The sequence below is a fragment of the Raoultibacter timonensis genome (genome assembly GCF_900240215.1).
In the GTDB taxonomy this organism is placed as follows: Bacteria; Actinomycetota; Coriobacteriia; order Coriobacteriales; family Eggerthellaceae; genus Raoultibacter; species Raoultibacter timonensis.
This window is the reverse complement of the sequence record NZ_LT964679.1, coordinates 579,235-636,905: the sequence shown is the minus strand read 5'-3', so window position 1 is coordinate 636,905 and position 57,671 is coordinate 579,235. Positions and strand designations below refer to the sequence as shown.

The 57,671-nt window shown below is 59.5% G+C and carries 49 protein-coding genes, 2 tRNA genes, 1 other RNA gene and 4 pseudogenes (1 of these 56 running past the window's edge); 13 read left to right on the top strand and 43 right to left on the bottom strand.

Features of this window, described 5'->3' with window-relative positions; genetic code table 11:
• On the top strand, positions 1-30 hold the 3' end of the coding sequence (locus C1722_RS02750) for a glutaredoxin family protein (protein ID WP_102377887.1). 213 nt of this gene lie to the left of the window's left edge; the window shows 30 of its 243 coding nt (coding positions 214-243); its start codon lies off the left edge, out of view; its stop codon occupies positions 28-30.
• 177 nt (positions 31-207) lie between these two features.
• Here C1722_RS02750 and C1722_RS02745 read toward each other — a convergent pair.
• Together C1722_RS02745 and C1722_RS02740 are read right to left on the bottom strand one after the other, a co-directional pair.
• Positions 208-281 (bottom strand) — tRNA-Gly (locus tag C1722_RS02745).
• Between the two features lie 109 nt (positions 282-390).
• On the bottom strand, positions 391-846 hold the full coding sequence (locus C1722_RS02740) for a DUF2510 domain-containing protein (RefSeq protein WP_180995010.1): 456 nt from the start codon (positions 844-846) through the stop codon (positions 391-393).
• A gap of 410 nt (positions 847-1,256) precedes the next feature.
• Between C1722_RS02740 and C1722_RS02735 the strand changes: the two genes are divergently transcribed.
• Positions 1,257-2,843: a DEAD/DEAH box helicase gene (locus C1722_RS02735; RefSeq protein ID WP_102377885.1), complete on the top strand. Its 1,587-nt coding sequence runs from the start codon at positions 1,257-1,259 to the stop codon at positions 2,841-2,843.
• A gap of 191 nt (positions 2,844-3,034) precedes the next feature.
• Here C1722_RS02735 and C1722_RS02730 read toward each other — a convergent pair whose 3' ends face one another.
• Together C1722_RS02730 and C1722_RS02725 are read right to left on the bottom strand one after the other, a co-directional pair.
• A complete protein-coding gene (locus C1722_RS02730) occupies positions 3,035-6,916 on the bottom strand; it encodes a S8 family serine peptidase (RefSeq protein WP_102377884.1) in 3,882 nt (1,293 codons plus the stop codon).
• Positions 6,917-7,176: 260 nt separating this feature from the next.
• On the bottom strand, positions 7,177-8,346 hold the full coding sequence (locus C1722_RS02725; RefSeq protein WP_102377883.1) for a DUF3810 domain-containing protein: 1,170 nt from the start codon (positions 8,344-8,346) through the stop codon (positions 7,177-7,179).
• Positions 8,347-8,557: 211 nt separating this feature from the next.
• Here C1722_RS02725 and C1722_RS02720 point away from each other — a divergent pair, with 211 nt between their 5' ends.
• Positions 8,558-9,034 (top strand): DUF7000 family protein, encoded by a 477-nt coding sequence (locus C1722_RS02720; RefSeq protein ID WP_102377882.1) that lies wholly within the window; start codon positions 8,558-8,560, stop codon positions 9,032-9,034.
• 90 nt (positions 9,035-9,124) lie between these two features.
• Here C1722_RS02720 and C1722_RS02715 read toward each other — a convergent pair whose 3' ends face one another.
• Complete coding sequence (locus tag C1722_RS02715; protein WP_180995009.1) at positions 9,125-9,892, bottom strand: SAM-dependent methyltransferase; 768 nt, start codon at positions 9,890-9,892, stop codon at positions 9,125-9,127.
• Positions 9,893-10,695: 803 nt separating this feature from the next.
• Between C1722_RS02715 and C1722_RS02710 the strand changes: the two genes are divergently transcribed.
• Complete coding sequence (locus C1722_RS02710; protein WP_102377880.1) at positions 10,696-11,841, top strand: hypothetical protein; 1,146 nt, start codon at positions 10,696-10,698, stop codon at positions 11,839-11,841.
• Positions 11,842-11,991: 150 nt separating this feature from the next.
• Here the strand turns inward: C1722_RS02710 and C1722_RS02705 are convergent, their stop codons facing one another.
• The 4 genes from C1722_RS02705 to murI form a co-directional block, all read right to left on the bottom strand.
• Positions 11,992-13,122, bottom strand: coding sequence for a hypothetical protein (locus C1722_RS02705; protein WP_180995008.1), 1,131 nt, complete (start codon positions 13,120-13,122; stop codon positions 11,992-11,994).
• A tRNA-Pro gene (locus tag C1722_RS02700) sits at positions 13,090-13,166 on the bottom strand. The genes C1722_RS02705 and C1722_RS02700 overlap by 33 nt, the downstream gene beginning before the upstream one ends.
• 33 nt (positions 13,167-13,199) lie before the next feature.
• Positions 13,200-13,799 (bottom strand): RdgB/HAM1 family non-canonical purine NTP pyrophosphatase, encoded by a 600-nt coding sequence (rdgB, locus tag C1722_RS02695; protein WP_102377878.1) that lies wholly within the window; start codon positions 13,797-13,799, stop codon positions 13,200-13,202.
• A gap of 121 nt (positions 13,800-13,920) precedes the next feature.
• On the bottom strand, positions 13,921-14,883 hold the full coding sequence (gene murI / locus C1722_RS02690; protein ID WP_102377877.1) for a glutamate racemase: 963 nt from the start codon (positions 14,881-14,883) through the stop codon (positions 13,921-13,923).
• Positions 14,884-15,049: 166 nt separating this feature from the next.
• Here murI and C1722_RS02685 point away from each other — a divergent pair, with 166 nt between their 5' ends.
• Together C1722_RS02685 and ybaK are read left to right on the top strand one after the other, a co-directional pair.
• Positions 15,050-15,688, top strand: coding sequence for a flavodoxin family protein (locus C1722_RS02685; protein ID WP_102377876.1), 639 nt, complete (start codon positions 15,050-15,052; stop codon positions 15,686-15,688).
• Positions 15,689-15,702: 14 nt separating this feature from the next.
• A complete protein-coding gene (gene ybaK / locus C1722_RS02680; RefSeq protein ID WP_102377875.1) occupies positions 15,703-16,188 on the top strand; it encodes a Cys-tRNA(Pro) deacylase in 486 nt (161 codons plus the stop codon).
• Between the two features lie 61 nt (positions 16,189-16,249).
• On the opposite strand, the gene C1722_RS02675 is transcribed toward ybaK, so the two are convergent.
• From C1722_RS02675 to C1722_RS02635, 9 genes are all read right to left on the bottom strand, one after another.
• The gene (locus tag C1722_RS02675) at positions 16,250-17,905 is read right to left on the bottom strand and encodes a L,D-transpeptidase family protein (protein ID WP_102377874.1); all 1,656 of its coding nucleotides are present in this window, start codon (positions 17,903-17,905) and stop codon (positions 16,250-16,252) included.
• Between the two features lie 171 nt (positions 17,906-18,076).
• Positions 18,077-20,143 (bottom strand): copper-translocating P-type ATPase, encoded by a 2,067-nt coding sequence (locus C1722_RS02670; RefSeq protein WP_244902415.1) that lies wholly within the window; start codon positions 20,141-20,143, stop codon positions 18,077-18,079.
• 20 nt (positions 20,144-20,163) lie between these two features.
• Entirely contained in the window at positions 20,164-20,715 is a 552-nt protein-coding gene (locus C1722_RS02665; RefSeq protein ID WP_102377873.1) for an HdeD family acid-resistance protein, read from the bottom strand.
• A gap of 108 nt (positions 20,716-20,823) precedes the next feature.
• Complete coding sequence (locus C1722_RS02660) at positions 20,824-21,498, bottom strand: phosphatase PAP2 family protein (RefSeq protein ID WP_102377872.1); 675 nt, start codon at positions 21,496-21,498, stop codon at positions 20,824-20,826.
• A 38-nt stretch (positions 21,499-21,536) separates the two neighbouring features.
• Positions 21,537-22,163, bottom strand: coding sequence for a helix-turn-helix domain-containing protein (locus tag C1722_RS02655; RefSeq protein ID WP_102377871.1), 627 nt, complete (start codon positions 22,161-22,163; stop codon positions 21,537-21,539).
• 97 nt (positions 22,164-22,260) lie between these two features.
• A complete protein-coding gene (locus C1722_RS02650; protein WP_180995007.1) occupies positions 22,261-22,728 on the bottom strand; it encodes a DUF3995 domain-containing protein in 468 nt (155 codons plus the stop codon).
• Between the two features lie 501 nt (positions 22,729-23,229).
• Positions 23,230-24,306 carry a hypothetical protein gene (locus tag C1722_RS02645; RefSeq protein ID WP_102377869.1) on the bottom strand — a complete coding sequence of 359 codons (1,077 nt, stop codon included), beginning with the start codon at positions 24,304-24,306 and terminating at the stop codon, positions 23,230-23,232.
• Positions 24,307-24,315: 9 nt separating this feature from the next.
• On the bottom strand, positions 24,316-24,537 hold the full coding sequence (locus C1722_RS02640) for a hypothetical protein (RefSeq protein WP_146040587.1): 222 nt from the start codon (positions 24,535-24,537) through the stop codon (positions 24,316-24,318).
• Positions 24,534-25,178, bottom strand: a complete 645-nt coding sequence (locus C1722_RS02635) for a hypothetical protein (protein WP_102377867.1) — start codon at positions 25,176-25,178, stop codon at positions 24,534-24,536. Before C1722_RS02635 ends, C1722_RS02640 begins: the two co-directional genes overlap by 4 nt.
• Positions 25,179-25,522: 344 nt before the next feature.
• On the opposite strand from C1722_RS02635, the gene C1722_RS02630 reads away from it, so the two are divergent.
• From C1722_RS02630 to C1722_RS16825, 5 genes are all read left to right on the top strand, one after another.
• Positions 25,523-26,797 (top strand): hypothetical protein, encoded by a 1,275-nt coding sequence (locus tag C1722_RS02630; RefSeq protein ID WP_146040586.1) that lies wholly within the window; start codon positions 25,523-25,525, stop codon positions 26,795-26,797.
• A 26-nt stretch (positions 26,798-26,823) separates the two neighbouring features.
• Positions 26,824-27,429, top strand: a complete 606-nt coding sequence (locus C1722_RS02625) for a hypothetical protein (protein ID WP_102377865.1) — start codon at positions 26,824-26,826, stop codon at positions 27,427-27,429.
• 89 nt (positions 27,430-27,518) lie between these two features.
• On the top strand, positions 27,519-28,376 hold the full coding sequence (locus C1722_RS02620) for a MerR family transcriptional regulator (RefSeq protein WP_146040585.1): 858 nt from the start codon (positions 27,519-27,521) through the stop codon (positions 28,374-28,376).
• Between the two features lie 112 nt (positions 28,377-28,488).
• Positions 28,489-28,677, top strand: a complete 189-nt coding sequence (locus C1722_RS02615; protein WP_102377863.1) for a hypothetical protein — start codon at positions 28,489-28,491, stop codon at positions 28,675-28,677.
• Positions 28,628-30,157 carry a recombinase family protein gene (locus C1722_RS16825; protein ID WP_180995006.1) on the top strand — a complete coding sequence of 510 codons (1,530 nt, stop codon included), beginning with the start codon at positions 28,628-28,630 and terminating at the stop codon, positions 30,155-30,157. The genes C1722_RS02615 and C1722_RS16825 overlap by 50 nt, the downstream gene beginning before the upstream one ends.
• Here C1722_RS16825 and ssrA read toward each other — a convergent pair.
• The 7 genes from ssrA to C1722_RS02570 form a co-directional block, all read right to left on the bottom strand.
• Positions 30,108-30,476: a transfer-messenger RNA gene (ssrA, locus tag C1722_RS02600) on the bottom strand. The genes C1722_RS16825 and ssrA overlap by 50 nt on opposite strands.
• 153 nt (positions 30,477-30,629) lie before the next feature.
• Positions 30,630-31,217, bottom strand: coding sequence for a hypothetical protein (locus tag C1722_RS02595; RefSeq protein ID WP_102377861.1), 588 nt, complete (start codon positions 31,215-31,217; stop codon positions 30,630-30,632).
• Positions 31,218-31,255: 38 nt separating this feature from the next.
• Entirely contained in the window at positions 31,256-31,720 is a 465-nt protein-coding gene (gene smpB / locus C1722_RS02590; protein WP_102377860.1) for an SsrA-binding protein SmpB, read from the bottom strand.
• Positions 31,717-32,865 carry a M42 family metallopeptidase gene (locus C1722_RS02585; RefSeq protein WP_102377859.1) on the bottom strand — a complete coding sequence of 383 codons (1,149 nt, stop codon included), beginning with the start codon at positions 32,863-32,865 and terminating at the stop codon, positions 31,717-31,719. The genes smpB and C1722_RS02585 overlap by 4 nt, the downstream gene beginning before the upstream one ends.
• Positions 32,866-33,066: 201 nt before the next feature.
• Positions 33,067-33,717 (bottom strand): pentapeptide repeat-containing protein, encoded by a 651-nt coding sequence (locus tag C1722_RS02580; RefSeq protein ID WP_146040584.1) that lies wholly within the window; start codon positions 33,715-33,717, stop codon positions 33,067-33,069.
• Positions 33,718-33,887: 170 nt separating this feature from the next.
• Positions 33,888-35,825, bottom strand: coding sequence for a molecular chaperone HtpG (gene htpG, locus C1722_RS02575; protein WP_102377857.1), 1,938 nt, complete (start codon positions 35,823-35,825; stop codon positions 33,888-33,890).
• 180 nt (positions 35,826-36,005) lie between these two features.
• Positions 36,006-37,241, bottom strand: coding sequence for a M20 metallopeptidase family protein (locus C1722_RS02570; protein WP_102377856.1), 1,236 nt, complete (start codon positions 37,239-37,241; stop codon positions 36,006-36,008).
• A 121-nt stretch (positions 37,242-37,362) separates the two neighbouring features.
• On the opposite strand from C1722_RS02570, the gene C1722_RS02565 reads away from it, so the two are divergent.
• A complete protein-coding gene (locus tag C1722_RS02565; RefSeq protein WP_102377855.1) occupies positions 37,363-37,887 on the top strand; it encodes a YaiI/YqxD family protein in 525 nt (174 codons plus the stop codon).
• On the opposite strand, the gene C1722_RS02560 is transcribed toward C1722_RS02565, so the two are convergent.
• The 10 genes and pseudogenes from C1722_RS02560 to C1722_RS02515 all read right to left on the bottom strand — a co-directional run bounded on the left by C1722_RS02560 (position 37,865) and on the right by C1722_RS02515 (position 47,327).
• The gene (locus C1722_RS02560; RefSeq protein ID WP_102377854.1) at positions 37,865-38,791 is read right to left on the bottom strand and encodes a slipin family protein; all 927 of its coding nucleotides are present in this window, start codon (positions 38,789-38,791) and stop codon (positions 37,865-37,867) included. The genes C1722_RS02565 and C1722_RS02560 overlap by 23 nt on opposite strands.
• Before the next feature lie 37 nt (positions 38,792-38,828).
• Positions 38,829-39,263 (bottom strand): GntR family transcriptional regulator, encoded by a 435-nt coding sequence (locus C1722_RS02555; RefSeq protein ID WP_244385894.1) that lies wholly within the window; start codon positions 39,261-39,263, stop codon positions 38,829-38,831.
• Positions 39,264-39,309: 46 nt separating this feature from the next.
• Complete coding sequence (nrfD, locus tag C1722_RS02550) at positions 39,310-40,212, bottom strand: NrfD/PsrC family molybdoenzyme membrane anchor subunit (protein ID WP_102377853.1); 903 nt, start codon at positions 40,210-40,212, stop codon at positions 39,310-39,312.
• A 21-nt stretch (positions 40,213-40,233) separates the two neighbouring features.
• Positions 40,234-40,881 (bottom strand): TorD/DmsD family molecular chaperone, encoded by a 648-nt coding sequence (locus C1722_RS02545; protein WP_102377852.1) that lies wholly within the window; start codon positions 40,879-40,881, stop codon positions 40,234-40,236.
• A gap of 15 nt (positions 40,882-40,896) precedes the next feature.
• Complete coding sequence (locus tag C1722_RS02540) at positions 40,897-41,454, bottom strand: 4Fe-4S dicluster domain-containing protein (protein WP_102377851.1); 558 nt, start codon at positions 41,452-41,454, stop codon at positions 40,897-40,899.
• 158 nt (positions 41,455-41,612) lie between these two features.
• Complete coding sequence (locus C1722_RS02535) at positions 41,613-42,161, bottom strand: 4Fe-4S dicluster domain-containing protein (RefSeq protein ID WP_102377850.1); 549 nt, start codon at positions 42,159-42,161, stop codon at positions 41,613-41,615.
• A 3-nt stretch (positions 42,162-42,164) separates the two neighbouring features.
• Complete coding sequence (locus C1722_RS02530) at positions 42,165-44,600, bottom strand: molybdopterin-containing oxidoreductase family protein (RefSeq protein ID WP_244902414.1); 2,436 nt, start codon at positions 44,598-44,600, stop codon at positions 42,165-42,167.
• Between the two features lie 196 nt (positions 44,601-44,796).
• Positions 44,797-45,080 (bottom strand): annotated as a pseudogene (locus tag C1722_RS17525) (GIY-YIG nuclease family protein).
• A gap of 178 nt (positions 45,081-45,258) precedes the next feature.
• Positions 45,259-46,722, bottom strand: coding sequence for an FAD-binding protein (locus C1722_RS02520; RefSeq protein WP_102377849.1), 1,464 nt, complete (start codon positions 46,720-46,722; stop codon positions 45,259-45,261).
• A 155-nt stretch (positions 46,723-46,877) separates the two neighbouring features.
• Positions 46,878-47,327, bottom strand: coding sequence for an FMN-binding protein (locus C1722_RS02515; protein ID WP_244385900.1), 450 nt, complete (start codon positions 47,325-47,327; stop codon positions 46,878-46,880).
• A 440-nt stretch (positions 47,328-47,767) separates the two neighbouring features.
• Here C1722_RS02515 and C1722_RS02510 point away from each other — a divergent pair, with 440 nt between their 5' ends.
• The gene (locus C1722_RS02510; RefSeq protein ID WP_102377848.1) at positions 47,768-49,216 is read left to right on the top strand and encodes a helix-turn-helix domain-containing protein; all 1,449 of its coding nucleotides are present in this window, start codon (positions 47,768-47,770) and stop codon (positions 49,214-49,216) included.
• A gap of 6 nt (positions 49,217-49,222) precedes the next feature.
• On the opposite strand, the gene C1722_RS02505 is transcribed toward C1722_RS02510, so the two are convergent.
• From C1722_RS02505 to C1722_RS02465, 8 genes and pseudogenes are all read right to left on the bottom strand, one after another.
• Positions 49,223-49,900, bottom strand: coding sequence for a DUF1847 domain-containing protein (locus C1722_RS02505; RefSeq protein WP_102377847.1), 678 nt, complete (start codon positions 49,898-49,900; stop codon positions 49,223-49,225).
• A gap of 50 nt (positions 49,901-49,950) precedes the next feature.
• The gene (locus C1722_RS02500) at positions 49,951-52,077 is read right to left on the bottom strand and encodes a PTS sugar transporter subunit IIC/EAL domain-containing protein (RefSeq protein ID WP_180995005.1); all 2,127 of its coding nucleotides are present in this window, start codon (positions 52,075-52,077) and stop codon (positions 49,951-49,953) included.
• Positions 52,078-52,220: 143 nt separating this feature from the next.
• Positions 52,221-52,931 (bottom strand): annotated as a pseudogene (accA, locus tag C1722_RS02495) (carboxyltransferase subunit alpha); the annotation flags it as partial.
• Positions 52,932-53,163: 232 nt separating this feature from the next.
• Positions 53,164-53,367 (bottom strand): annotated as a pseudogene (locus tag C1722_RS17790) (biotin carboxylase N-terminal domain-containing protein); the annotation flags it as partial.
• 251 nt (positions 53,368-53,618) lie between these two features.
• Complete coding sequence (gene fabZ / locus C1722_RS02485; protein WP_102377845.1) at positions 53,619-54,080, bottom strand: 3-hydroxyacyl-ACP dehydratase FabZ; 462 nt, start codon at positions 54,078-54,080, stop codon at positions 53,619-53,621.
• Positions 54,081-54,110: 30 nt separating this feature from the next.
• Positions 54,111-56,591 carry an acetyl-CoA carboxylase, carboxyltransferase subunit beta gene (gene accD / locus C1722_RS02475; RefSeq protein ID WP_425319358.1) on the bottom strand — a complete coding sequence of 827 codons (2,481 nt, stop codon included), beginning with the start codon at positions 56,589-56,591 and terminating at the stop codon, positions 54,111-54,113.
• A gap of 251 nt (positions 56,592-56,842) precedes the next feature.
• Positions 56,843-57,304, bottom strand: a complete 462-nt coding sequence (gene fabZ / locus C1722_RS02470) for a 3-hydroxyacyl-ACP dehydratase FabZ (RefSeq protein ID WP_102377845.1) — start codon at positions 57,302-57,304, stop codon at positions 56,843-56,845.
• A gap of 30 nt (positions 57,305-57,334) precedes the next feature.
• A pseudogene (locus C1722_RS02465) lies at positions 57,335-57,671 on the bottom strand (beta-ketoacyl-[acyl-carrier-protein] synthase II); the annotation flags it as partial.

Here is a 57,671-nt window from a genome sequence, read left to right as displayed (position 1 = left end):
ATCGCCTATCTGGCAACACAGGTCAGCTGATCGGACGGCAAGAGCCGAGATCGATCCGAGAGGTGTTGCGAAAAGGAAAGCCCGCACAATGCGGGCTTTCCTTTTCGCCGTCGAATCCAAACCCCCGCAACTCTGCAGCGCAGTCATGCACCGACGCCCAGAAAAGCAAAAAGGCCAGAGCTTTGTAGCTCTGGCCTGCGCTCTCAATGGAGCGGGTGACGGGAATCGAACCCGCGTTATCAGCTTGGAAGGCTGGAGTTCTACCATTGAACCACACCCGCATATTGCACGGGTTCCATCGAACCCATCAAGCAACCTTATGCATGATACACGAAACGAAACGCATTGAAAAGTGGTCTTTTGCCGACACCAACCGCGGGCGGGCGCTGCCTACGCGTCTTTTTTGGATACGAGCAGCAGGATGCCGGCAACGAGGTTGACGAATATCAGCGTGCAGACGCCGAACGCCGCCGTGTTGGCCTTGGTGCCCTTGTAGATTCCCCAACAATGCACGCTCATCGGTATCATCCATGCGAGCGGGATAATCGCCCAACCCAGCGATACCGTAGACAGAATGCAGAAAACGAACGCGACCATCCTCAACGTCTGGTCGTTGCTATCCATGGCGGGCTGGACTACGGATCCCTGGTAATACCCCTGCGCTTGCCCCTGCCCGTACCCGTACTGTCCGCCGGGCTGAGCGCCGTACGAACCCGGCTGGGCAGTGATCGGTTGACTGGGCTGCACGGTAGTGCAGTCGTCGGTCCACTGCACACCGTTCCAAAACCTCATTTTCGAGGGGTCTCCCGACGGATCGGGATACCACCCTGCTTCGTTGCCTGCCATGCTGTCCTCCCTATTCACTTGCTCGATTGAAACACTCGCCATTATACCGCCTGAAAAGAGCATGCGGTTTGGTCGGGACGAAAAAGCCTCAACGAGAGCACGGAACAGGAGGAAGCCAGCGCCGCATTTGTACGAAATAGCGGTTTTCTTGGGTTCTCTTTGCGTTGCCGACACAAAGAGCTTGCCGTATCGCTATACTACACGAACGCTAGAGGCCATCCACATGATCCATCTTCCCAATGATTCATGTAGTGTAAGACTCTTCCCTTGCAAATAAGGTTATCTCTTTGTTTGACGGGTGGATGGTATTTTGCTGCGCGCAGAAACGACGACGCTGCGGATCGCACCCGCGATACCTGCGTTCGCCGCACACAGCCCGCAACTAACCGCAGTACGTCGAATGAGGAGACATGATCAATAACCAGAACCGCCCTGCGGCATTCAGCGATATGCCGCTTACCCCGCACGTCATCAGAGCGATCGACGAGATCGGCTATACCAAGCCCACGAATATCCAGGCAAGCGCCATCCCCTTGCTTCTCGAGGGACGCGATCTGATCGGACGCAGCTGCACCGGATCGGGCAAAACGGGTGCTTTCGCCATTCCCGCAATCGAAGGCGTCGACGGTTCCTCGCACCACGCGCAGGTACTCGTACTATCGCCCACCCGCGAGCTCGCCATGCAGATATACGTCGAAATGAAAAAGTTTTCGAAGTACAAAGAAGGCGTGTCGCTCGCTGTCGTGTACGGCGGATCCGCCATGAACGATCAGATCAAGCAGCTGCGCCACGCGAACATCGTTATCGGCACACCGGGACGCCTCATGGATCACATGCGCCGCAAGACCCTTAAGCTGGATCGGATCCAAACCGTCGTTTTGGACGAAGCGGACGAGATGCTCAACATGGGTTTCATCGACGATATCGAGACCATCTTGACCGCAACGCCCGACGAACGCCAAACGGTACTGTTCTCGGCAACCATGTCGGCTCCGTTGCTGAAGATCTCAAACACCTTCCTCACCGATCCGCTGACCGTCGAAACGCTCGCCGGCAAGGAAAACCAAGCCGATATCGAGCAGACGTACTACCGCGTTGCACAGGCTAAGAAAAAAGACGTCCTCAGCCTTCTCATGCACGCGAACGGGCAACGGTCCGTCGTGTTCTGCAACACGAAGTCGATGGTCGACGAATTGGCCGAGATGCTTCGCAAGCAGGGCTTCAAGGCATCCGGGCTCCACGGCGACATGACGCAGGCCGCCCGCAGCCAGGTAATGCAGGGTTTTCGCAGCGGACGAGTGCATGCGCTCATCGCGACCGACGTGGCCGCACGCGGCATCGACGTTGACGATATCGACGTGGTCGTCAACTACGACCTGCCGCAGAGCTTCGAATACTACGTGCACCGCATCGGGCGCACCGGCCGCGCAGGAAGACGAGGCATATCCCAAACGCTCGTATGCAGCGGGAAGCAGCAGGCAACGCTGCGTGCTCTCATGAAGTACACGGGGCACACCATCGAAGAGCGGAACCTCCCAACCAGCAACGAGATCATGGACAAGGCCATAGCGCGCGCAGCCCAGGAAATCATCGGGGGGCAGGCGGCAGGACGCCACCCGGGGAAAGCAGCGCGCAAGCTCGTTGACAGCCTTCTTGAAAACGATTTGTTCGAAGGTTCCGAAAGAAACGTTGCCGTCGCCTTAGCCGAGATGCTGATGGGCGGAGACGAGCAATTCGATCGGCTGAAAGACATCGAGTCTTCCGCGCGAAAGCCCATGCAGAAAAAGCCGGGCAAAAAGGCAGACGGGAACGCCAAGAGAAAACGTTCGGGAGCTCCCGCCGACCATAAGAGCGGCGGCTTCAAGAGCCGAGGCAAGAGGAATACCGCGAGCAAGGATGCCCGGGGCGACGGGCGCGCCCAAAAAGCCCGCAACGACCGGCGGCAGGGCGATTCGAACAAGAAGAAGGCGCGCAGCAGGGCCTACGAGGCCGTCTAACAGCAAAGCGAATCGACACCGCGCAAGCCGATCATGAACAAAAAAGGAAGGGGGCGTGGCGCGCCCCCTTCCTGACTAGATACCAGAAAGACCCGATCGGCTCGAAACTTCGGATTACCCAAGACGGCGAGCCGATCGGCAGTTGAGAGACTCCCAAGAACGTCGATCACCGCATAACGGGCATCCGAGGATCAGTATCGAGGCGCAGAGGGATCCCGCCGCTTCCCATTCGGTGCTCCGCTCGTGCGCCGCACCGCATAAAGCGCCAACAAGCATGCCGCTACTGCAAGGGCAGCGAGGGACACCATCGCCATGCCGTCATCGCCGACTTTGCTCAGCGTATGCGTTTTGTTATCGGGCACGTCAGCAGGGTTCGGATCTTCGCCAGGCGTTGCGCCGGTCCATCGAGCCCAGAGCTCCACAGAGCCGACGGTTCCCGCATCGAGCGACGACAGCGTGCTGCCCGAGAAGGCCTCGTCGGCATACCAGCCCTCGAAAGTCGCGCCTTCGCGGTTTGCGCTCTCGAGCGAAAGCGGCAGGCTCGTCGGCGAGTAGTGCACAGCATTGCCGTGCTCGCTGTCCGCCACATTATGATACGTGATGTCGTATAGGTCGCCGGGCTGCTCGCGAGTGCTTACAGCCTCCGCCCTCAACGCGTATCCCCCGTCCTCGTAATACGATGCCCCCACGACGTAGTAGCGGCCGTCGTAGGCTGTGGAGGCGGGATAGAAGAGCGCCTCCCGAGAAGCGCGCTTGCCGAAGTCCTCGAACCTCGCGCCCTGATCGATCTGCGAAACGTCGAGATCGTAGGTGTCTTGATCGAGAAGAGCGCCTCCCTGCCCGACCGCGCTGAAGCCGGTCAGCATGAGTCCGTCGCGCGTTGCCGTCAGGGATCGGTGGTTCGCCCGCGCAGGGTCGGCGTCCGGGAGAACCGACGAGATGTCGTCGACCGAATACCCTTGGTCGGTTTTCGCTATCCTCGCCATCATCAAAGCCTGCGAGTTCGAGGCTTCGGAACTCGTCGCATACACCGTGCTGCCGTTGACTGCGGCCGTGACCGACGCGGTTGCCCGCGGAAGATCGCCCACCTTCGAAACACCGCCCGTCACCGGATCGTAAACGACGATGGCGGATTCGGCGACGAAGCCTCCTGCACTTTCGCTGAACGTCGATCCCCCGATGAAGAGCAGCTCCTCGTCGCAGTTGACCAGAGTGGCGCTCGGGGCAACCGATGAGCCGTCGAGCAGCTCCCAACCGTCCGTCAGCGGATCGTAGGCGCAGATTATCTGCTCGATGCTATCACCCCGCACGCCCATGCCGCTGACCAGGATCCTTCCATCGTAAGTCGTCATGGAGCGCCTTCCCGGCTCGTTCGCGTTGAAGAAGAACGAGACGTTTCCGGGAAGATCACTACACCGCTTCCATGTTTGCCCATTGGGGTCGAACGCCCACAAAGACATGTTCGATGTCTGGGTCGTCGTATCCTCCTCGGCAAGAAAGTAGATGCTTCCATGCAAGCCGCACAGGGCTCGCACGAGGGCACCGGAGGGATACCCTTCGTCAGCCGAAGGCAAACGGTACTGGATATCGAGCAGGGCGGTCTCGGGGGAAGGATCGGCCATCTCGAACACGAAGGTCTTCTGGCCGGCTCGTCCTATGGCTTTCTCAACCCGTACGACCTGCGATCCACTCGCCAGCTGCGCAGGCCACGCCACCGTGATCTCGTTGTCGGTCCACCTCTGAACCACCGCCTGGCTTCCCCCGATGCTCACCGTTCCCGCCGTTGATCCGAAGAAGTATCCTTCGAGCGTGACCGTGGCGGTTCCGCCTGAGTCCTCGACCGAAGCGGAGTTGATGACGGGAGCGTAGTTGCTCGGATCGACCGAAAGGTCAAGCGAGCCTCCCGACGTGCAGAGATCGGCGAACCTCCCGTCGAGGGCGGCCGTGCTCCCCTTCAGGCTGGCTGCGCGGAGCTTCGCCCGCTTTCCGGCAGTACCCGAGTCGTCCTCGCTCTTCGCCAGCACGCCCGCTGCGCCGGTTACCGCCGGCGTCGCCATCGAAGTGCCGTCCTTGTAATCATAGGCTACGTCGGAGGCATAGCCGGCAACCCCGACGGAATCGATGTAGAGAGCGCAGGCGGGATCAGCGGTGTCGACGAATCCGAAATCGATCTTCGCAAGCATCCGATCGCCTTCCCACACCAGCTCGTAGGTATCGCCGAGCAGCTCATCGATTCTGACCGAGAGACCGGCCCAGCTGTTCCCCTCGGCGCTGACCACATCCTGCGAGGAGAGCCACGTCTCGGCAGACGTGCCCTTGTCGCGCACCTTCAGCGATACCTTCGCCGCGAAATAGGGAATCGTCGTTGTCTTGTTGGCATACGCATGCAGACCGAAGCGGTTGACCGATGCCTGGTCTGCCGCAGGCACCTCGATTGCCATGTAGGCCGTTGCGCTGATCGTGCCTCCCGCATGCGCCTCCATCTCCGCCGGCGCGATCTTCCAGGAACTCCCCGCATCGTTTGGGTCGTAATGCACCGAAGTATCCTGGCTGCCAATCGGATTCACAGCGGCAACCGCATCCTCTTCGCTTCCGTACAGCACAGCGTGCGCATCTGTGGCGAACGCCGATCCGTAGCTTTCGTAGACGAAGCTGCTCGACACCGCTTCGGGATGATAGCTCGCCTGCGCCATCGGCACGGTCGAGAGGATGCGCGAACCGGGCGCCACGATATCGGTTGTCGCCGCACCGAAATTGCTGAAGACCGACAGTGCTCCGTTCGCCGTCGAGGAATCGACGACCACGGCGTAAGGGTTCGATTGCAGCGTCGAGGCCAGCTCGGCCATCGCATCATTGTCGTGGCCGTCGTTGCCCGAGGCGACGACGGAAACGGCCCCGAGCTTGCCGAGCTCGGTAACCGCCACCGAGAATATCTGCGAGGGATAGCGGTATCCCCAAGAGTTGTTGATCGCCACCAGATCGCTCAGGCCGCCTTCGACGGCGGCCGCCAGATAGCCGTATCCGTCGATGATCGATCCGCTTGTCACGTCTACGGCTCTGACGGCTACGAGCTTAACGCCGTTCGCAATGCCGCTGATGCCGAAGTCGTTCCACGCGCCGGCGATGATGCCCGCGCAGTGCGTCCCGTGGCCAGACGTATCCATGGGGTCTGCCGGGCTTTGATCGGACCCTGTATTGTACCCGTGGGCGCCGCTCGAGGCGTATGCTCCATTCGGGTCGATATAGCTTTGCATGTCGCTGCGCACGACAGGGCTGAGGTCGGGATGGGTGTAGTCTATGCCGGTATCGATCACGGCGATCGTGCCTTTTGCGTTATCTGCGATAGGATGGGTCCGATCGCTGGCCCAAGAAGGAGGTTTCACATCGAAGCCGATCTCGGTGGCCTCGCCCGCAAGCGTGGCACCGTCGTTCTCGTACGCCCACTGATAATCGGTGAGGTCGAGCGGCGTCGTAGGCGCCAAGGGCTCGATCGCGCCCGTCGGATTCGATGAAGCGGAAATCTCGGACTGCCCGATCCCGCTTGCACCCACCGCCCCGAAACCGACTTCATCGTCGTAGGAATACCGGTAATTGGGCTCAGCCATGAGCACCCGGGGATCGTCTCGCAACAAGTCGAGCAGCTCCTCGGTTGACAGGCCGTCGCCGGCCACCAGCTTGATCGAGAGCGCATCGCCATCCCGATACGCTTCGCTGTCGCTCATCAGCGACAGGGCATCCGCGTCGTCAGAGGCCGTCGGCCCGTTCGCAACGGTTTCGGCGTACACGGCCCCCGATACCGACATGAGTGTTTCGGCGGAATCGAGAAGATCGACCGACCGTGCCGATATGCCCGCAGGTTCAGTAACGTTGTCGACGAGAACCACCGCTTCGCCCTCGACGTGATCGCGTGTGACCATTTCCTGAATGCGGGCGTCCGACAGCATCGATACGCCCGCAGGTTCGGCGGCCGCAGACGAAGAGACGCTCGGCATCAAAGAGAACGCAAGATGCAAGCTGAGCAGGAAAACGAAAAGAGAACGGGTGGTTCGATGACGCTGGCTTCGGTGTTCCATAGTGCTACTCCCGATTCGACGATGCGTACCGCGCTTTCGAAAAGCTCCGTGGCGCGCTCATATTTATGGAAGATATTCCATATTAGAGACGAGAAAGTCCCCGGGCTTTTCACGGGAAAGATTGTATCACACACGACCGAGCATTCGCTGCGCCGCCAGCCGGACAGCGCGAAGCGCGGCCTGCGTGGCACGGCACCTATCCCGAGAGCGGTGAAGCGGGATGAGGGCTTGATCCGACCTGCGGGTTCGCGCACTGCGGGCTACTCGGCAGCAGCACGCTGCTCTGCCAGCAGCAGCTCGACCATCCTGCCGTAGCTCTGCACCCCATGGGTCTGGTTGTTGGCTTTGAGGTAGGTGTCGTTGGCGGCGTTGGACACGTCGGAGACGATTCCCTCGTGCTCGGCCCAGAACCGCTCGCGCTGCGCCATATCGCGCAGCACCGCCTCGGGCAGGCTCGCCTTTATCGCCGAGGCCGCCTCGGGATCGACCTTCCTCAGGGCGGCAAGGGATCGGTCGAACGCCAGCAGATACCCGCTGTAGCGCATCAGGGGGTCGTCTGATTCCCTGCACGCCAGATACGCTATGAAGTTCGCTTCGTCCTCGCGCATGAATCCGCACTGATGCGCAAGCTCATGGGCCATCGTCGAGGGGATCGTGAAGAACGGCCCATCGACGTTGATGTTCGATTCCATCGTGAACGGGACGAATATGCCTCCTATGTCCATATCCGACAGCAACCCCGACATAAGCACCGGCTTCGGCGGCGAGTACAGCGGCCTGTCCAAGACGGGATACTGCTCGGCGAGCTCCTCGATCGCCGACACCGATTCGCGCGCATAACGCTCGAAATCTCCGGGATCGGCGGTATAGGGGTCGGTATCGCTTCCCAGCTCTTCTCTCGCCTGGCCCATGCCGTCCGCAAGCGTCGTGCACAGCTGCACGAGCTCGTCACGGCGCTCTTCCGTCCCCTGCTCGGATTGCTCCACATCATAGCCGGTGTAGGAGGTGAACGTGTAACGGTAGTAGTTCAGCCCGCACAAAAACGTGAACAGGAAGTACACCACGCAGCATATCGCAACCGCACCCATGATGCCGCGATAGGCGATCATACCGCGTCCGCCGCTCGATGCTTTTGCCGCTTCGCCTTGCGTCGAAGGTACGCTGCGCCCGCCTTCGCCTTTGACGATCTTACGGACGTAGTAGACGATATAGCCGAGGCAGAACAGGAGGAACAGCACGGCAACCCACTCGGCCACCGAAAAGCTCACGAGCGACGGAAGAAAGCCCACCGCCGAAGACAGGGCGGGATACACCGATCGGCTGAACACCTGCTCCGTCCAATCGGGATTGGCACGGGCGTACCACGTCGCGATGAGCGCGACGATACCGAGGGGGATGCACAGCATCCGCTTGAGAAAGAACTTCTTCATATCACGCTCCGCGTGGTAGGTTTCGCTTGGGCGTCCATTATAGCCCGCCTCCCGCCGCGTCCGCGAAAAGTCGACCGTACGGTATACTTACATGATAGGAAAGACCTTCCGGATATGCGTGCCTGCGACGGATGCTCCACATCGCTCGTGCTGCGCTGTGGCGACGAATGCGCGCCCGCTTCGACCGGCATCACGGAAAAGGAATGCGTCCATGAAGAAAAACGTCAGCGAGTGCATAGCGATATACCAGGAGCGCTTGCAGACCGGCGAGACGCAAATCGCCTACAAGGCGCTCGTCAGGTTCGTCATGTCGCTGCGCAGGCAGTTTTCGCGGATAGACGGCTACACGGTGAGAAACGTATCGCCCGGCTACCTCGACTATACGTACTTTGCGTTCTCCGACGATTTCCTCCGGAGCAGAGAGCTCCGCTACGGGATCATCCTGAACCACCGGAACATGCGCTTCGAGCTGTGGCTCATGGGACAGAATGAAGCAACACAGAAGGCATACTGGAACCTGCTCAAAGATACCGAATGGAACGAAGGCATCGAGGACATGCCCCACTATTCGGTACTCGAAACGGTACTCGTCGACGACCCCGATTTCAGCGACCTTCCCGCTCTTTCGGATCGGATCGAGCAATCGGCGCTGCGGATCATCGACGATATTAGACCGCACATCGTATGAATCATTCGGAGTCGGAAGCTTTTCTCAGCAAAAGGGCAGCCATGGCGTTCCGTGAGCGCTCATCCTCGATAAGCTGCAATGTGCGAAACGTCACTTCTTCTGAATCTGCAGGACCGCAAGGTAGAGCCCCAAGCATTCGATATCGGCCGATTCGCTTTCGGTGAGCTCTTCAAGGTATCTCATCAAAGATTCCCTTTCCTCCAAGCTTTCAGCATTCTCTATCGCCGCCTCGACGGCCTCCTTATCGGTGCGGTAATTTTTCGCCCAAAGGGCATCCCGGTAGTCATGGCACTGCACTACCCTATCACCGAACTCCGTGAACGCCTCGACCGTCTCGGAAAGCGTTTCGTAATCGGGGTACGTCGCTTTGTGTTCGTCTGAATACAAATAGGCATCCGCGATGACCAGATAGCCTCCGTGTTTCACGCATCTTCTCAGATTCTCGATGGTCCGCTTGTAGTCTTCCCATATATGAGGCGGCGCGCTCCAGAGAAGCAGATCGTACTCCTTGCCTTTCCCAAGGGCCGCTCGTATATCGCCTACATGGTACTCGCAGAGCTCTCGGACCCGGCAGCTCGCCGCATGCTCGTTCGCCTTCTCGACAAAGCCCTGCACTAGGTCGTAGCCGTCAACCGTTACGCCGTATTCCCGAGCGAGATACACCGAAACGCCACCTTGCCCGCACGGGATATCCAACACCGTTTTATGAGGGGTTAGGCCCAATGTGCGAAAAACACCGGGGAACTCATCGCCCCAAGGATTCATCATATTGCCCTCGAAAGGGATTTTGGACAGTGCGCTGACGTCCCGCTCGTTCACGCCCATCACTTTTGCGACTTCATGCAAATTATCTTCCATCAGAAGGCCCCTTCCGTTGCTTTTGCCGATAAGTAAAACGGGGAATCGATCCGATGCATCCTTCGTGTGTTTAACGACTCCTGGAAACAGCACGAAAGACACCCTTTTGAGAGAGCTTTTCATTGTCGTATCGGGAAGATGCCTGTCGAGAATTAAGTGTAACATAGTACAGTACTCACAGTCGCCCAAGCGAATCGGCATCGCATGGGTAAGCGAGAGCGATGCCCGAAAAGACAGTTACAACATCATCGTAGCACCCATCTCCGCTATTGATGCAGGAGGAAAACAAGGAGCAGGTTTTCGGATCCATCGTCGACCGAAACACGCTGCTCGACGAAACGTTCCTGCTGCTGGATATTACCTTTCGCAGGGACGCGACCTTCCATCGAAAACGGTTTCCCTCGACATCTTCGACTGGAACATAGAGGTGTCGCAATAGGCTGCTCGCATAGCAGCGAGAAAAGGGCTCGTCGATAGCGCCGATAGCGGAACTCCTGGGTGGCAACCGATAGCATTGACGTCAAGGCGGGCGCCGGACGGCCCCAACCCGACAAGAGAGCCGCTTGACTTTCCCTAGCAAACAAACATATGGAGCCAGATCCCGATCTTTAGACGGCCGATTCGTCCAAGCAGGATCAAACGGGGCCTTTGGCGAAGCGATCTGCACCCGCTCTGCCCAGCATCGCATTGCATGCTTGCTAATGCACGACTTTGACAAGCAGATCGGCCAAATTTGCATACTTATGCTTGTCAAAGTCGTGCTTTAATGGGAACACCGGCTTTCACGCAAGGAAGAAGGCGCCATGCCCGATATCATCACCCATTCAAATTCGAACTTGAGCAGGCAGGCCCTGCAGCAACAAGCGAAAAGGCGCCGCCTGACGCGCTTGTTTCGCGGAGCGTACGTCAACACGCAGGAATACGCAGCGCTTACCTTCGCAGAACAATACCGCGTCCGCGCTGAAGCGTTCCTTGCGACGCACGCGAAGCTCCGAGCATGGGGGATCACCGCGGCGGCACTCGACGGGGCACCCGTGCTCAGCGGAGCGCCTCTCCACTTCGGGGGCGCACGAAGCCATGCGAAGAGCAAGCAGGCTGGCTGCTCTTTTCATGAAGCGCTGTTGGTGGCGCCCTCGGATTCGGTAGCGCAGACGCTCTTCGAGTGCGCGGCCACATCCCCCCTGCCGGATGCGCTTTTGGCAGCGAACCACCTCTTGCGCCGCTCTACCGAAAAAGCGAAGGGAAGCCTTATCGCAAGCAGGGACCTTGACGAAAAAACAACCGAAGCCCTCGTGTGGCAACCGGTAAGCCCTCAAAACAGCAAGGCGAGCATCCGTGCCGCACTCGATGTCGGCACGCTGCGTGGGGACGAACCGAACTTCCTTACAACCTACAGCGCTGTGCGCAGGACCGGGTTCATTTCGCCTGAGGCCGAGCTTGCGTGGCTTGGCTTTGCGCAGCTCTGCGCTTTGCATAAAGGGAAGCGCGGAGTACGCAAGGCACTGAAAACGGGGTTGTACTTCACCGATCAAGCCGAATCGCCGGCCGAGTCGCTGCTGATCGCCCGATGCGCCGAGCTTGGCTTCGATATCCCCTATCTGCAGGTCAATATCCTCGACCCCGCAAACGGGAAACTTCTCGGCCGCGTGGACGGCCTTTGGCCTTCGGATGCAGTGCTGGAGAACCTTTATCAAAGCGATAGCAGGTTCGGGCGCTTTTTCCAATGCAAGCAGCTCGGGGACAACGGCTCGGTCATCATCGAGTTCGACGGAAGGGTAAAGTATCAACAAAACTACAGTCAGGTTTTGGAAAGGGAGCGAAGAAGGCAAAACGCCATAGGAAACCTTGGGTTTCGTTTCGTGCGGATCGACTGGAGCGACCTCATGCAGCCTGAGCGTCTGCGCCGCATCCTCGAGGCCGCCCATGTTCCACGCTGTAGACAGGTATGATTCCTTGGTCGTGCACCATATCCACGCTAGCCAATTAATGCACGCTTTTGTCAAGCATTCCTTGCTTACTCTAGCGGTTTTCCTTGACAAAAGCGTGCATTACCGTTGTCTTGCGAAATCGAGGGGCGACGTGATCCGCAAACGGCCGGCTCAAGCTTGCGGAAGCTGGTCTTCGCAACGTTTAAGGATCCGCAGGCATAAAAAGGACAGGTACGGCGATACGGTCTTTTTCTGTCCGAAGTCCCATCCTTTGGACCTCTGATAAACGGATTCAGGAGTGAAAAGCCCGTCTTCGTCCTGCTTGCTCCTGATTATCTCGACCATTTCGCCGAATCGCGCATCGGCTCTCGCGTACTCGAATACGCTGAGGCAGTCGGCGACGCCTACGATGTCGTACCAGATAGCTGGAGCCTTGAGTTTTCTGAAGTCGGTACCCGTATAAAACATATAGGGATGCCTCTCTCGGCTACGCTCCCACAGATCAAGCAGAGCGTCGATCGCCCTGATGGCGGGTTCACTATTCCTGTATCCATCGATTCGAGAGAGCAGTCTCAGCATTACCAATGTCGCATACGGGCAGCAGTCATCTTTTCTGCCAGGACCCCTGAACGTACCGAACTCCTCCGAGACCGAGCAGAGAAAGCCTTGCTCCTTCTCGAGGGAGACCAGATAATCTACACCTTGCCGGATGTGCTTTTCATAGGAAACGCCAGCCTCGATCAATGCCAGGAGAAGCAGCGGCGCATCGCAAAGGCACCAACCGAACCCATCTTCCCCGGTTCCCCCAAAGTGCTTCGGAATATTGGTTAAGGATTGGTATACACCGTGCTTGTCCCTGTGCTCCATCAGCTGCGCAACGGCCGACTCGATTTCCGGAACACCCGTATCGAACCCGAGATCCAGCAGGAACAAAAGCTTATGGATGGGCAAATCGAGATTCTTGTGATTGGTCACCAAGGTACTGTGATAGCCAGCGACGATCCTCAGGGACCGCTGTATCTTGGAATCCAGCAACGCCTCTTCCCTCAGGGCCGCTAGATCACCTGCGTTCTGGTCAAGCAGATTGATTCTGATAGCGTATTGCAGCCACGGCTCGCTGAGGGAAAGCAACTCGTTTGTCATCGAAGCTCCGATCGTGCATCCGCCGCCCAAAGCCAAAAGCAAGAAGCGCAAGCGCAAGGCGTCTTGCCTACAATAGCGTTCGTTGTTGAAAAGACTTAGAAAAAGTGCTTGTTCGGGGCAGTCGAATGGTCGGGACGACAGGATTCGAACCTGCGACATCCTGCTCCCAAAGCAGGCGCGCTACCAAACTGCGCCACGTCCCGACGCCAGAACAGCTTTTGAATTATATCAGAAGATCAGATGCATGCCGCAAGTTTTGCCTTAAGTTCACGCAAAGCATTGCCCCGATGCGAGACCGAGTTCTTCTCGTCCTGACTCACCTGCGCAAGCGTCCGCTTCCCGTCGAACAGATCGGGATAGAACAGCGGATCGTAGCCGAAGCCCTCGTCGCCCTTCGGCTCGCGCCCCACATGGCCTTCGATCGTGCCGTGGGCAACCGTTTCTGCACCGTCTTCGTCGACGAACACGAGGGTGCACACGAAGCGCCCCGTTCGCAGCTCATCGGGAACTTGGGAAAGCTCGCGCAAGAGCTTCTCGTTGTTGTCCGCATCGCTCGCATGCTCGCCGGCGTAGCGTGCCGAATAGACGCCGGGCGCACCGTCGAGCGCATCGACGGCAATGCCCGAATCATCCGCAAGCGCCGCGCATCCTGCAGCGGCATGAGCAGCCCGAGCCTTGATGCGGGCGTTGCCCTCGAAGGTATCGGCATCCTCTTCGGGGTCCGACTCGATGCCGAGTTCGGAGAGCGTAAAGAATTCCCATCCCTCGAAATCGAGTGCCGTCTTGATTTCCTCGACTTTATGGGCATTGTTGCTTGCTATGACGACTTTCTTCATGGTTGCTCCTTGCATCTTCCTCGTTCCTCTGCGCGAAGCAGGCCCCGCCACGCCGTGCATCGTGGAGAACCAGCAACTGCACCGTGTAACGCCCACGACGTTCGCCTGACGGACGGAAGCCCTACAGGCTCCCAACATCGACATGCGAAACCGAGCCGAGCGGCATCCGCAGAACGCGCGCACCGAACCGCTCGAACTCCCCCACATCATCGCCCGTCGTGAAGAACTCGTATGCTGCCTCGTGGCCGAATTCGGCCCTCTTCCCTCGTCGTGTCAGGATTTCGGCAACGTCTTTCGCCGCCTCCTTCGCTGACGAGATGAGCAGCACATCGCGCCCGACCACTCCCCCGATAAGCGCCTTGAGCAGCGGGAAGTGCGTGCAGCCGAGCACCAGCGTATCGATCTCGCAGCGCCTGAGCGGCTCGAGGTACTCCTTGGCTATCTCCTGGAACGCAGGCCTGATGTACACGTTCGATGCGAGCGACGTGAAATCCTCGATGGGCCCTTCGGTCATGCGGATGCCCTGCTCGGCGATTTCGACGAAGCGGGGCGTCGGCACCGAGAACACCGTGATGCCCGCATCGAGGTTGCGTATCGCGCCCGCATAGGCGCCCGACTCGATCGTGCCCTTGGTGGCGATCACGCCCACATGCCGGTTCGTCGTCGCATGAACCGCGGCGCGAGCGCCCGGCTCCACGACGCCGACCACCGGCACCTGAAACGCCTGCTGCGCGTGCGTTAGACCCGCCGCGGTCGCGGTATTACACGCAATGACGACGATCTTGACGCCCCGCTCGATAAGCCACGCGCCGATCTGCTGCACGAACCCGTCCACCTCATCAAGCGAGCGGGGGCCGTAGGGGCAGCGCGCCGTATCGCCGAAGTACACGATGCTCTCGTCGGGCAGAGCCTTCACGATCTCGCGCGCCACGGTAAGGCCGCCGTACCCGGAATCGAAGATCCCGATGGGGGCGTTGTCGAACTCGCCGCCCGGACGACAGTACCCGTCGCCGAAGGCGGTAAAGGCGGGCACGTAGGAAGGGCGGCTGTCCGCAGGGGATGGTTGTGAAATCCGATCGCTCATGGTTGCCCAGTATAGCGCAGGGTATGCGGCTTGTTACAAAACCGCCGCATCAGCCATAGTATCTGCTAATCTAAACGTGAAACGTATACGCGCTTGGGCGCCGCCACGCGGCCGCAGGGCCTCGGGCAAATTGCGGCGCCCGCACTTGGAAAGACGAGGAAAGCACATGAAGGTTCTGCTCATCAACGGAAGCCCCAACGAAGATCGCTGCACGTACACGGCGCTTGCGGAAGCGGCACGCTCCCTTGAAGCCGAGGGAGTCGAAACCGAGATCGCCTGGATCGGCAGAGATCCGCTGCGCGGCTGCATCGGATGCGGGGGCTGCAGCAAGCTCGGCAACAACCGCTGCATCTTCGATGACGACGTGGTCAACCGTTTGCTCGAAAAGGCCGAGCGCGCCGACGGCTACCTGGTTGGAACGCCAGTTTTCTACGCGGGAGCCAACGGAGCTCTGCTCGCCGTGCTCGACCGCATGCTCTACGCAGGAGGAGCGCTCATGCAGTTCAAGCCCGCCGCGGGCATCGCCTCGGCCCGCCGCGCGGGCACAACGCCCGCGATCGATCAGATCAACAAGTACTTCCAGATCAACAAGATGCCCGTCGTTTCCAGCACGTACTGGCCGATGGTGCACGGGCAGAGCGCCGAGCAGGTGCTTCAAGACGAAGAGGGACTGCAAACCATGCGGATGCTCGGCAAGAACATGGCTTGGATGCTTCGCTGCATCGAGGCCGATCGCGAAGCGGGCGGCGATCACCCCCAGATGGAAGCAAAGATCGCAACCAACTTCATCAGGCCGACCGCCTAGAGCCAAACGCCGCCATGCCCAAACCCCACGACCAGAAAACCAACGCGATGCGCGTACTCGATGCTGCCGGCGTCGAGTACGTCTCGCGTATCTTCGAATGCCCCGAAGCGCTCAGCGGGGTCGAGGTCGCACGCCTGCTCGACCTCGACCCCGAACGGGTATTCAAAACGCTCGTCACCGAAGGGCGGTCCCGAGAGCATTACGTGTTCATGATCCCCGTCGCCGAAGAGCTCGACCTGAAGAAAGCGGCCGCAGCCGTCGGCGAGAAATCGATCGCCATGATCAAGTCGAAAGAGCTGCTGCCGCTCACCGGCTACATCCACGGGGGATGCTCCCCCATCGGAATGAAGAAGACCTTCGCAACCGTCGTCGACGAAACCGCCATCCTGTTCGACCGCATCGTGTTTTCGGGAGGACGCATCGGAACCCAGATCGAAGTGCCGCTCGGCGACCTCGAGCGCGTAGTCGATCTCACGACGGCCGATCTTACCGTGCGCTAGCACGCAAGCCGGCACATCGCAGCGAACCGCACCGATCTACGCGGCGGTAAAAATCGGACACCTACCAGTGGACGACCACGACGTCGCCGATGCCGAGCATGCCGTAGAGCTCTTGGGCCTTCGCGCTCGGCAGATTCACGCATCCGTGGCTCCCGTAGCCATCGCGGTACATCGTGCCGCCGAACCCGGGCTGCCACCACGCGTCATGCAAGCCAATGACGTTGCCGACGAACGGCATCCAGTACTGGACCACCGTCTTCTTCGGCTCCTTCTTGCCCTCGTAGGTGTTGAGCGTCGTCGGGCTCGCCTTCGTGGTCACATAGTACACGCCCGCAGGCGTTGCCTTCTCGGCATTGGGAACGCCGGTGATGATGGCGGTCTCCCAAATGACGTTGTCGTTGTTGTCGTAGAACCGCGCGTACTGCTCGGAGAGGTCGACATCGACATACCCCGCCCAATCACGCTGACCGGCTCCGGCATAGAATGCCGCACTCTGGAAAACGGGGATCTCCACCTCCCCCGTCTGGCCGCCCGCAACGCCGTCGCGCACAACCGTCAGAAGCGTATCGTGGTCGACCGACCAGCCGTACGTTCCCCCCGCAACCGTAACCACCTTGCCGTCAGGCCGCGTGAACGTGCGCTCGGATCCGACCGTATTGAAACCCGCTGCCAACTCCTCGATCCACGCGATCATGAGCCCCTCGTCAAGCGACGCCTCGAGGTTCTCATCGAACACGATCCAGGAGGATATCTGATCGGGACCGACGGCAGCCGCCTGCGTTCCACCCGTCGTGAGCGTAAAATCGGCCGCCATGAGCGCATTGGCGTCATCGCATGCCGCAGCGAGCGCGGGATCGTCGGAAAGGATCGGCGGCTTCAGCAGAGAATCGGCCCCGACGGTTGCCTTGGGGGCCATCGAAGCCATCGCATTCCCGACCGCTTCGACCACCGCGTCGGGATCGAGCGCGGTGCCGAGCTTCTCGGGCACAACCTGAAACTTCTTCGCGTCATCGGCATAGCCGACCGTCGCGTCTTCGGGTGGCGTCGCATCTTCGTTGAACGCCTCGACGCGCTGCCTCACGGCTCCGTCGAGAGAAGTTTCGCTGAATTCCGCAGATAGCTTATCGCTCTCGTCGTGATGCTTTTGCAATTCGAACGGCCATGTCCACATATGACCGTCTCCGAGCGCTTTTGCCAATATCTCGTCGCCATCAAGGGTGAGCCCCGCATCCTGCGCCCCAAGCTCGAACGAGAGGCCTTGCCCCTCGACCTTGATACGGTAGTCGGCCAATCCCGCCTGCAGTGTTTCCTGCGCTTCTGCCGTCGTCTGCAAAGATACGTCGAAATCGCCTATGACGGTGTTGGGAAAGAACCGATCGGCAAAGTAGAAGCAACCGGCCGCGTAAGCGATAACGGCGAGGCCCGCGATCGAGCCGAGCAGAATGCCGAACGCTTTGAGCACCTTGCGCCCGCGTTTGCCCGGGCGCTTGCCCGTATCGGCGAGGACAAACGGCTGCTCCTGGATTTGCACGGGAACGGCACCCGGATCGGGCGATATCGTCTCACCGGGCTCCGGGCTTCGGGCGGCAGCCGACGCCCTCCCATCGGCACCGATCTCCACCGGCGGACGAGCGCTCTGCGCCTCGCTTTCGGCTTTCGCCTTCGCAGCATGCCTCCCCTTTGACGCCTTGAGCTTCGCCTTTTTATTCTTATCCATAAGACCTTACTTTTTCAATACGTCAACACTGGCATTCATTGTAACAGGACGGATGCCGTATAAAGCGACGTAATGGGATGTTGCAAGATTTCGTTGACGAGCGTCCCTGTGGGACCAGCGGGCGGTTTGCGCGCCCCGCTCACGGAAAACGGGGCTGCAGGAAGCGGGAAGCTACCGCCCGATCTTGAGTGTGAGCGCGTTCACCGCCACGACCACCGTCGAGAGGCTCATGAGCACGGCGCCGACCGCCGGGCTCAAAACGATGCCGACGGGAGCGAGCACGCCGGCTGCAAGCGGGATGGCAACGATGTTGTATCCAGCGCCCCACCAGAGATTCTGCACGGTCTTTCGCGACGAAGCGACAGCCAGGGAAAGGAAGCGCACAATGTCCCCGGGGTCGCTTCTGACGAGAACGGCATCGGCCGATCCGATGGCAACATCGGTTCCCGCACCGATAGCCAGGCCGACGTCGGCGCGCGCCAAACTCGGGGCGTCGTTGATGCCGTCTCCCACCATAACCACCACATCGCCGGCCTGCTGTCGCTCGCGTACGAGCCTCTCCTTGTCTTGCGGGAGCAGCCCGAAGCGGTACTCGGCGATGCCGAGCTCGGCCGCGACCGCAGACGCGACCTTATCGTTATCGCCGGTCAGCATCACGGGTACAAGGCCCCGCTCCTTGATCTTTCGCACTGCGCTTCCCGCATCGGGTTTGATCTCGTCTCCCTGAGCGACGATGCCGGCGACGGCACCGTCCACCACAAGGTAGCTCACCGTATAGGCACCATCCCGCACACCGCGAGCCCCATCCGGTTCGTAGGGGATCGAGCGATCTTCGAGATAGCGCGCGTTCACAAGCGCGGTCGATGAGCCGTCGGGCAGCGTGGCGCCGATGCCGGAACCCGGGATGGTTTGGACGTCGGGCACCTCCGCCGCCTCGACGCCGCGCGATGCGGCCTCGGCGAGAACACTAGCGGCCAAAGGGTGGGACGACGATGCCTCGAGTCCGGCCATGAGAGAAAGAACCTCGTCATCGGTTCGGCTCGAATCGGACGAAGCCACCTCGATCACCTTGAAATCGCCTTCCGTCAACGTACCGGTTTTATCCATCATGACAACCGTAGCCTTAACTGCGGTTTCCAGCGCTTGGCGCCTTCGGATGAGCAAGCCGTTTTCTGCGGCGATGGACGTTGTGCGCGCCGTGACAAGGGGGATGGCGAGTCCGAGCGCATGCGGACAGGCGATGACGAGCACCGTGACCATGCGCGTGAGCGCCACCCCGAAATCAAGCGTAATGAAGTACCACACGACAAGGGCCGCAAGCCCGAAGAGCACTGCAGCGTAGAACAGAGCCCGGGCAACCTTGTCGGCCCTCGCCTCCGTTTTCGTCTTCTCGCTCTGGGCCGACGATACGAGCTCCATAACCTGAGCGAGGTATCCGCTCTCGCCCGTTGCGGAAACCTTGACGAGCACGGTTCCTTCGCCGTTCTGCGATCCGCCGACAACCGCATCGCCCGCAGTCTTCGCAACCGCCCTCGACTCCCCGGTGACGAGCGATTCGTCGACCGTCGTCGAGCCCTGCTCGATCGTTCCATCGGTGGGAACCTTCTCCCCCGCCTTCACCATAACGGTTTGGCCAACCCGAACCTGCGGCAGCTCCGTTTCAACGTAGCTCCCATCGGGCTGGCGGACGTTTGCCTTAGATGGCAGCAGCGCAGCCATTCTCTCAAGAGCATCGCCCGCACCCGACACCGCGCGCATCTCGATCCAATGGCCGAGCAGCATGATGACGATCAGCGTAGCGAGCTCCCAGAAGAAATCCATCACATGCCCGGCAGAGCCATTGAGCAGGTTGGCTGCAAACGCATAGAGGCTGTAAGCATAGGCCGAGGTAATGCCGAGCGCGATGAGCGTCATCATCGCGGGCTTTTTCTCCCTAAGCTCGCTTGCGGCGCCCGCGAGAAACGGCTTCCCGCCGTAGAAGAACAGTATCGTAGCCAAACCGGCAACGAGCCAGTCGGAGCCGGGAAACGAAATCCGGAACGGAAGATCGATCCCCATCATCGGGGAAAGCGCGAGCACGGGCGCGGCGAGCACCAGGCACACGAAGAAGCGGCGCTTCAGATCGCCCCCGTGCATCGCATGCCCTCCCGTCATGGCGCCCATGCCGGCGTGACCGGCCCGCGAGCCGTGCTCGCGCGTTCGTTCGTCGCCCGCTTCGGTATTCCCGTTTTTGTCCATACGCCCGCGCACCCCGCCCGTCAGCGGTATTGCGCTTTCTCCTTGCTCGAGGTAAGCCCCACGATCACAAGGTCGATGACCCCCTTCGCGATGAGGAGCAACCCGAGCACGAGCACGAAGGTAACCGTCGTGTCGAAGGGGTTGACGATCACGACCACGCCGCCGATCGCCACAGCGATGCTCACGATGAGCATCCCCAGCCACGATCCGCCGCCGAACCGCCGAAGCTCGAACGAGCGGACGGCGTTCACGATGCCGCTCATCGCAAGCAAGATACCGAGCAGAAGCGAGAAGAAGCCGGCAACGGCCTCAGGGAACACGAACACGATCAAAGCGAGGATCAGCAGGAAGATACCCGTCGCAAGAGCTCCCTGATACCCGGGGCGATCGCTGCGATGCCGGGCGTACGATACGAGCGACGCCGCCCCGGTAATGGCAAGGTATGCCGCAAACAGGTACACGACCGTTACCGTGGTCGCCTGCGGCCATACGGCCAAGAGCAATCCGAACAGTATCGCGAGCACCGCCTGCACGACGATGCTCGATGAGACCGCTTCGACGAACCGTTTCATACCGACTCCTTGTCCGAGTTTCGCATTGCGGCAGACCGTGCGCGGCACCGCTTTCCGAATGCAAGGATAGCATCGGCGGATCAGCAGGAGAAAACCGTTTTGAACCCGTTAGCGAAGAGACTCCTTGCGGACAAATACGTCGCGGACGTCAAAGCCCGCCACCAGCCGAGCCAAGCGAGAATCAGCATGGTAGCCGAGGCGGCGATACAACGCCCGCACGAGAAAGTACGAGACGAGCGCCCCAAGCGCCCCCGCAAGGATTCCCCCGAGGATATCGGAGGGGTAATGGACCATAAGGTAATTGCGCGACAGGCCCATGAGCACGACGGGAACGAAGCACAGCCACCGCGCCCGGGTTTTCAAACTGAGGAACAGGGCGAACATCGCCGCCATCGTCGCAGTCGTATGCCCCGAGGGGAACGAAAAGCTCGATTCCTCGGTCGCCCCGGTGAAGACCCACCATGCATGGAATAGACCGGCCTCGTCGGCGAAGGGACGCGGACGGGCGACGAAGTTCTTCACCAGCACGTTCGTAATGAGCGCGCCGACGAGAATGGCCACGAACATGCAGATCCCCGCTCGACGCGTTTTCCTGAACAGCATAAGTACGAGGGAAAGCAGAATAAGACCGATGCCGTTTTCAGCAAACAGGCTGATGAAAACGAACGCCGGGGTGAAAAACCAGCCCGCGAGCACCGCCAGTTCGTGCAGGGCCGACAAGATCGCAAGATCGTAGCCCGCAAACGCCGTATTGAGCCATTCGGCCGCCATCGTAAGTTCCATACATCGATTCCTTCCGTTTGCGGGCAAGGCGACCGCGATCAGCGCAGGCGCCTTACCGTGTACAGGGCAATCGCAGCCTTCGCCACGAACAGCACGAACAGCAGAGCCGTCGCATACGGCTGCCGCGCTGCCGCAAGCAGCAGGACGGCGAGCACATGGATGGCTGCCGATACGACGAGCATTCCGTTTGCCAAGCGATTTCCGGCAAGCAACCGAGCGACGATCTCCGCCGCACCCGCAATAACGAGCGGCAAGACAACGCAGACGAACGAATAACCGAATTGCGTTATGCCGCAGTACTCGACGAGCGAAACGGTTTGGACCATGCCAGCCCGCTCAACGCCGAAGAGAGGAAGCACGAACAGCAGACCGGCGGCGAGATCGAGTGCGCCGGCAACGATGCCGAACATGCCGGCAGCACGCTCGCGCGACTCGCTTTCGGCGATGTCGACTATCTCCGCCCCCGAAAGCAGTTCGTCAACCGAAACGTCGAACAGCGCAGCAATATCCACAAGCGTATCGAGCCCAGGGTATCCCCCGCCCGTCTCCCATTTCGAAACGGCGGTTCTCGACACATAGAGCTTTTCGGCAAGCCGCTCCTGCGTGAGCCCACTTCTCCTTCTCAAGCTTTGCAACGTTTCGCTGAATTTCTTTCGCTTTTCCATGCGCCCATTATGCCCGAGCGCGCCAATAGCGCAAGACACGATTCGTGTCGTCGCGATGACCTGCGATTTTTATCGCTTGAATGCGAGATGCGCGCTTTCAGAAATTAAGCACTGCGTAGCATGCACAATATGAAACGGCGAGCACGATGCAGATGGGCGTGTACAGGATAAGGTTCCAGCGATGGAATATATCCCTCGGCTTGCGCCGCGTAACCGACCAAACCGCGCCCGCCAGGCCGCGGAGGGAGAACGCGGTGATCCCGAAAACCAGACCGATGTCGACCAACGGACGAGGAAGAGGAATCTCGACGATTCCCAATGCCGCAAGGGGAAGCACGGCGGCGGCAAAGAACACCAACGCCGTCGCAAGGATGACGGGTTTTGAGATTTTGATCCTATCGCCGTTTCTGTCGGCTTGGATGTAGCGATCCGTTCCGGCTTTTCCGCCGAAAAGCCAGTACACGTGGAATCCGGTTATGACGAATAAGATCACCGATCCTACGATGCCGAGATAGTAGATGACAGCTCCCTCGTCGAAATAGAATGCATTCCCTTTTATAACCACTATAGAGCATCGTCGCCTGTCTAAAGCGCGTCGTCCGGTTTATCCGATGAGCGGCGCATCGAGACAACCGAAGGACTCCAATCAAAGGATATCGGTAAAAGAAAAAGCCGTTCGATCTGCAGCTTTACACAGATCGAACGGCTGAGGAAATTGGTGGAGCACCGTATTCTAGCTTGGAACTCTATAGCTATCGAGCTAAATGAGCTGTATGAGATATTAAACAGTCAGAGAAAAATTGTGTTCCCGCAGGTGAAAGCTGTTGTTTAAAAAATGATGTCCTTACCAGTACCGAATGGAACGGAGGTGGGTACTAGATAGGGCAATGCGGTCAGGATGCTCTTCCAGAAGACGATAGCTGTATTCAAGAAGATGAGTTTCACTTCGCATGGAACTTCTGGTCAATACATGACACAAGAATCAGAACGTAAGGAGGGCGGACCATAAACAGGCCAGCCCTCCTTTATAGCCTACCAAGGGGTCGAGCTTGTTAGGCTCAACTAGTTAGACGAGCCTGAACGTTGCTTGATGCGTCGTATCCTGAAAACTCCACGTCATGCTCAAAGACTTGTCTGCGGTGAAACGGCACTCGAACTCTGACGGCGTGTCGGTGTCCTCGAATCCTGAATCCCGCGTCAAGACGAAGCCCTTGCCCGACTGCTGGCTGTACTTGTTCACCGCCGTTGAATCCCCAAGGCTGTACTCGCCCGAGTAGGTGGCCGATGCCTCGAAGGGCACGGCTATGGCTCCCTGACCCGCAAGGCCAGCGTATGTGCCCGGAAGGTACGTGTACTCGCTATCGGGGTCTTGCTCGTACTTCTCTCCCGACCATGCGAACTCCACTTGTATGACGCTCTCCGTCACGTTGACGAGCGTAACGGAGCAGGGGCCGTCGGTGAAGGTCTGCCCGAGGTAGTCTGACGTGAAGTCGCTCGCGCTCTCCGTGCCCGCGTTCGCCCATTTCCTGCCGTCGAACACGAACTTGATGGAAGCGCTGTTCGCAGGGCGCACGAACCAGTTGCCCCCGTCCTGAGCGACGGGAAGCGTCACGGTGCAGGTTTGGGCCGTCTCGTCGAAAGCTGCTTCCGCTCCCGAATAACCCGACAGCGGCTCCTTGTTCTCGGCTCCCGAGGAGTCCCCCGACAGGCTCGCCTGGTCTGCTGGCCCTACGAGGTAGTCAACGCCCTTGATGGCCTTGACCTTCGTTCCTGCGAAGTCGGACCCGGCCAGAACCCAACGGTCGCCCTCTTTGGCGAAATCGAGCACGGTCTGCGCTTCTACGTTGAAGCTGTCGTTCGCCAGGACGGCGCGGGCAGTCACGGCGGTTGCCCCGTCCTCGTTCCGCTCCTGCCCGGCGACCTCGCAGCTTTCGAGGCGGTAGGCCGACGCTTCCACGTAGTCGGCGGCTGCGAACTCCCCGTTGTCGGCAGCTGCAAGCAGCGCCTGTTCCACGCTTTCCTGCGGCACGCTCTCCTCTGCCGCGCATCCTCCCAGCACGCAGGCCAGCATGCACGACGCGACCAAGGCCGATGCCTTAGCGCCGAGAAGCGGCATCCCCTTGCTTTCGGTTCTGAGTTTCATAGCTGTTCCTTACAGTTCGCGGGCGGTGTTGGTGCCCGTGTCCAGCTCGAAGCGCTTGCGGATGCCGCCGGTCAGCTCCACGGTCGCCACGGTGCCGTCTATGGACACCGACGCAATGTCGCTGCCGCAGCCCGACCACCCGGAGACGGTCGCGTAGACTTCCCGCATGCCGTCCTCGAAGACGATGGCGCGGGTGCCGGGGTCGGTCTTCCCTTTGTACGTATACATCACAGGCTCCCTTCGCTCGGCTGGGCGTTCTTCGCGTTCTCCTGCGCGGCCTCTCTCACGGCAATGGGAAGGTCTTCCAGCTCGATGACCTTGCGTGCGCCTAGGGCGGCGAGCTGGGGGAGCTTGATGTTCGCCTGCGCGCCGCGTTCGTTCAGCTTCGAGGTCGGCAGCACGTAGAACTCCCATTGCGATAGGTCGAGCGGGTTGGGGTTCACCATGTCCTGAATGGTGCAGTTCTCAAGGGCGAACACGTACACGTCGGCCTGACGGCGCACCGCTTCTTCATAGGTGTTGTCTTCCGGGTTCCATGCGCGCGACGGGCGCGTGCTGAACGAGGGGATGGAGAGCGCTTTCTGCCCCCATACTTGAATGTACGCGGAGGTCTTCACCTCCACCTTGACCCGCTCGGCCTCCCACAGTATGTCGTAGGCCCCCCACTCCTCGCTGGTGCCGCCCGCGCATCCGAGCGCGAGGCTCACGAGGTACTCCGCGAACTTGCCGCGCTCGGCGTTGCTGTTCAGCTCGGAGTGCGCCCAACGCCAGTAGTCTTGCACGCACGCAATCTTCCTGCCCTCGCACAGGATGGGTTCGCCGCCGGTCTTCGGCGTGCACCGTATGACGGGGTACTTGATTTTATTTGCCATGCATCCTCCTTCATCGGGGCCAGCTTTTCAACAAAAGCGGGCACATGTGTAGGGAGGATGATTCGCGAGAATCGCAAGGCGACCTGCAAGAGGAAGAGCATCCACCCCTGGTCGCCAAACCACAAGACTCACCTCATAGAGAGATAGCATCCTGTTGGGGCAGATGCCCTTCTTCAAGATGCTGAACCCTCGAAATCAACCGCGTAGCTGCGGTTTAGGTGAGTCTATGTTGGCCCGCGCGAAGCACGTTCCGTCTTGTGGTTTGGCGATTATGAATTGTACCGATGCTCGCACCCAATAGCAAATTGTTCTATCCTAAATAATTATTTAGGAAGAGGGAGCGTATGGGATTTGAAGAAATACCATCTGTGAGAAGCACGCTTCGAATGGTGGAAGACATAGAGAAAAACTATTGGCACCGAGCCGACGAAGACCAAAAGGCAGAGCTGAAAGCTACGAAAGCTGAGCTTGAGAAGCTAATTAAAAACGCCCAGCTTTACAACGATTTGTTCGCCGCAAAAGGCTGGGTGGTATACGATTCGCTCGACCCCACGCATCAAGCCCAGGCGGTTGCCGCATACGACCGTGACGGCATGGAAGAAGCAGAGCGGGTCATACTTTCATACTATTCTCCCGACAAGGTAAGAGGGCATAGGCCGTTTCTTCGTAGGTCAAACGCTGGGCGGCGCAGGATGGAATTGCTTGACCTTGCTTATGATGATTATGATGAGAGCCGATACCATGCGGTCATTCTTAATCTCGTAACCCTCATTGACGGGATAGTGAACGATACCGTTGGGAGGGGGTTTCATTCCGAAACCGCCGATTTAGACTGCTGGGGAAGTATTACGAATGTCGATGGGGCGCTAGAGCAAGTGCGAGACATATATTGCAGAGCAAGAAACAAAACGAGGACGGAGCCGATAGACATGCCGTATAGGCATGGAATACTTCACGGCAGAGACCTTGGGTATGCGAATAGCACGGTTGCCGCAAAATGCTGGTGTTTCCTATTTGTAGTGTCCGACTGGGCGGCAAACAAGGAAACGGAGAATACGAGAAAGGCAAAAAGGGAGCCGGAGTCAGTCGCTGAAGTCGTAGCGCAGAACGAGGATATCCGAGCCAAACATTACCCCAGCATTTCGGCGTCGCTTTCTTTCAAAGATAGCCACGCGGAAAAAGCGTATATCGACAGCATCAACGAAGACCCTTCCACGGTGGCCATCCATTCGCCGGAAGAGAGGCTTCTGGAATTCCTCGAATACTGGAAGGAGGGTAACTATGGGAGAATGTCGCCGTATTTCTGCAAGAGTGTTTCGAAGGCCCCTGGTACTGTTCGACAAGAATTCGGGAACAGGCGGCTGTCATCGTACCGAATCGTTGAAGTGCACAATAGGGCTGCTGCCGTCGCTAATGTTGGGGTGGAACTCGTATATGAATCTGAAGCTAAAGAGTACAAGACTTTCATTTTTTGGTACGAAGACGAGGGCGGTCAATCAACACCGAGAAACTTGCCCGCTCCGAATTGCGAGTGGCGCATCTTGGACATCCAGGAGGACCTTTGGATTGACGGTCAACCAGCCAGCGTAGCGAAAGCGAAACGAAAACGGTATCTTTGATTCGCAAAGAACGAAGGAGATACCGAATGAGCGGTAAGAAGTCTACGGCGGCAACGGTTGAAGTACGGACGGCCAAGGTGGCCGAACTGCTCGTGGATGGGTGGAGCCGCGCCCGTATATGCGAATATGCGCGGGAAACGGCGCGGTGGGACGTGAGCGACGCGCAGGTAGACCGCTACATAGCAAAAGCACGCGAGCGCATCCAGGCCGACTGCTCCCGTGACCGCAAGGCCAGCTATGCGCTCGCCGAGGCACGCCTAGAAGCCCTGTATGGAAAGGCTGTGGACGCTGACGACCTCCGGCTTGCCCTGAGTATCGTGAAAGAGCAGAGAACCTTGCAGGGCCTGGACGGCGCTATGCATGCTTCTGAGAGACCCGAAAACATCATGTTCTACGCCACGATGAGCGCATATGCAGACGCATTGCGAGCCAACGTGCCGGAGCGCTACCTCAAAGCCGTTGTACGAGCGACGAGCGATCTTCCGGTCTTTGGAGAAATCGCATTGCAGGACGATAGGGACCCTATGGCGCAATGCGTAAAGGATTTACACACTCTTAGTCGAACGAGAACGCGCCGCGAGCTGCTTGAAGATGGCTTCTTGAATGATGATGCAGACATGATTCTTCCCTAAAGCAGCTCCATGCCCTTTCGTAATGTTTGACTTAAATTATACGTAAAGGTATAATTTAAGTCATAAAGCAGATGAAGAAGGGGCACTGGATGGTTTATGGCGAAGACATTGATTGCTCAATCAGGAAGTCGGGGACAAATATAGCTGTTCTTGTAGCTCAAGCGTATTGGGACTCCATTGTTTCCATCAATGATGATACGCAAATCATAGAGCGCATCATTAATGACGATTCATATACTGTCACATATACGGGAGTGAGTTACAGGCAAATAAGCTATCTTGCTGAGCACAATATGCTCAATCCTGAGGTGAAACCCGGCGAGGGCGGTTGGAAAAAGTTTCGGTTTCGAGACGTTGTTTATCTGCGAATCCTCCAAAAATATCGCGAATTCGGCATGAGCTACATGCAGTTAAGGGGGCTTCATTCCTTATTCTACGAAGAGCCGCGGACTATGGATGAGGTTATCTTCGCTTGCATTGCCGCCACAGAGATGACGATGACGATATATAGCGACGGCACCGGTTTCGTGATGTGCCCTATTGTGCGCTCTGCCGACGAAAGAGTTGGCGGTATGTTTCTCGATAAAAGTAGGCCCGCTATCCATCTCAACCTCAATGCTGTAGTTGACGAAGTGCTGGCGAGTACTAATAAGAAGTCCGTGGAAACCGAGGTATCACTTGCGAGACTCTTAAGCAGCGATGCGGGACTCACAGAGGCGGAGAAGCAAGCACTAGAAGCCATCAGAAATCGTGGTTATTATCGAGTGGAAATCACCAAAAAAGATGGCAAGCCGTTCGTGATGCACGTAACGACGAACGAAGAGCGTGTGCTCACTGATCGCGAAATCTTGAAACGCATGAGAAGCCAAGACTTTGGCGACATGACCTTTTCACTGAGCAACGGTGAAATCGTGCATGTCAAGAATCGGATTACTGTAAAGCTGTAACAAGCAATGGCTGGGCGGAATACACCGCAGGCCGTGAGATAAACAATCGAACATTGTACTGTCGTTTTATCGGGAAAGACCCGGGGAATGACGCGAAGGAGCGTCTATCCCCATGCCTAAAACACCCGAAGAGCGTATTGAGTGCATTGCAGCCAAGCTGCCCGATGCCGTGACCGAAGAGGAGCGATTGGAGGCAGCGAAGGATGTCAACGCGTTGGCGCGGCTAATAATCAAGATGGCGAGGCAACACTATGAAAGCGATAATCTATACAAGGGTATCGACTACCGGTCAGGTGAATGACGGTGGAAGCCTTGCGAGCCAAGAGCGCATTTGCAGAGAATACGCCCATCACAACGGATACGAAGTCGATAAAGTCTTTATAGAGAAAGGCGAGAGTGCAACTACAACCAAGCGCCACGAACTTCAAAATATGATGCGTTATTGCACGTCGGCAAAACGGGGCATTAATGCGGTGATTGTATACAAGTTAGACCGCATGGCTCGTAGCAGTCCCGACTACACGAAGCTCAAAGAATACTTTTCCGGATGCGGAGTACGAATCGTGTCCGCTACCGAACCATTTGGCGACAATCCTGTTGGGCACTATTTAGAAGGTTCTCTTGCCCTCAACGCGCAATTAGAAAACGAGATAAGAGCCGAGCGGTGTAGAGGTGGCATGGTCAGTGGCGCGGAAGATGGCCGTTGGATGTGGGTTGCGCCGCTTGGATACGAGAACGCCCGGGTAAACGGGAAGAAGAACCTTGTACCGGAAGACAATCCGCTTCGCATTGCGCTTATTAAGGAATCGTGGGAACTAATTGATAGCGGGTATTCCGTAACGGAGGCTTGGCGTACAGTTGTCCGCAAGGGGCTGACTGGAAAAAGCGGGAAGCCCATATCCTTTCAGGCTTTCTCGAAAATGCTTCGCAAAAAGATATACATGGGGGTCATTGAAACAAAGCTTACGGAAGAACTTATTAGCAGCGACACCATTGAACCCCTCATTGACAAAGAAATGTGGTGGCGCGTCTACAACCGGCTCGAAGGACAAAAAGACAATCCGTCGAAGTATTGCATGGTGAATCCTGATTTCCCCCTTCGCGGTTTACTGATGTGCTCCGAGGGGCATAAGATGACCGGTAGTTCGTCGCGGGGCAGTAGCGGAAAATATTACCGAAAATATCATTGTAAGTGTAGGGGCAAAGGGAAGTATTACGACGCGATGAAGGTAGAGCGCGATTTTCGCGATTATGCCGATACGTTGAGTTACAATCCCTCGTTCGCTAAAGCTCTTGCAGAGGCCGTGAGGCTCAATCTTGACGAAGAGCAAGCTCTCGATTGCAAGCGGCGCAAGCAGCTTGAGAAGGAGCTGCAAGACCTCGATGAGTACAGCTTGGATGTCATGTATAAGAACCATAGAGGAGTTATCTCAGATGCCTATATGCAAAAGGTTTTGGAAGAGAATGACCGAAAAGCATTAACGATTAAAGCGGAATTAAGCGATTTATCAGATACGATTCTCGTGACCGAACAAGTATTAGATTTTGGGATAGAAGTGCTATCGCATATTGGCGACACGCTGGACAGCCTGGATGATATAAACATCCGGCGGGAGTTCCAAAATTGGCTTTTCCCCGAACTCGTCACTTTTTACGGTGAAAAATTTGGAACTTCCCGTTTGCCCAGATGTCTATGCATAAATCGGGAGGAAAACGCTCCCGACTCTCAAGTGGTGGAGGCGCGGAGAATCGAACTCCGGTCCATACTAAATCGTCCATGAGGCCCTACAAGCTTAGTCAACGTTTAAGATTCGGAACCGCTCTGCTCGTTGACGAACTAAACGATTCCTAGCCGGTTCGATCTTAGCTTGGACCATACCGACCACGTGTCCAAGAGCGTTCCCCTCAGATGATGCCGAACCCAGGGTCGGGGAAATCCCTAGGCCGACAGCCAAGCGCGATTAAGCAGCCATGGCGAGCGCCGGAGCGCTCTGAGTTTTGGTTTTGCCAATTAAATTGACGGTACCCCTGTTTAACGTGGCGAGGAGACCACGACCTGCTCCTCATTTCAAACTTACCATGTCGAAACCAGTCGCCCCCGTAAACAGTGCACGCACGTCGCGCTGCGACGATGCCGCATGGGTCGATGGCCCCACCTTTTCAATGTGCAACCCGCATACGAACCGCTGCACCCAGCAGCCCGAAGCAGGACTCTACATTCTAACGCGCAAGCGCGTATTCAGCAAGCAAAGTCTATTTCTTCAAAACGCTCTTGAAATCGAACGCCGATTTAATGTCGTCGAATGCACCCTTGAGCTCCGTTGCAACGGCGACGCCGTCCTTGTAGATGGAGTTGATATCGCTCGTAGCTTGGGCGACGCCCTCTTTGGTGATTCCAAGATCGAACTCGTTGTCGTCCTCGTCCTCGCCTTCTTCCTCGTCGTCCTCGACGTAGAAGTACTCGACCTCGTTGCCGTCTTCGTCGAGCATCGTAAAACCGATCTCGTTGCCGTCTTCGTCGAGCAGGTAGCTTTCGATATCGTCCTCGTCTATCTCAAGTTCGACCTCGATGTACTCCTCCTCGTCCTCCTCTTCTTCCTCTTCAAGGTCTTCCAGATCGACAACCTCGAATCCGATGTTGGGCGCAGGCGCACCGTCGATATCGGCCTCATCGTTCTCGAAATCCTTGTACACGTCCTCGAGGTTCTCCTCATCGGCATCCGCACCCAAAGCGGTGTCTTCGAACTCGTCTTCTATTTCAAGATCGGACTCGTCTTCGGCAGCAATGCCTTCCGTTTCCACGCCGTCTTCCAACACTTCGAGCTCTTCATCCAAATCCATTGCTGCTCCTATCCGTGTCGCATACCGCGACGCTCGCTTTACCGACTGCGTTCCTTGAGCGCACGTTCGATTTCCCGACGCGAATCCCGCGCCGCCATGCTCGCCCGTTTATCGTAGAGCTTCTTGCCGCGGGCAACGGCTATCTCGACTTTTACCAGCGCGTTTTTTGCAAAGTACATCTTAAGCGGCACTACAGCCATGCCTTTTTCCTTCACCGCTTCGTGCAGCTGCCTGATCTCCTTTTTGTGAAGCAGGAGCTTGCGCTTGCGATCGGGGTCGACGTTGTTGATGTTCCCGTTCGCAAACGGCGAGATATGCAGGTTGTGCAGCCACGCCTCGCCGTTCCTGATCATGATGAAGGCATCGGTGAGCTGGCAGTTGTTATCGCGCAGCGAGCGGACTTCGGTTCCTTTGAGCTCGATGCCCGCCTCAAAGCGGTCGAGCACCTCGTATTCATGGAACGCCCGCTTGTTCTTAGCGATTATGGTTTCTTCGTTCTTCATTCGTCCGTTCCCGCTTCGGCTTGCGCGGCGGCTTTTTCGCCCGCGCCTGTTGCCCCGTCGTCGACTTCGCTCGTGCTCGACATGCCCGGGACGAACGAGACGTCCTCGTCGAGATCGAGTACGAAGCGAACGATGAGCCTCACGGTTGCCTCGAGATCGGCAAGCGCAACGACCTCGGTGGGCGTATGCATGTAGCGCAGAGGCGCCGAGACGAGCCCCGTCGCTTTGCCACCGCGCGAAATCTGAATGGCACGGGCATCGGTTCCCGTCACACCGGGCTCCGCTTCGATCTGGTACGGTATCCCCTCGGCTTTTGCAGCGGCGATCAAGCGGTCGAACACAACGGGGTTGATGTTCGGGCCGCGCGCGATCACAGGGCCTTGGCCGCACACGATGTTGCCGTGCTTGGTCTTGTCGATACCGGGGTAATCGGTTGCATGGGTCACATCGAACGCCAGGCCCACATCGGGATGCACGCCGTAGGCGGACGTCTCTCCCCCGCGCACGCCGATCTCCTCCTGCACGGTCGCGGCGGCGATGAAATCCCCTTGAGCGCGCCCGGCGGCGGCAAGCTCCTCGAGCACGCGAACCGCCACCCACACACCCGCTTTATCGTCGAATGCGCGAGAGACGGCCATGCCTTTGCCGAAGCGCTCGAAGCCGGCGCCGTAGGTGATGGAATCGCCGATTCGCACACGCTTCTTGACAGCCTTCGCAGGCATGCCGAGATCGATCACCAGCTTGTCTATGGGCGTAACGTTTTTGCGTTCGTCGGGAACGATGAGATGGATGGGCTTGCGGCCGACCACGCCTCGCAACACCCCGCCTTCGGTATGCACGTCTACACGCATGCCGGGCAGGATGGCGGCGTCCACGCCGCCGATGGCCGCAACGCTCAGGTAGCCTTCATCGCTGATGTAGGTGACCATGAGTCCCACTTCGTCCATATGGGCGGCGAGCATCACCGAGGGGCCTTCGCCCGTACCCTTGAGCGTGGCGTGCACCGAACCGAGCACGTTCGTCTCGATCTCGTCGGCCGAATCGGCAAGGCGCTCGCGCACAACCGAGGCGACGTCCTCTTCCGATCCGGTCGGCGAAGGCGTTTCGAGCATGCGCTTGAGAAACTTGAGGTCTTTCTTCTTCATTGCAGATACTCCTTATGCGTACGAACCCGCTCGGCGGGCATCCCGTGCATGAGACACGGTTCCGCGCACAACGGGAAATCATCTTGTTCGGGCACATTATACCGTTTCGAGCAAGGGGGTGCCGCATCGTTTAACGACCAGCAAGACAAGCGTTGCTTTACGCACACAACGGACGCCCGTAACGCATGGGCGGCGGGCATCCTACTCCTTCACCACGATGCCGAGCTTGCGGGCAACCGAAGCGGCTTGATACGGATCCATGATGCACCCGTCGAGCTCGCGCATGGTGTCCGAAACGAGGAATCCCGCGATATCGTTGTCTGACAGATCAACGTCGCGCAAACTCGTCCTGAAGAAATCGACGTTCGCCAGCTTGGATCCGGCTATCTCGAATCGTTTCATCTCGGCTTCCGAAATGGACGCCTGCGAAAAATCGCAGTCGGCAAACGAACAGCAATCGAATCCGCCGCGCGAGAAGCTCGCATACTGGAACGTCGATTCGCCCGCCGATACGTGCTTGAATACAGCTTCGGAGAAGTCGGCGCCAACGAACCGACACGACGAAAACGTACAGCGGAGAAAGTACGACGAGGAGAAATCGGCATTCGAGAAATCGCATTGCTCGAATGCGACGTCCTCGAACGTGGCATTGGAAAAGTCCGAGGCTAGAAACGAGCACCTCAGAAGGCGCGACGCCGAAAGCTCGAGGCGTGCGAGATCGGCATCCTCCACGAACTGGCCTTCGACGATAAGCGCAAATACCGGACGCTCCGCCTCGCGATCCTCGGCCGTAGCCTCGACGAGATCGGCCAGGCTGGTCAGGTCTTCGGCTATACGGGGCGCATCGGGCACGGGGTATCCTTCTTTCGGACTCAGTCAATGAGGCGGATTTCCATAGTAGCGCATGGCGCGCGGCTATGGCGGCGGTCGGAAAAACATGCACGCCGACCACAGATGCACAGCGAAAAAACGCCCGCGCAACCCAACGGCTGCACGGGCGTTTCGAACGGGAGAAACCGCTTCTACACCATGAGCTTCGCGACTGCTTGGGCGTATCCCACCGGATCGTCGATGGGCATACCCTCGACGAGCAGAGCCTGGTTGTAGAGGATATCGGTGTAGAGTCTCACCTTGTCTGCATCGCCTGCATCCTGAGCCGCCTTGAGCGTCTCGAAGATCGGGTGCTCGGCGTTCACTTCGAGCACGCGCTCCGATTTCACGTCATCGTTGCCCGGCGCGCCGGAAAGCACGCGCTCCATCTCAAGCGAGATCGGGCCCTCGGCGGTAAGCGCTACGGGCGATCCGGAAAGACGGGTGGACACGGCCACTTTCGCCACCTTGTCGCCGAGCGCCTCCTTCATAGCCGAGAACAGATCCTCGTTCTCCTTGGCAACCGCCTCGGCAGCCTCCTTCTCCTCCTCGGTCTCGAGGCCGAGATTGCCGCCCGCGACGTTCTTGAGCGGATAAGCGGTCAGCGAATCGGGATCGTCGGCATCGGCCACCGCGAAATCGGCCATAGCCGTCATGCAGAACTCGTCGACGTCCTCGGTACACAGCAGCACGTCGTAGCCCTTGTCGAGCACCGTCGACACGATGGGCATCTTCGCCAAGCGTTCGACCGAATCGCCCGCCGCGTAGAAGATCGATTCCTGGCCTTCGGGCATGGCGCTCGCGTACTCGTCGAGCGTGATCATCTTATCCTGCTTGGCGGAATAGAACAGCAGCAGGTCGGCGAGCTCGTCCTTCTTCATGCCGTAGCTCGAATAGATGCCGTACTTAATGCCGCGCCCGAAGTTCTCGAAGAACTTCTCGTAACCCTCGCGATCGGTATCGCGCATGTCGGCCAAATCGGATTTGATCTTCTTCTCGATACGCTTGGCGATGGCGCGCAGCTGGCTGTTGTGCTGCAGCGTCTCGCGTGAAATGTTGAGCGTGAGATCCTGGCTGTCCACGACGCCGCGGACGAAGTTGAAGTAATCGGGAACGAGTTCTTCGCATTTCTCCATGATGAGCACGTTCGAGCTGTAAAGAGCGAGGCCCTTCTTGTAATCCTTGCTGTACAGATCGAACGGCACGCGCCCCGGCACGAATAACAGGGCATCGTAGGAGAACGAGCCCTCCGCATGCACGGTGATCGTGCGAACCGGATCAGAGAAATCATGGAAGTCGGATTTGTAGAACTCGTTGTACTCCTCTTGCGTGACCTCGGACTTCGGGCGCTTCCAGATGGGAATCATCGAGTTGATGGTATCGAGTTCGCGGTAGTGCTCGAACTCGGGCTTGTAGTCGTCGTCGGCATCCTCGGGCTTGGGAAGCTCGCGGGTTTTCTCCACCTCCATCTGCACGGGATAGCGCACGTAGTTGCTATAGCGCTTGATGAGGCTTTTCAGCTTGTACTCGCTCAGATAGCTGTCGTAGTTCTCCTCGTCGGTATCCTCTTTGAGCGTGAGGATAACGTCGGTGCCGTGGCTTGCGCGTTCGGCTTCCTTGACCGTGTAGCCCTCGACGCCGTCGCTTTCCCACGAGTAGGCCGCATCCGCTCCGTAAGCGCGCGAAACCACCTTCACCTTGCTCGCCACCATGAACGCCGAGTAGAACCCGACGCCGAACTGCCCGATGATGTCGATGTCCTCACCCTGGGTCTCGGCGTTCTCCGATTTGAACTCGAGGCTGTCGGAGTGGGCGATCGTACCGAGGTTGCGATCGAGATCGTCTTTGTCCATGCCGATGCCGTTGTCGGAAACGGTGATCGTCCGAGCATCCTTGTCGAAGGAGACGAGGATTGCCAGGTCGTCTTTCGAAATCTCGACTTTGGAGTCGGTCAGGCTTTTAAAGTAGAGCTTGTCGACCGCGTCCGAAGCGTTCGAGATAAGCTCCCGCAGGAAAATCTCCCTGTTCGTGTAGATCGAGTTGATCATGAGGTCGAGCAGTTTCTTGCTCTCAGTCTTGAACTTGCGCATACCGATTACCTTCCTTACGGATACTATTCATAACTATGAGCGGCAGTTTTAGCAGTCTCAGTGTTCGAGTGCCAACATGTGATTGTAATATCGCAGAAAAGAATGTCAAGACCAGAGCGCCTCCTTGTGCACAAATGGTCGAATAAAGCTCACTCGCCGCTCGGGCGGCCGAATGCGGAATCAATCGGCAAGTCGAGCGCGCCCGCGCGGCCGCTCGCCGCCTCCTCGGTTCTCTAACCAGCGCATGGCGATGGCGGCAGCGAGCGCCGAACCCTGCGGAAACACGCTTTCATCGAAGACAACATGGGGGCTATGCACGGGATAGGCGCATCCCTCTTCGGCAGACCCCGCCCCGAGCACGAAGTAGCTCGTCGGCACCGCCTGCGAGATGACGCTCATGTCATCCGATCCGGGAAGGGGCTTTTCGAGCAGCTCGACTTCCGCGATGGCCTCGCCTTCGATGTAGCCGACGAGCTCTTCGGTAAGCGCCGGATCGTTGTACACGCTCGGCACCCCGCGGAGGAACCGCACCTTCGCCGTGCCGCCGAACCCCTCGGCGATCCGCTCGGCAATCGCAGCGGTGCGCTTCTTCATGCGATCGCGCGTTTTCTCCGAGACGGTGCGCAAAGTTCCGAGCATGTGCACGCTGTCGGGAATGATGTTGGCCGCCGATCCGCCGTGAATCGACCCGAAGGTGAGCACGCACTGCTCGGTAGGGTCGACCTCGCGCGCGATCAGGTTTTCGAGCGCGAGAAAAACATGAGCCGCGATGTTGATGGGGTCGATGCCGTGCTGGGGCTGGGAGCCGTGGCATCCCTTCCCGACTATTTCGATGTCGACGTCGTCAACCGACGAGAACGCAGCACCGAACCGCGTGTACACGCGTCCGCGCGCGTAGTCGACGGTCATAAGGTGGATGGCCGCCGCTGCCTCGACGGGCGGATTCTCGAGCACGCCCGCCGCAAGCATCGCCCCGCTCCCCGTGACCTCGTCGGGAGCCGTTCCCTCCTCATCGGGTTGAAACATCAGCTTCACGCAACCTTTAAGCTCCGCCTCGTGGTTCTTAAGGATGCGGGCAACGCCGAGGAGCATCGCCGTATGGGCGTCGTGCCCGCAAGCATGCATGTTCCCGTTGGCCGAAGCGAACGGCACGTCGGCTTCTTCGCGCAAAGGGAGCGCGTCCATGTCGGCCCGCAGCATGAAGCACGGCCCTTCGACGTTTCCCACATGGGCAACGATTCCGCCGGGGATTATCTCGCACGGCTCGCAGCCGATCTCGCGCAAACGGCTCGCAACGTACGCCGTCGTTTCAGGAAGGTCGAAGCCGGTTTCCGGATGCCGGTGCAGCCAGCGGCGATCGGCGACGATGTCGTCCCGCAAAGCTTCGGCTTCTTCGATGTACCCCAATTCGCCCATGGTAGCCGCTCCTGTCTTGCATCGCACATAACTCCATTTTTCAAATCATTGTCCGCCACGAAAGCCCCTGCAGGCAAGTTACAGGTCGGGTACAATACGGCTTGAGGCAGAAAGGAACCGCATGGCGCAGCGCACGACAGACCGTCCCGATCGACCGACGATATTCGTCGATGCCGACGCCTGCCCGGTAACGGCCGAGGCGATCGCAGTTGCCCGAAAGCATGCCCTGCCGGCGGTTATCGCGGGCAATTCGACGCAGAACCTGGCCCGGCATATCCGCCGTAGCGATCCGCGGGAAGACTCGGGCGGATTCTGGGTTGACACGCTCGCGGTCGGCGTCGGAGCCGATTCGGCCGATTTCGCCATTGTCGAGCGCCTTTCTCCCGGAGACATCGTCGTCACCCAGGACATCGGCCTTGCCGCCATGGTGCTCGGACGCAAAGCGAGCGCCATCGGCGTGCGCGGACGCGTTTACTCGCTTGCAACCATCGATATGGACATGGAAATACGCCATCAGGAGAAGAAGATACGCCGCCAAGGCGGACGGACGAAGGGGCCCGCCGCATTCACCGACGAAGACCGCGAGCATTTCGCCGCGAACCTCGATCGGCTGGTGCGCGAAGCTATTCCCCGCCGAACCCCTTGATGTTGTTGAACGCCTCGCCGAACGCGCTCGGGGCGATCACGAGGCCGCCCTTCTCCTTGACGCTCTCGTAGATGAGGTTCATCGTACGCAGCTGCATGGCCTTATCGTTCTGGTCGTACACGGCAGCCGCGTCGACGAACATCTCGGAGATGTCCTTCTCGATTTCAGCCAGCAAAAGCCGCGCATTGCGCTCGCGCTCCGCCTGGGCCTCCTTCGACATGGCGTCCTGCAGCTCTTTCGGTATGGCGATATCCCTGATCTCCACCGACACCACCGTGATGCCCCAGGTGCGCGTTTTCGCGTCGAGGATCTCCTTGATCTCGTTGTCGAGCTGCTCGCGCCTGGTCGCGACCTCCGCGAGGTTGATGCGCCCGATCGCGTCGCGCAGCGCGGTCTGGGCGGCCCACCAGATGGCCGAAGAGTAGTCTTCGACCTCCACGCATGCGTCTTTCGGGTTCCATACGAGCCAGAACAGCACCGCGTCGATGTCGAGCGGCACGAGATCGGCCGTCAGCGCTTCTTCGGCCGTGAACGGCGTCGTGATGATGCGCTGGTCGACGTGGGCCGCGGCGTGCTCGACGATCGGTATGAGGAAGTACAGGCCCGGCCCGGCTATGCGGTTGAACTTGCCGAGCCGCAGCACCACGACGCGCTCCCACTGGGGCGCGATGCGAACGCTCGAAGCAAGCACGAAGCCGACGACGATGCCGACGATGATGGCGGGAACCGAAAGGTTTCCCCAAAACGCCGCGAGCACCGCCGCCAGCCCGATAAGGAAGATGGTCAGAGAGAACAGGTACACGCCGTTGCGCGACGTCTTCTTCCCCTTCGGCCCGTTGTTTTTCGTTGCGGGATTCTGTTGGGCACCAGCCCTGTCTTCCCGTCTTCCGTTTCTATTGCGCACCGCTACCCCTTTCCTGATGCACCGAAACTCCGCGGACTCAAAGCCCTTTCGGACCCTCGAGCTTTTCGATCTCAGTTCTCACCAGATCGATGATGTCCTCGGGCTCCATCCCCTTGCCGAGGGCGTTCTGAACGAAATCGGCGGCAAGCGCCTCCATCTCCCCGTCGTCAGGAGAATATTCGATCGAGGTGACATCGGAGACGAACGTCCCCTTGCCACGCTTCGTGAATATGAAACCGTCGCGCTCGAGATCCTGATACACCTTGTTGATGGTGTTGTAGTTGACCCCCAGGCGCACGGAGAGATCGCGCACCGAGGGCAGCCGCTCGTCGGCCTTGTACTTGCCCGAGGTGATGAGGTAGATGATCCTTTTGCGAATCTGTATCCATATGGGCACAACACTGCGTTCGTCCACCTGGAACGTACCCATCGCGTCGCTTGCGACATCCCTATCGATCGCGTCTTCACTCATGATCACCATAGTATCATTAATCGAACCGGCATCACGCCATCACCCATCATCCCCAAAAAGCAACCGCACTCATGTCGATCGCGCTGAATCTCACCGCCGCAAGCAGCAGGGCGTAGCGCAGGCACAAGCCGCCGACCGACACGCAGCCGGCTCCGACGACGAGCGTGAACAGATCCGCTCCCCTCAGATGGGAAACCTCGAGTGCGATAGGGGCCGCAACGCCCACCGCGACCACGCCGAGCCAGAACAGCCCCGCCTGATCACCGCTTATCAAAGCCCATGCCGAATCGGCGGCTGCCTCGCCCGAACCCAGCGAAACCGCAAGTAGCGCACCGAGCGCGGCCACCTCGATCCCGAGCAGCACCAGATCGATCCGCGCACAGCTCGAAAGGCCCTCGGAGACGTCTTCGTGGTCGCGCAAGACGAACCCGAAGATCAAAAGCAGCGCCATGCCCGTCGACAGCGCCGACGCGACGAAGAGCACGGGTACGATCGGATTGTGCAAAAACGGCACCGAGGGGAACGTGGACAGGTACACGCCCGAGTACAGGATCACGCAGCAAGCGGCAAGCGTCGCAAGCCCGTGCAGCACCGCTTCCACGACCCGCGAAACCGTGGTTTCCACCAAGCCGCCGACGAGCAGCGCGGCGATCGAGCATACGCAGAACAGGGCGATAGCCCATGAGCCGAGCGTCAGCAAACTCGTCGAGGGAGTGAAAAACACCTGAAAGGCCCGTTCGGGAGAACCGAGGTCTGCAAGGAGAAACACCGCTCCGAGCACCACCGTCGCAGGTCCCAGGATAAGGCCCCCGTCCGTTACCGCGCCGACGCGCTCCAGCCGGGGATCGTCGCTGAACCTCAGCAGGATATCGACGACCGCGCCGGTCAAGAAGGCGCCGCCGCCCATACCGGCGAGAAACAGATACCATGCGATGAAGGAATTGACCACAGCGCCACCCGAAACGCCGCTTTATGCGGCGAGCGCCGCAAGATAGGCGCGATCGGACTCGAGGCAATCCTGCGTCAAGACGGCAACGCCCCGATAGAACGGCGTACGTGCGCGCTTCAGCACATCGGCGCACAAATCGGGTACCCAGGCAAGCAGATGGTCGGCGAGGAATTCCCTCTGCTTCGACAGGCATCGTTGCGCCTCGGGCTCATCGCCCGACCGCAAGGCGTCGATGGTTTTCTGGCACATGTGAGCCATGAAAGCGAATTCGAAGGCAACATGGTCCTCGGGCAGCCTCAGGTCTTTCACCACGGCGATGTCCTCGGCCCGGTATTCCCCGAGCACCTGATCGCGCGGCTCCTGCATGAGGATATGCAAGTCGCTTACGTATACCGACTCGTAGGGGGCCACCGGAGACGGGCTCATCCCCAAGAATATCCGCGCGTATTCTGACGCGAGGTCCACCCGCACCTCTTCCAGATCGGCGCGAGCCAGCGAATCGACGAAGCTCCCGAGCTCGCCTTCGAGCTCGATTCGGCTGTCCCGCAGGCCCTCGAGGAACTCGAAGCTCATCTCGTTGAGGTACGCTGCGGACAGAAACTCGAAAACCGCTTTGCGCGTGGCGGTGTCTTCGAGCAGTTCGGTGTTTTCACGCGTTACGTCATCCATAATCGTTCCCCTCGTTCACTCGTTCGCTGGCTGGGTTTCTGCGGATGCGATGTATACCGACGGAGCCGTATCGCCGTCCATCCGCTTGCCGCCCTTCCTGGCGGCAAGCGCTTCCATCTCGCCGAGATCCCCGAAATGAAGCGCCCTCGTCGGGCACGTGTTGACGCACCGGGGCGCCTCATCGGTTCTGCGCCCCAAGCTCAAACACCCGTCGCACTTGTCCATGATCTTCTTATCTCCGTAGCGCGGTACGTCGAAAGGGCAGGCGAGCGCGCAGCTTCGGCATCCGATGCACTTCGCTTTATCGACAACGACCAGGCCGTCCTCATCGCGCTTCGACAGCGCTCCCACCGGACAGACGCCGACGCATGCGGGATGCTCGCAATGCATGCACGAGAGCGATGTGAACCTGCGCTTCACATCGGGAAACGTGCCCGTGCACTCCTCGTGCACCTCTCGGCGCATGAAAGTTCCCGCTTTCATCTGGTGCCACTGCTGGCAAGCGACCTCGCAGGAGTAACACTTTATGCATCTCGTCGTATCGACGAAGAACCCGTACTGTCTCACAACCATCCCGCCATCCCCCGAGCCGTTCAAGCGGCGCCTTGCCAAACTCCCGCAAGCCGCCGCCGAACGGCTTCGGGCCAACGATCATCGATTGCCTCCATGATATCGCAGCCCAAGGTTTAAAGCACTCGCATCGTCGCGCTTACCTGCGCGCCAATCGCCGCCTATGCGTCGTAAGCCACGTACACCGACGGTACGGTTCCGCCTTCCAGCTGGCTTCCGCCCTTCTCCTTCGCAAGCGCCGCCATATCCGCAAGCTTGCCGAAGTGGAGCGCCTTGGTCGGGCACGTGTTGACGCAGCGGGGCATCTCGTCGGCCTCCCTGCTCAGCGACAGGCAGCCGTCGCACTTGTCCATGACAACGCCGCCGCCCTCGAGCTCGATGAATTCGGGAACGTCGAACGGGCAGGCGGTCGCACACGTTTTATCGCCCGTGCACTTCGCCTTGTCCACGACCACAAGCCCGTCTTCCTCCCGCTTGCTGATGGCGCCCTGCGGACAGGATGCCACGCACAGGGGGCTCTCGCAATGCATGCACGAGAGCGACGTGAATCTGCGCTTCACATCGGGAAACGTGCCCGTGCATTCCTCTTGGACCGTCCTGCGGTGGACCGTATCGGCCTTGATGCCGTGCCATTGCTGGCAGGCGACCTCGCAAGCATAGCATTTGATGCAACGCGTCGAATCGACGAAGAATCCGTATTGCTCTGCCATCGCTTACTCCCCCCCTTCCAGTTTGCTGATCTTAACGAGCGTTTGCTTGGCCATGCCGGCATGGAAGGGATCGAAGTTCTCGACCGTCGCGTCGTAGAGAGCATTCACTTCGCTACCGCCGTCGAAGCAATCGTAGCCGGGCTCGCCAAGCTCCTCGCATTCCTGCCACCAACCTCGCTTGCCCATGATTACTTCGGGAGAGATCCCCTCGAAGTACTCGGCCACCATTTTTATCCATCCATGGGGCGACTCGATCCTCATCCAATCGCCGTCCTCGATGCCGTACTTCTTAGCGGTCGCAGGATTGATTTTCACCCACGGCTTGCGGTTGCGCTCACGCAGATACGGCAAACTCGAAAAATAGCTGTGTACGCTGAGGCGATGCGCATGGACGTCCGTGAAAATAAGCGGATACTCGTCGGCAAGCTCAGGCGTTTCGGAAAGGCCTTCGGGGGGACCGACGTATTCGGGCAAGAAGGTCAGCTCGCCGTCTTCGCGGTTGTTCGGCTTGCCGCCGATCAGCTCGTTGTACAGCTGAACCTTGCCGTTCGGCAGCCCCTTGAACAGCTTCTCGTAATTCTGATATTCCGGCTCCGACGCCTTCGCCCCATCGGTACGCTCGACGAAAACGTAGCCCTTCTCGCGAAGCTCTTCGAGTTCAAAACCCGATCCTTCAAGCTGTTCGCGCAGGCACCCATCGAAATCGCCGTCCCAAAAATCGGCCTCCCAGCCCATTTTCACAGCAAGATCGCAGTAGAACTGCCAATCGGATCGGGATTCGCCAAGCGGCTCGACAACCTGCTGCTCTATGCAGATGAACGTGCCTTCTTCCATATTGCGCGTTCCGATTTGGGCGCTCGCCTCATAGCGGGTGCAAGCGGGGAACACATAGTCCGCATAGTTGCACGAGGGGTTCCAATGGGTATCCATGACGTAGAAAAGATCGAGCTTTTTGAGCGCTTCGGCAATGATCTGCGGTTGCCGCGTTTGCGATAGGGGATTCGTATTGTGCGCAAAAACGCTCTTCAACGGGTAAGGCTTCTCCGTCAGAATCGACTGCAGCCCCCCGTTGTAGGCTGACGAGGGTTCCTTCGGCCATAGATCGAGCGCCTCATCATCGGGGTTTTGATACCAACGAGGAAATTCGGGAGCGACAAGCTTCGAACGGCTCGCAGCCCAACCGTTTTCAGTATCTTCGTCATAGACGGGCAGACGATCTTTGAGCGTCTTGATCTTACCAACCTCGAACAACGCCTCGGGCATCTTCATACCCGCACCGCCGCCACCGGGAACATCAAGATTACCGGTGATCGCGGCTATCATGTTGATGCAGCAGCACAACCAGTTTCCGTCGTTAGACTGATCGCCCGCGCTGTTGCCGTACATGAGCCCCATCGGCTTAACGGTGCCGATCTTCTGGGATATTCGCGTGATCTGCTCTTCCGATATGCCGGTTATGGGAGCGGCCCACGACGGCGGGAACTGTTTCACATGGTCGGCGAATTTATCAAAGCCATTACACCAGGTTTCGCAAAACTCGTGATCATAAAGATCTTCCTCCACCAAAACATTGAGAATGGCGAGGGCGAGGGCGAGATCGGTTCCAGGCCGCACCGGCACCCATTCCGCAGCATGAGCCGCAAGCGGATCGAGCATCGGACGAATGTCGATAAACTCGAGTCCTTCTTCCATCGCATCGAATCGCCGTACGGGATTCGCGCGGTCGTTCGTGTTGTTTACATCGGCATTTTCGCCGTTAACACCCCAGTTGACAAGCAGCTTCGTCTTTGTGAGCTGCACAGGGTAGGGGTTGGCCGACGTGCCGAGCGTGATGTAGCGACTCGAGGTGATCTGCTCCTGGCAGATGGCGCTGTGCAGGTAGTTCGGGCTGCCGTATACGTTCAGGAAGCGACGTCCCACCGAGTTGACGGTGCTGCCGCCCTGCGGAGAAAGCGCCGCATAGGTCCACGGTCCGTACTTCTCCCTGTTTTCGAGCAATCGGGCAGCCAAACCCTCAAGAGCCTCATCCCACGTGCACCGCTCGAACTTGCCTTCCCCTTTTTCACCGACGCGTTTCATGGGGTATTCGATACGGGTCGGATCGTACACGGTTTGCATCGCCGTATTTCCCTTGGCGCAGAGGGTCTTGCACCCATATCCCCAGTTATTCCCTGCTTCAGGGTTGCCTTCGACAAACGCGAATTTGCCGTCCTTAACGTAGTTTTTCGTCGCACAGATCGTCTTGCACGAACCGCACATGTAGCACCACGAATACTTGACTTCAAGCGCGTCGATGTCGATGACCTCATCCTGCTGAGCCTGAGATTGCTGCTCTTTTTCTTCTTCGAGCGCCTTCGGAGCGCAACCGCTCACCAAAGCAAGCGCCCCGAGGGCAGCTGCGCCTTCAAAGAACCTTCGTCTCGTAAGATTAAGCCCCATGCCTCCTCCTTTACCTCATGCAAAGCTCCTCCGAGGAGATGTTCCGGTCTCGATCGACCAACGTAATGGCGATCTAGATCAAACTCCCCCATTTGATCAGATTCGGCCGAATCATTGGATTCATAGTATCATAGTCTACTATGTCACTCAATCATTTAAATTATCCTAAATCAAGCATCATAAAAGCAAGGCTGCATTATCGCTGATCAGAAAGCCACTCATCCAGTACGATTTCAAACGGAGACTCACGCGCTGCATCCAAAAGCCGCAGCTTCTGCGACCGCGTCAACTGCTTGAACCGGTATTCCGCACTCATCGCCTCGTTCTTCGTGGCGAACGCGGCGCAGGCGACGAGCTTCACCGGAAGGCGCGAGCGCGTGTACTTCGCCCCCTCCCCTCGTTATGGGTGGCAACGCGCTGCTCGACGTCGGCAGCATATCCCGTATACAAAGTCCCATCGGCGCATTCGAGCACATACATGTAATGGCTCGGCTCCCGCGCGGGTGCAGCATCGTTCAAACAGACTCCTCTCATCGAACCGATACTAGCATACGGCGAGCATCAGCACCTTTTCAGAGAAGCAAAAAGGAGCCGCATCGTCTCCGACGCGGCTCCCGTCCGGCCTTCTTTCGAAAGGCAAGCACCCAGGCGGCCTACCCTAGGCAACGTCCTCGGCAAGCACCGTGCCGAGCAGCAGACCCGAACCCGCTGCGGGAACGATGTCCTCGGTGCCGGCAGTGCATCCAGCGGCGTACAGGTTGGGGATGGGGTTTCCGTCTCCGTCGAGAACCTCCATGCGATCGCTCACCGTCAGGCCGCCGCAGCTCTTGTAGCGTACGGGAACGTTGCGCAGGAAGTAGTACGGGGGAACGAGCTTCTGCAGGAAGAGGGTCTTTCCGAACTCGGGGTCTTCCTGGTTGTCGCAGATGGTATCCCAGTTGTCGAAGGCTGCCTGCACGGTTTCGAGCGCAAGGCCCATCTTCTCGGCGAGCTCTTCGATGGAGTCCGCGCTCTGGATGGCGTCGCCCGCATGGGCGATAACCTCCTGGTCGATGCCGTTTTGAGCTGTGCCGTCCCAAATGCTGTACCACTCGTTGTAGCCCGCAGCCAAGCATCCGGTAGCGGCATTGTGCACGGCGGTTTCGCAGTAGAAGCGCTTTCCGTTGGGTAGAAGAGCGATCAACGGATAGAACGTGGCAAGCATGTGACCCGCCTCGTAGAGGGGATTGAGGTTGCTCGATGCCATCATGCCCGAGAGCGTACCGCCCGCAGCAACGCCTGCTGCGATGGTGTCGCCCTTGCGGCCGGAAACGATATTGCCGACGAACGCCCACTCGGGTGCGTACTTCACCATCCATTCTTGGTTGGAGATGTAGCCGCCGCCCGCCAGCACCACGGCCTTTGCCTTGATGTCGACGACCGAACCGTCCTTCGAGATGAAGCGCCCGCCTGCAATGGTGCCGTTCTCGTCGGTGATGAGGGTTTTGAAGGTGGTCTCGAACAGGTACTCGGCACCCGCCTCGGTAACCTTTTCGTTCATGAGCTCGAACTCGTCTTTCATGGTGCACAGACCGTTTTTGGGGAAGAACGCCTGATGATACGGACTCTCGCGCAACTCCTGGAACTCGTAGCCCCAATCGTAGTGCATAGTATCGATGAACTTGCCACCCCATTTCTGAAGCAGGACGGTACGCTCGAGACCAGCCTCGTTGCCTTCGTAGTAGGGGGCGAACTTCTCGCGGATCTCGTCTTCGCTCGAGTACTTGTCGGGGCGCTCCTCCTTCGTGAGCTCGGCCGTAGTGCACATCTGACACGCTGCGGAATAGATTGCGTCTCCGCCGTAGGTTCCGTTCTGCTCGACGATGAGAACGCTCTTGCCCGCTTTTGCGGGATCGATGGAGGCGAGCATGCCCGAAATGCCGGCACCCACGATAAGAACGTCGACCTCTTTGCTGAAGTTCACGTTCGCATCGCCGATAGCCATGGCGGATGCCGCAGGTGCGGATCCCCCGTCCTTCGCGGAAGCGCTCTCGGAAGAGCATCCGACGGCAACGCCTCCCGCGATGGCTGCCAGGGCACCGGCGGTACCGAGTGCGCAGAATTGACGACGATTGATATTCATCCTGTTCTCCTTATCTTCATGTGTCTTATCCCCTCAGCTTTCCCTTTTGTATGATGAAAGCTGCGTCGGCCGTTCATCCTCGGCAGTCCACAGCGAAACCGAATCCGAACTTCGCATGCGAACCGCGGGGGGTAGCGCACGTACAAAAATCACGTCTACTTCGCCTGGGCAAGTGCCGCCTCAACGGCTTTCATGACGCCGCCGGAAGTCATGGTTGCACCGGAAACGCCATCGATATCGGCGGACTGCGCCTCTTCGATCTGCGCTTTGAACGTGCCGTCTTCAATGGCCTCCTTGCCGCCGACGCCTTCGGTTTCGGACGGCCCGGTCAGTTCGTCAACGGTGATGACGCCATCGGCAACGGTAAGCGTCACGTTGATGGGACCGTGCATGCCTTTGCCTTCGCCTTGGTACGTGCCGTCCTTGTAATCTTTTTTTGCGGCCTCCTGCTTGGAATCGCCAGCCGCCGCGTTGGCGCTTTGGCTCGATTCGACGCCCGCTTCCGGTTGCTCGGCTTTCGCATCCGTACCGGCACTGCACCCGGCGAGCATGGGGCTCACCGACATCGCCAAGCAGCACGCGGCAACGGCAATCTGCCTCTTCATATCCATCATCCTTTCCTGATTCAACGGTTTGCATCCCTTTGCGCACCGAGGAGCCGTCGTTGCGGCCGGCATCGCTGCAACTTCTCGCGCAGCTTCGACACCCGAAACCGCAATCCCGAAGCCCGAAGCGCCCACGCCCGAGCGCTCGGCTCGCCCATCGGTTCGACCGCCCGTATTTAAGCGAAGCGGCGCGAGTAACGTCAATCCGCTTCGTGAGGTATTCCCCTAAACAGTGGGGTATTCGTGAGGTAGAGCTGAGGTATTTTCAGGAAAACCCCTGATAGCCGTAAAACTAAGTCCGCCGAAGATCCTTTACCTTACGATAATCTGTAGTATTGTTACATTCGGTGCATTCGAGATTGCGGTACGCGCGAAACGTGGGGTCACCGGCGTACCGAAGCTCTTCTGCACTTTCAGATATCCTTGGGAATGGGAGGATCATGAACGCTCCAGCCATAACGAGGGACGGCGCTTCGTCAGGAGCTTTGCCCGCCCCCACGTTTGCCGTGCTCGTATGCGGGCTCGGTCTGTACATGGGATGGCAGACGGTCGGCATATCGCCGACGCTGTTCCCCCAACCGCACGCCGGAATCCCCGAGCTCATCGAAACGACGAGCTACCTGCAAACCGCTTTGTTCCTTACACTGCTCGCCGTCGTGGCGTGGTTTGCGAACAAACGAGGCGATCTGCTGTCGAGCAAACCGCTCGTTGCCGCTGCGGCAGTTCTCGTCTGCTCGTCCTCCGCATGCACGTACCTCTGCGGATGGGTGCTCGATATACCCGCAGGCGTCGTGGCAGGCACGGTGCTCAACGCCTCGAAGGCCGCGCTGCTGCTGCTTTGGGCCGAATGCCTGTGCCGCGTCCGGTTCCGCGATGCGCTTTTGTGCGTTTCGCTCGCCTACGCCGTAGTGTTCGCCCTATGCCTCCTAGTGGCGGGCCTCCAACCGGTTCCGGCCCTGATTACGCATTCGGTGCTCCCCCTGCTTTCCGGCGGAGCACTCTTAGTGCTCCGAAGCGATCAAGCCTTCTACGCCCTGCAAAGCCCCTTGCCCCACGAAGCGAAGCCCCTGTCGCGCCTCCCGTTGCGCCTCTTTGTCGGCGTGGGGATATTCGGTGCCGTCATTCTGTTCACCAACACGCTCTCCGAAACGAAATCCTCCGCAGCCGCCGAGCTGTATACGCTTCTCGCCGGACTTGCGGTATCGCTCTTCATCGCCGTTTTTGCAACGCGGCGCAGCGAAAAGATCGATTTTACCTTCCTGTACCGAACGCTCACACCCCTCATCATCGCAAGCATCATACCGGTCCTCACGCTCGAAAGCGGCCACCAGCAATACGAGGCGTTCGTCATCGGAGTCGGCTGGACGTTCTTTCGGATTTTCACCTGGACGCTCTGGTGCAGTATCGCGCTGCGCTCGCGCGTTCCCGCCGCTTGCGTGTTCGCCGCAGGCCAGTTCGCCCTTACCGCTTGCAGCACGATAGCCCAAATCACCTGCGACGCCGTACTGCCCGCCATCGACATACCCTTTCCCGTCATGATTTCGGGCGTTATCGTGCTGACCGTCGGCACGTCCGCTTTCGTCATGAGCGAAAGCGATATCAAGCGGTTCTTCGAGAAGCGTAAAACGGCGAAGCGGAAGCCCGATACGGATGAATCGTTTACGCTGTGCGTTCAGCTCGCCGCGCAAGAATACGGGCTGTCGAAGCGAGAGGAGGAGATCGCGGAGCTGGTGATGAAGGACAAGAACAACGCCGTCATACAAGAACGCCTCTGCATTACCGAGAGCACGTTGCGCACGCATCTTCGCAACATATACGGTAAAACGTCGGTGCACAGCCGCCGGGAACTCGTCGATCTGCTGCATTCGTATATCGAAGACGACGCGTAGCGGGGCTTACCGCGGCTCGGGCAAATCGGGGGTCATGAGGCGCCCGTAGTACGAACCCTTCGTATACAGGGCGGCGGCGGGATTGTGTGCGAGCACCCGGTCCTTCACCACCAGATAGGTGACCGGCGCTTCGGAATGCTTGATGAACAGCGTATCGTGTCCGACGCACAACCCGACGATCACGTTGAGGTCGGTGCCGGCTTCGTTGAGGATGCGGGCCTGAGCGATCGGATTGCACGTCGGCTCGAAGCCGCCGGGGTGCACTTTCATGTCGTCGGCGATGCCCGCGCGCTTTTTGTCGATCTTGCCCACCTTGCACGCAACGGCGCAAACGCCCTCGAATCCCTTTGCTTTCAGGATCTTCGCGAACGCCTGCGTTTCCGCAAGCAAGCCCGAGCAGCTTGCGATGCCGATCGTTTCGGCTCCGATGCGTCGGGCGAACACCATGACCTCCTCGACGCGCGTGAGCCTTCCGTAGTAAAGCCCTTCTACCTCAGCCGCCGCCTGGAATATGCGCGCGGTTTCGGGATCGTCGCGATAGGCGGAAAGCGCATCTTCGAACACCTCGTCAGACGCACGCGTCGTCATGCAGAAATCGGGAAACGGCGCCTGCGCTTCTCCGTCGTCGCACGCCATCGTCGCGCAGTTCGCGCAGCTGCGCGTATCGTCCTGCCTATTTACCATACCCTCGACCGCCCTTTCCTCTCGCCATTTCGACACCCGTGCTTCGCATCTCAAACCCGTCTTCCGCTCACGCGCTCGACCATCTCGTCGAACGGCAGAGCAGGCGCGTACAGATATCCCTGGAAGTACGAGCATCCCAACGCCTCGAGGCGGGCGCGCTGCTCCTCGGTCTCCACGTATTCGGCCAAAACCGTAAAGCCCAGCTGCTCCGACAAACGCGTGATCGAAGAGACGATCTCGGCATAGCGTTCGTTCTCCATGACGCCCTTCGCTATCGTGCCGTCGAGCTTCACCACCGTGAACACGCTCGTCTCCAGATACTGAAACGACGTACGTCCCATAGAGAAGTCGTCGATGGCCAGCGGAATGCCGGCATCGGCGATGCGCCGAAGCAGATCGGACGCTCCGCTATCCCACCTGAGCGCCTCGCGCTCGGTTGCCTCCACGATGACGCGTCCCTCGCCGAGCGACCGTGCACGCACAGCCGCTATGATGAAATCGACGCGCGTCTCGTCCTGCAGCATGCGCGCCGTCGCGTTCACGCTCACCGAGAAATCGGAGCGCAGGACCCCTTGCGCCGCAAGGGATTCCACGATCGCCGCATCGTCGAGCGCCGCATCGAACACCGCCCGTTCGAGGTCGTCGAGAAGATCGCTTTCCTGCGCGAGTTCTACGACGAGCGGGGGATAGATGGGCCCGTACACCGGATGCTCGAAGCGTAGCAGCGCTTCGGCGCCCACCGCATTGCCCGTCGCATCGAACTGCGGCTGGTAGTGCAACGTCAGCGCCCGGTCGTCCACCGCCCGGCGGATATCTTCGGCAAGCGATCGCGCAACGGCGCCAAGGGCGCCGGGAGCCTGCATGAGATCGACGTCGCGTTGCGATTTCTCGGCCTCCTGGAAGGTGCGGAGAAGGCCTCGGTACTCAACGCAATCGCGCTCGTTAGCAAGCCGCTCGTAGCGGCGCAAGAACGGAAGGTAGATAGCCGCGCCGATGGCAAGGTTCGCAACTTGGAGCACCGCGCCCGCCACCGATCCCGTAGCAACGTAGCCGCCTACGATCGGCGGCGTCGTCCACGATACGTCGACGATCGTAGGCGGCACGAGGCCCGCAGCCATCGCCGCATACGCTACGACCATGTTCACGAGCGGGACGATGATGAACGGCACGAACAAGGCGGGGTTCCATACCACCGGCAGACCGAACATCATGATCTCGCTGATGTTGAACACCATGGGCACGGTCGCAAACGCCGAGAGGCGCCGCACGTTGCGCCGCCTGCCGAACAGCAGGATGGCGATGAGCAGCGACAGCAACGCTCCGGCGCCGCCGATCGACGCGAATACGTCGAAGAACGTCTTCGTAACGATCTGCACCGGCTCTCCCCCAGCCGCCAAAGCAGCGGCGTTCGCGGCGGTGCCGGGCACGAAAATGCTCTGCGCAACGCCGTCGAGCATGTTGCCGCCGTGTATGCCGAAGAACCACATGACGTTGTTCATGAGCAGGTACAGAAGCCCGCTCGCACACGTGGGCGTCGCCAAGGGGAACAGGGCGCTCACGCCGAGGAAGAACAGCTCCTCGATGCTGCCGGCGCCCGAAAGCGAGGTCGCAACCGTCTCGAAGACGGCAAAGACCGCAATGACCGCCGCGATGGGAATAAGCCCCTCTACTGCCTGGTTGAACACGCCGTCGATGCTGTCGCCGTACAAACGCCGCTTCTTCCTTGCGCGGATGATGCGGCAGTAGAGCATCGAGGAAACGAGCCCGCATACGATGGCGATGAACAGCGACCGCGTGCTCAGAACAACCTGATCGAACGCTTCGCTGCCGAAGCCCACGAACATGAGATAGGCGGCGAGGGCGGCAAACGGGGCGCCTTGCGTGAAGAACCCGCCGAACCGCTCGGCGTAGGCGCTTGCGTAGCGCAGCGCGATCGCCACCGAAACGTAGAGCGAGAATATGCCCATCGTGGCGGCGTAAGCCGTATCGAGCACGCCCTGAAACCACGGCGCGCCCGCAAGAAATTCCCGATACGGTTCGATCGGCAGGTTCAAGAAGATGAGGCTGAACGATCCGACGAGCAGAACCGGGATCGTCAGGATAAGACCCTGGCGGATGGCCTGAAACGCCATGACGTCCTCTAAACGTGCGAACCACGCGTCGACCCTGTCGAACATTCCCCGCCACTCCCGTCTTCGGAAACTCCGTGAAACCCGTCGGATCATTGTACCCTGAACCGACGGGTTTCACGACGCATCTTCGTCAGATATGCGAGCGGCGAGCCGAAGGATCGAACGGTCGAATCACACGAAGCCGCGCATCAAAAGGAGCGGAACCTCGCATAGCGCTCTTCGAGCATCTGGGAGACCGGGGTGCCGTCGAGCTCTTCGAGCGCGCGGACGATGTAGCCGCGCACGATCGCAGCCGCCACCTCGCAATTCTCGTGAGCCGGCGCCTCGCCTTCCGAAAGCACCGCATCGACGACGCCCATTTCTTGGGCCTCGTGCGCGCTCATTTTCATGGCAGCCGCCGCTTCGGGCGCGCGGGTCCGATCTTTCCAGAGGATCGACGCGAAACCCTCCGGCGAGAGCACCGAATACACGGCATGCTCCTGCATGGCCACACGGTCGGCGAGCGCGAGCGCGAGCGCTCCCCCGCTTCCGCCCTCCCCGACGAGCACGCTCACGATGGGAACGCGCAGACCCGCCATGGCTATCAGGTTATCGGCGATCGCGTTACCCGCTCCGCGCTCTTCGGCCTCGGTACCGCAGAACGCCCCCTGCGTATCGACGAGGCATACGACTGGGCGGCCGAACTTCTCGGCCTGCCTCATGAGGCGCAGGCTCTTGCGATAGCCCTCGGGCTGAGGGCAGCCGAAATTGCGCGCGAGGCGCTCTTTGAGGTCGGAGCCCTTTTCCTGCACGATCACGGTAACCGGATGCGTGCCGATCCACCCGATGCCGGCCACGATCGCGCCGTCGTCGGCGAAAGAACGATCTCCGTGCAGCTCGATGAAGCCGTCGACGAAGCTCTTTANCGAAATGCCCCGCCGCAAGCGTAGCCACGTCGAACATGAGTCCGCAATGCGGGCACTTGCGCCATGCGGCTTCGTGCACCGCCGGCGACCCTTGGCAGACGAGCCATCCTCGCTGGGGAACAGCGGGGGCGATGGCGCGAAACACCTTCACGCCCCCCGCCTCAGCCAGACCGCAGAAGTGGCGATCCGCCCCGACTTCGGCGTCGAGTGCGAGCACCGCGCCCGCGCCGCTCGATTCGCACGCCTTCAGAAGCGCGTAGCTGTTCGAAAACACCGCTTCGGAAAACGTTTCGCCGATCTTCTCCGCTTTGGCGGCCGCGCGAACGTAGGCAGCCTGCGAATCGTTTCCGGTATAGACGGCGATCGGATCGAGCCCCGCATCGAAGCAGGCTCGAATCACGCGCTTCGCGTTCTCCCCGTAGCCGGCCACGAGCACACGGGGCCGTACGGGTGCCCCCGCGATCGTTTCGGCCCCGCCGCCCGAGGGCGCCGTACCGTCCAGCTCACGCGCGATGTTCTCGAGGCTGTACGCGATTTCAACCGATCCGAGCGCCCCGATGTTCGTTCCGTTGGCGGCGAGCAGCTCCTCGGTCGAAACGCCCTGCACCCATTCGGGTTTCGTACCCTGATGAGGAATGGTAATGTAGTCCTGACGTTTCCGTCTTCCCACGGTCAACTCCTTTAGCAGCGAGCGCTCGACGGCGTATCGAGCACGTATTTCTGGGTTGCGCTCGCGCACAGAACGCCTTCAACGCTCGCCTCGACTTCCGCCACGCACATGCGCGATGACGATTTCACGATGCGGGCCTCGAGACGCACGGTATCGCCCGGCTGCACCTGACGGCGAAACTTCGCGCGGTCGATGCCCGTCAAGAACCCGACGCTCCCCTCGGCCCCGCGGCCGACGAGGATGCAGAACGACGCCGCCTGGGCGAGCGCTTCCATGATGATGACCCCCGGCAATACCGGATGGCCGGGGAAATGGCCTACGAACAGGGGCAAACCGACCTCGACATCGAGCTCGGCCACGATCGAATCGCCCGGTGCGCATTCCATAACGCGCGTCACCCAAACGAACGGATCGCGATGAGGCAGCACCGCTTCGATGACCGATCTACCGCATGGGTATTCGATGGTGTCCATTGATACGATTTCCTTTCTCGAACCAGCGCATCAGCCGGCACACGGCGAAAGCGCCAGCACCCCGTTATGCCCGCCGAATCCGAGCGAGTTCGAAAGCGCAACCTTCTGCGGGTAGTTCCTCAGCGGCTCGGTAAGCACGCGCACCGGGCATTCCGGATCCGCCTCGGCAAAACCCGTAGTCGCAGGCACGACGCCTTCGGCGACCGAACGTGCGCACACGATGGCTTCGACGGCTCCGGCGCCCCCGAGCATATGGCCGGTTACCCCTTTGACGGACACGACCGGCACATCGCAGTTCTCGCCCGCAAGCGAGACGAGCGCAATTGATTCGGCCTTATCGTTTGCGGGGGTCGACGTGCCGTGCGCGTTCACGTGGCCGATATCGGATGGATCGAAGCCGCCTTCGGCAAGGGCCATGCGCATGGCTCGAACGAGTCCGTCGCCATTGGGATCGGGGGCTGTCATATGGTACGCGTCGCCCGTCGCGCCGAACCCTGTGATTTCCGCAAGNGGCGAGAGCACCGAATACACGGCATGCTCCTGCATGGCCACACGGTCGGCGAGCGCGAGCGCGAGCGCTCCCCCGCTTCCGCCCTCCCCGACGAGCACGCTCACGATGGGAACGCGCAGACCCGCCATGGCTATCAGGTTATCGGCGATCGCGTTACCCGCTCCGCGCTCTTCGGCCTCGGTACCGCAGAACGCCCCCTGCGTATCGACGAGGCATACGACTGGGCGGCCGAACTTCTCGGCCTGCCTCATGAGGCGCAGGCTCTTGCGATAGCCCTCGGGCTGAGGGCAGCCGAAATTGCGCGCGAGGCGCTCTTTGAGGTCGGAGCCCTTTTCCTGCACGATCACGGTAACCGGATGCGTGCCGATCCACCCGATGCCGGCCACGATCGCGCCGTCGTCGGCGAAAGAACGATCTCCGTGCAGCTCGATGAAGCCGTCGACGAAGCTCTTTACGTAAGCCATCGCCGTCGGACGTTTGGTGTTGCGAGCGAGCTGCACGCTTTCCCAGGCGCGATTCGCCGCGTCGGCAGCTCGCGACGCAGGGCTCGTGCCACAGCTTTCCGACGGCTCGACGGAGCAGTGCTCGTCGTCGAGAAGCATGCCGTCTTCGGCGTAGAATCCGCCATCGAGCAGCGCAGCGAGTCGCTTTTCGGATGCACGCTGTTTTTTGGTCCTGCCGAGCGAAAAATGTCGCGACGGTTTCGGCTTGGCGGCCACGAACCGCTGCGAGGCCACCGAAAAGGCACGCTTCAACTGAGGGAACATTCCATACGTGACCGTATTGTAGGTACCCTTCCCGCTTCCGACGAGGTTCTCGCAAACCGCCGCGTAGCTGAGCGGTACCCCGTCCTCGAGCACGCAATGCCGAGACGTCGCCTCGTGGATGGCGATGATATGCGCAAGCGTGTCGCGCAGCTGGGCGCGCGGCACGATGGCGTCGATGAGCCCGTGCTCGAGGGCAAACTCGGCGCTCTGAAAACCCTCGGGCAGCTCCTGCTTGATCGTATCGCGGATGACCCGTTGGCCCGCAAACCCGACAAGCGAGCGCGGCTCCGCTAAAATGATATCGCCCTGCATGGCGAACGACGCGGTCACGCCGCCGGTCGTCGGATCGGTGAGCACCGAAACGTACAGCAGCCCCGCCGCCGCGTGAGAGGAAAGGGCGCACGACACCTTCGCCATCTGCATGAGGGACAAAAGCCCCTCCTGCATGCGCGCGCCACCCGACGCGGTGAATATCACCAGGGGAAGGCTGTCCCGCGTTGCACGCTCGACGGTGCGGGCGATCTTCTCGCCGACAACCGACCCCATCGAACCCATGAGGAACCGCGAGTCCATGATCGCAATCGCGAACCGCATGCCGGCAACGGTTCCCACCCCGCAGCGCACCGCCTCGTCAAGACCGGTTTCCCTGCTGAGCGCTTCGACCTTCTCGAGATAGCCGGGAAACTCGAGCGGATCGGTGCGGGGCAAACCGCGCTCCCACTCCTCGAAGCTTCCCGCATCGAGCAGATCGCATATCCTCTCGGATGACGACATGCGATGCAGGCCGCCGCATGAAGGGCACTCGAAATGCCCCGCCGCAAGCGTAGCCACGTCGAACATGAGTCCGCAATGCGGGCACTTGCGCCATGCGGCTTCGTGCACCGCCGGCGACCCTTGGCAGACGAGCCATCCTCGCTGGGGAACAGCGGGGGCGATGGCGCGAAACACCTTCACGCCCCCCGCCTCAGCCAGACCGCAGAAGTGGCGATCCGCCCCGACTTCGGCGTCGAGTGCGAGCACCGCGCCCGCGCCGCTCGATTCGCACGCCTTCAGAAGCGCGTAGCTGTTCGAAAACACCGCTTCGGAAAACGTTTCGCCGATCTTCTCCGCTTTGGCGGCCGCGCGAACGTAGGCAGCCTGCGAATCGTTTCCGGTATAGACGGCGATCGGATCGAGCCCCGCATCGAAGCAGGCTCGAATCACGCGCTTCGCGTTCTCCCCGTAGCCGGCCACGAGCACACGGGGCCGTACGGGTGCCCCCGCGATCGTTTCGGCCCCGCCGCCCGAGGGCGCCGTACCGTCCAGCTCACGCGCGATGTTCTCGAGGCTGTACGCGATTTCAACCGATCCGAGCGCCCCGATGTTCGTTCCGTTGGCGGCGAGCAGCTCCTCGGTCGAAACGCCCTGCACCCATTCGGGTTTCGTACCCTGATGAGGAATGGTAATGTAGTCCTGACGTTTCCGTCTTCCCACGGTCAACTCCTTTAGCAGCGAGCGCTCGACGGCGTATCGAGCACGTATTTCTGGGTTGCGCTCGCGCACAGAACGCCTTCAACGCTCGCCTCGACTTCCGCCACGCACATGCGCGATGACGATTTCACGATGCGGGCCTCGAGACGCACGGTATCGCCCGGCTGCACCTGACGGCGAAACTTCGCGCGGTCGATGCCCGTCAAGAACCCGACGCTCCCCTCGGCCCCGCGGCCGACGAGGATGCAGAACGACGCCGCCTGGGCGAGCGCTTCCATGATGATGACCCCCGGCAATACCGGATGGCCGGGGAAATGGCCTACGAACAGGGGCAAACCGACCTCGACATCGAGCTCGGCCACGATCGAATCGCCCGGTGCGCATTCCATAACGCGCGTCACCCAAACGAACGGATCGCGATGAGGCAGCACCGCTTCGATGACCGATCTACCGCATGGGTATTCGATGGTGTCCATTGATACGATTTCCTTTCTCGAACCAGCGCATCAGCCGGCACACGGCGAAAGCGCCAGCACCCCGTTATGCCCGCCGAATCCGAGCGAGTTCGAAAGCGCAACCTTCTGCGGGTAGTTCCTCAGCGGCTCGGTAAGCACGCGCACCGGGCATTCCGGATCCGCCTCGGCAAAACCCGTAGTCGCAGGCACGACGCCTTCGGCGACCGAACGTGCGCACACGATGGCTTCGACGGCTCCGGCGCCCCCGAGCATATGGCCGGTTACCCCTTTGACGGACACGACCGGCACATCGCAGTTCTCGCCCGCAAGCGAGACGAGCGCAATTGATTCGGCCTTATCGTTTGCGGGGGTCGACGTGCCGTGCGCG

Coding starts and splice junctions, on each gene's coding strand:
- C1722_RS02740 (WP_180995010.1), bottom strand. CDS start 846: ATGGCAGGCAACGAAGCAGGGTGGTATCCCGATCCGTCGGGAGACCCC.
- C1722_RS02735 (WP_102377885.1), top strand. CDS start 1,257: ATGATCAATAACCAGAACCGCCCTGCGGCATTCAGCGATATGCCGCTT.
- C1722_RS02730 (WP_102377884.1), bottom strand. CDS start 6,916: ATGGAACACCGAAGCCAGCGTCATCGAACCACCCGTTCTCTTTTCGTT.
- C1722_RS02725 (WP_102377883.1), bottom strand. CDS start 8,346: ATGAAGAAGTTCTTTCTCAAGCGGATGCTGTGCATCCCCCTCGGTATC.
- C1722_RS02720 (WP_102377882.1), top strand. CDS start 8,558: ATGAAGAAAAACGTCAGCGAGTGCATAGCGATATACCAGGAGCGCTTG.
- C1722_RS02715 (WP_180995009.1), bottom strand. CDS start 9,892: ATGGAAGATAATTTGCATGAAGTCGCAAAAGTGATGGGCGTGAACGAG.
- C1722_RS02710 (WP_102377880.1), top strand. CDS start 10,696: ATGCCCGATATCATCACCCATTCAAATTCGAACTTGAGCAGGCAGGCC.
- C1722_RS02705 (WP_180995008.1), bottom strand. CDS start 13,122: ATGTCGCAGGTTCGAATCCTGTCGTCCCGACCATTCGACTGCCCCGAA.
- rdgB (WP_102377878.1), bottom strand. CDS start 13,799: ATGAAGAAAGTCGTCATAGCAAGCAACAATGCCCATAAAGTCGAGGAA.
- murI (WP_102377877.1), bottom strand. CDS start 14,883: ATGAGCGATCGGATTTCACAACCATCCCCTGCGGACAGCCGCCCTTCC.
- C1722_RS02685 (WP_102377876.1), top strand. CDS start 15,050: ATGAAGGTTCTGCTCATCAACGGAAGCCCCAACGAAGATCGCTGCACG.
- ybaK (WP_102377875.1), top strand. CDS start 15,703: ATGCCCAAACCCCACGACCAGAAAACCAACGCGATGCGCGTACTCGAT.
- C1722_RS02675 (WP_102377874.1), bottom strand. CDS start 17,905: ATGGATAAGAATAAAAAGGCGAAGCTCAAGGCGTCAAAGGGGAGGCAT.
- C1722_RS02670 (WP_244902415.1), bottom strand. CDS start 20,143: ATGGACAAAAACGGGAATACCGAAGCGGGCGACGAACGAACGCGCGAG.
- C1722_RS02665 (WP_102377873.1), bottom strand. CDS start 20,715: ATGAAACGGTTCGTCGAAGCGGTCTCATCGAGCATCGTCGTGCAGGCG.
- C1722_RS02660 (WP_102377872.1), bottom strand. CDS start 21,498: ATGGAACTTACGATGGCGGCCGAATGGCTCAATACGGCGTTTGCGGGC.
- C1722_RS02655 (WP_102377871.1), bottom strand. CDS start 22,163: ATGGAAAAGCGAAAGAAATTCAGCGAAACGTTGCAAAGCTTGAGAAGG.
- C1722_RS02645 (WP_102377869.1), bottom strand. CDS start 24,306: ATGAAACTCAGAACCGAAAGCAAGGGGATGCCGCTTCTCGGCGCTAAG.
- C1722_RS02635 (WP_102377867.1), bottom strand. CDS start 25,178: ATGGCAAATAAAATCAAGTACCCCGTCATACGGTGCACGCCGAAGACC.
- C1722_RS02630 (WP_146040586.1), top strand. CDS start 25,523: ATGGGATTTGAAGAAATACCATCTGTGAGAAGCACGCTTCGAATGGTG.
- C1722_RS02625 (WP_102377865.1), top strand. CDS start 26,824: ATGAGCGGTAAGAAGTCTACGGCGGCAACGGTTGAAGTACGGACGGCC.
- C1722_RS02620 (WP_146040585.1), top strand. CDS start 27,519: ATGGTTTATGGCGAAGACATTGATTGCTCAATCAGGAAGTCGGGGACA.
- C1722_RS02615 (WP_102377863.1), top strand. CDS start 28,489: ATGCCTAAAACACCCGAAGAGCGTATTGAGTGCATTGCAGCCAAGCTG.
- C1722_RS16825 (WP_180995006.1), top strand. CDS start 28,628: ATGAAAGCGATAATCTATACAAGGGTATCGACTACCGGTCAGGTGAAT.
- C1722_RS02595 (WP_102377861.1), bottom strand. CDS start 31,217: ATGGATTTGGATGAAGAGCTCGAAGTGTTGGAAGACGGCGTGGAAACG.
- smpB (WP_102377860.1), bottom strand. CDS start 31,720: ATGAAGAACGAAGAAACCATAATCGCTAAGAACAAGCGGGCGTTCCAT.
- C1722_RS02585 (WP_102377859.1), bottom strand. CDS start 32,865: ATGAAGAAGAAAGACCTCAAGTTTCTCAAGCGCATGCTCGAAACGCCT.
- htpG (WP_102377857.1), bottom strand. CDS start 35,825: ATGCGCAAGTTCAAGACTGAGAGCAAGAAACTGCTCGACCTCATGATC.
- C1722_RS02570 (WP_102377856.1), bottom strand. CDS start 37,241: ATGGGCGAATTGGGGTACATCGAAGAAGCCGAAGCTTTGCGGGACGAC.
- C1722_RS02565 (WP_102377855.1), top strand. CDS start 37,363: ATGGCGCAGCGCACGACAGACCGTCCCGATCGACCGACGATATTCGTC.
- C1722_RS02555 (WP_244385894.1), bottom strand. CDS start 39,263: ATGAGTGAAGACGCGATCGATAGGGATGTCGCAAGCGACGCGATGGGT.
- C1722_RS02545 (WP_102377852.1), bottom strand. CDS start 40,881: ATGGATGACGTAACGCGTGAAAACACCGAACTGCTCGAAGACACCGCC.
- C1722_RS02540 (WP_102377851.1), bottom strand. CDS start 41,454: ATGGTTGTGAGACAGTACGGGTTCTTCGTCGATACGACGAGATGCATA.
- C1722_RS02535 (WP_102377850.1), bottom strand. CDS start 42,161: ATGGCAGAGCAATACGGATTCTTCGTCGATTCGACGCGTTGCATCAAA.
- C1722_RS02530 (WP_244902414.1), bottom strand. CDS start 44,600: ATGGGGCTTAATCTTACGAGACGAAGGTTCTTTGAAGGCGCAGCTGCC.
- C1722_RS02520 (WP_102377849.1), bottom strand. CDS start 46,722: ATGAATATCAATCGTCGTCAATTCTGCGCACTCGGTACCGCCGGTGCC.
- C1722_RS02515 (WP_244385900.1), bottom strand. CDS start 47,327: ATGAAGAGGCAGATTGCCGTTGCCGCGTGCTGCTTGGCGATGTCGGTG.
- C1722_RS02510 (WP_102377848.1), top strand. CDS start 47,768: ATGAACGCTCCAGCCATAACGAGGGACGGCGCTTCGTCAGGAGCTTTG.
- C1722_RS02505 (WP_102377847.1), bottom strand. CDS start 49,900: ATGGTAAATAGGCAGGACGATACGCGCAGCTGCGCGAACTGCGCGACG.
- C1722_RS02500 (WP_180995005.1), bottom strand. CDS start 52,077: ATGTTCGACAGGGTCGACGCGTGGTTCGCACGTTTAGAGGACGTCATG.
- fabZ (WP_102377845.1), bottom strand. CDS start 54,080: ATGGACACCATCGAATACCCATGCGGTAGATCGGTCATCGAAGCGGTG.
- fabZ (WP_102377845.1), bottom strand. CDS start 57,304: ATGGACACCATCGAATACCCATGCGGTAGATCGGTCATCGAAGCGGTG.